This window comes from Billgrantia kenyensis (genome assembly GCF_013697085.1).
In the GTDB taxonomy this organism is placed as follows: domain Bacteria; phylum Pseudomonadota; class Gammaproteobacteria; order Pseudomonadales; family Halomonadaceae; genus Halomonas; species Halomonas kenyensis.
The window spans coordinates 1-57671 of the sequence record NZ_JACEFT010000009.1; the positions used below are offsets into that span (position 1 = coordinate 1).

The 57671-nt window shown below is 64.9% G+C and carries 44 protein-coding genes and 1 riboswitch (1 of these 45 running past the window's edge); of the genes, 23 read left to right on the forward strand and 21 right to left on the reverse strand.

Features of this window, described 5'->3' with window-relative positions; genetic code table 11:
- Window positions 1-28: 28 nt before the first annotated feature.
- From H1D44_RS08875 to recC, 5 genes are all read right to left on the reverse strand, one after another.
- Entirely contained in the window at window positions 29-1156 is a 1128-nt protein-coding gene (locus H1D44_RS08875) for an AAA family ATPase (protein ID WP_181514494.1), read from the reverse strand.
- A 283-nt stretch (window positions 1157-1439) separates the two neighbouring features.
- Window positions 1440-1676, reverse strand: coding sequence for a phosphatase PAP2 family protein (locus tag H1D44_RS08880; RefSeq protein ID WP_238984363.1), 237 nt, complete (start codon window positions 1674-1676; stop codon window positions 1440-1442).
- Between the two features lie 24 nt (window positions 1677-1700).
- Window positions 1701-4079: an exodeoxyribonuclease V subunit alpha gene (gene recD, locus H1D44_RS08885; protein WP_181514495.1), complete on the reverse strand. Its 2379-nt coding sequence runs from the start codon at window positions 4077-4079 to the stop codon at window positions 1701-1703.
- Window positions 4076-8068, reverse strand: coding sequence for an exodeoxyribonuclease V subunit beta (gene recB / locus H1D44_RS08890; protein WP_181514496.1), 3993 nt, complete (start codon window positions 8066-8068; stop codon window positions 4076-4078). Before recB ends, recD begins: the two co-directional genes overlap by 4 nt.
- Entirely contained in the window at window positions 8065-11727 is a 3663-nt protein-coding gene (gene recC, locus H1D44_RS08895) for an exodeoxyribonuclease V subunit gamma (RefSeq protein WP_181514497.1), read from the reverse strand. The genes recB and recC overlap by 4 nt, the downstream gene beginning before the upstream one ends.
- Before the next feature lie 197 nt (window positions 11728-11924).
- Between recC and H1D44_RS08900 the strand changes: the two genes are divergently transcribed.
- Window positions 11925-12902 carry a 5'-nucleotidase gene (locus H1D44_RS08900; RefSeq protein WP_181514498.1) on the forward strand — a complete coding sequence of 326 codons (978 nt, stop codon included), beginning with the start codon at window positions 11925-11927 and terminating at the stop codon, window positions 12900-12902.
- 185 nt (window positions 12903-13087) lie between these two features.
- Here the strand turns inward: H1D44_RS08900 and H1D44_RS08905 are convergent, their stop codons facing one another.
- Window positions 13088-13810: an SDR family oxidoreductase gene (locus H1D44_RS08905; RefSeq protein WP_181514499.1), complete on the reverse strand. Its 723-nt coding sequence runs from the start codon at window positions 13808-13810 to the stop codon at window positions 13088-13090.
- A gap of 262 nt (window positions 13811-14072) precedes the next feature.
- Here H1D44_RS08905 and H1D44_RS08910 point away from each other — a divergent pair, with 262 nt between their 5' ends.
- Both H1D44_RS08910 and H1D44_RS08915 read left to right on the forward strand, forming a co-directional pair.
- Window positions 14073-14981, forward strand: a complete 909-nt coding sequence (locus H1D44_RS08910) for an AraC family transcriptional regulator (protein ID WP_181514500.1) — start codon at window positions 14073-14075, stop codon at window positions 14979-14981.
- A gap of 58 nt (window positions 14982-15039) precedes the next feature.
- Window positions 15040-15654: a flavin reductase family protein gene (locus H1D44_RS08915; RefSeq protein WP_181514501.1), complete on the forward strand. Its 615-nt coding sequence runs from the start codon at window positions 15040-15042 to the stop codon at window positions 15652-15654.
- 112 nt (window positions 15655-15766) lie between these two features.
- On the opposite strand, the gene H1D44_RS08920 is transcribed toward H1D44_RS08915, so the two are convergent.
- On the reverse strand, window positions 15767-16714 hold the full coding sequence (locus tag H1D44_RS08920; RefSeq protein ID WP_181514502.1) for a D-2-hydroxyacid dehydrogenase family protein: 948 nt from the start codon (window positions 16712-16714) through the stop codon (window positions 15767-15769).
- A gap of 368 nt (window positions 16715-17082) precedes the next feature.
- Between H1D44_RS08920 and H1D44_RS08925 the strand changes: the two genes are divergently transcribed.
- The 6 genes from H1D44_RS08925 to H1D44_RS08950 all read left to right on the forward strand — a co-directional run bounded on the left by H1D44_RS08925 (window position 17083) and on the right by H1D44_RS08950 (window position 23180).
- Entirely contained in the window at window positions 17083-17481 is a 399-nt protein-coding gene (locus tag H1D44_RS08925; protein ID WP_181514503.1) for a Na-translocating system protein MpsC family protein, read from the forward strand.
- 164 nt (window positions 17482-17645) lie between these two features.
- Window positions 17646-18668, forward strand: a complete 1023-nt coding sequence (locus H1D44_RS08930) for a Nif3-like dinuclear metal center hexameric protein (protein ID WP_181514504.1) — start codon at window positions 17646-17648, stop codon at window positions 18666-18668.
- A 76-nt stretch (window positions 18669-18744) separates the two neighbouring features.
- Window positions 18745-19851, forward strand: a complete 1107-nt coding sequence (locus H1D44_RS08935; protein WP_181514505.1) for a hypothetical protein — start codon at window positions 18745-18747, stop codon at window positions 19849-19851.
- A 263-nt stretch (window positions 19852-20114) separates the two neighbouring features.
- Window positions 20115-21089 carry a Bug family tripartite tricarboxylate transporter substrate binding protein gene (locus H1D44_RS08940; protein WP_181514506.1) on the forward strand — a complete coding sequence of 325 codons (975 nt, stop codon included), beginning with the start codon at window positions 20115-20117 and terminating at the stop codon, window positions 21087-21089.
- Window positions 21090-21180: 91 nt separating this feature from the next.
- Window positions 21181-22695: a tripartite tricarboxylate transporter permease gene (locus H1D44_RS08945; RefSeq protein WP_181514507.1), complete on the forward strand. Its 1515-nt coding sequence runs from the start codon at window positions 21181-21183 to the stop codon at window positions 22693-22695.
- An 8-nt stretch (window positions 22696-22703) separates the two neighbouring features.
- Window positions 22704-23180 carry a tripartite tricarboxylate transporter TctB family protein gene (locus H1D44_RS08950; RefSeq protein WP_238984364.1) on the forward strand — a complete coding sequence of 159 codons (477 nt, stop codon included), beginning with the start codon at window positions 22704-22706 and terminating at the stop codon, window positions 23178-23180.
- 98 nt (window positions 23181-23278) lie between these two features.
- Here H1D44_RS08950 and H1D44_RS08955 read toward each other — a convergent pair whose 3' ends face one another.
- Entirely contained in the window at window positions 23279-24796 is a 1518-nt protein-coding gene (locus H1D44_RS08955; RefSeq protein ID WP_181514509.1) for a malonate--CoA ligase, read from the reverse strand.
- 144 nt (window positions 24797-24940) lie between these two features.
- Between H1D44_RS08955 and H1D44_RS08960 the strand changes: the two genes are divergently transcribed.
- Window positions 24941-26419, forward strand: a complete 1479-nt coding sequence (locus H1D44_RS08960; protein WP_181514510.1) for a protein adenylyltransferase SelO — start codon at window positions 24941-24943, stop codon at window positions 26417-26419.
- A gap of 9 nt (window positions 26420-26428) precedes the next feature.
- Here H1D44_RS08960 and H1D44_RS08965 read toward each other — a convergent pair whose 3' ends face one another.
- Complete coding sequence (locus H1D44_RS08965) at window positions 26429-27304, reverse strand: LysR family transcriptional regulator (RefSeq protein WP_238984365.1); 876 nt, start codon at window positions 27302-27304, stop codon at window positions 26429-26431.
- Between the two features lie 127 nt (window positions 27305-27431).
- On the opposite strand from H1D44_RS08965, the gene kynA reads away from it, so the two are divergent.
- From kynA to kynU, 3 genes are all read left to right on the forward strand, one after another.
- Entirely contained in the window at window positions 27432-28301 is an 870-nt protein-coding gene (gene kynA / locus H1D44_RS08970) for a tryptophan 2,3-dioxygenase (RefSeq protein ID WP_181514512.1), read from the forward strand.
- The gene (gene kynB / locus H1D44_RS08975; protein ID WP_181514513.1) at window positions 28301-28933 is read left to right on the forward strand and encodes an arylformamidase; all 633 of its coding nucleotides are present in this window, start codon (window positions 28301-28303) and stop codon (window positions 28931-28933) included. The genes kynA and kynB overlap by 1 nt, the downstream gene beginning before the upstream one ends.
- Before the next feature lie 78 nt (window positions 28934-29011).
- Window positions 29012-30262, forward strand: a complete 1251-nt coding sequence (kynU, locus tag H1D44_RS08980; RefSeq protein ID WP_181514514.1) for a kynureninase — start codon at window positions 29012-29014, stop codon at window positions 30260-30262.
- 48 nt (window positions 30263-30310) lie between these two features.
- Here kynU and H1D44_RS08985 read toward each other — a convergent pair whose 3' ends face one another.
- Window positions 30311-31249: a LysR family transcriptional regulator gene (locus tag H1D44_RS08985; protein WP_181514515.1), complete on the reverse strand. Its 939-nt coding sequence runs from the start codon at window positions 31247-31249 to the stop codon at window positions 30311-30313.
- 193 nt (window positions 31250-31442) lie between these two features.
- On the opposite strand from H1D44_RS08985, the gene H1D44_RS08990 reads away from it, so the two are divergent.
- The 3 genes from H1D44_RS08990 to H1D44_RS09000 all read left to right on the forward strand — a co-directional run bounded on the left by H1D44_RS08990 (window position 31443) and on the right by H1D44_RS09000 (window position 35617).
- Window positions 31443-32942 carry a CoA-acylating methylmalonate-semialdehyde dehydrogenase gene (locus tag H1D44_RS08990; protein WP_181514516.1) on the forward strand — a complete coding sequence of 500 codons (1500 nt, stop codon included), beginning with the start codon at window positions 31443-31445 and terminating at the stop codon, window positions 32940-32942.
- Window positions 32943-33076: 134 nt separating this feature from the next.
- Window positions 33077-34939: a diguanylate cyclase gene (locus tag H1D44_RS08995; protein WP_181514517.1), complete on the forward strand. Its 1863-nt coding sequence runs from the start codon at window positions 33077-33079 to the stop codon at window positions 34937-34939.
- 87 nt (window positions 34940-35026) lie between these two features.
- Window positions 35027-35617: a peroxidase-related enzyme gene (locus tag H1D44_RS09000; protein WP_181514518.1), complete on the forward strand. Its 591-nt coding sequence runs from the start codon at window positions 35027-35029 to the stop codon at window positions 35615-35617.
- 7 nt (window positions 35618-35624) lie between these two features.
- On the opposite strand, the gene H1D44_RS09005 is transcribed toward H1D44_RS09000, so the two are convergent.
- The gene (locus tag H1D44_RS09005; RefSeq protein WP_181514519.1) at window positions 35625-36296 is read right to left on the reverse strand and encodes a hypothetical protein; all 672 of its coding nucleotides are present in this window, start codon (window positions 36294-36296) and stop codon (window positions 35625-35627) included.
- A 115-nt stretch (window positions 36297-36411) separates the two neighbouring features.
- A riboswitch (TPP riboswitch) is annotated at window positions 36412-36520 on the forward strand.
- Between H1D44_RS09005 and H1D44_RS09010 the strand changes: the two genes are divergently transcribed.
- Window positions 36510-37907 carry a sodium:solute symporter family transporter gene (locus H1D44_RS09010; RefSeq protein WP_181514520.1) on the forward strand — a complete coding sequence of 466 codons (1398 nt, stop codon included), beginning with the start codon at window positions 36510-36512 and terminating at the stop codon, window positions 37905-37907. Its footprint overlaps the riboswitch before it by 11 nt.
- Window positions 37908-38004: 97 nt before the next feature.
- Here the strand turns inward: H1D44_RS09010 and H1D44_RS09015 are convergent, their stop codons facing one another.
- Window positions 38005-38367: a DUF5362 family protein gene (locus H1D44_RS09015; protein WP_181514521.1), complete on the reverse strand. Its 363-nt coding sequence runs from the start codon at window positions 38365-38367 to the stop codon at window positions 38005-38007.
- A gap of 163 nt (window positions 38368-38530) precedes the next feature.
- On the opposite strand from H1D44_RS09015, the gene ilvD reads away from it, so the two are divergent.
- Window positions 38531-40225: a dihydroxy-acid dehydratase gene (gene ilvD / locus H1D44_RS09020; RefSeq protein WP_181514522.1), complete on the forward strand. Its 1695-nt coding sequence runs from the start codon at window positions 38531-38533 to the stop codon at window positions 40223-40225.
- A gap of 76 nt (window positions 40226-40301) precedes the next feature.
- Window positions 40302-40490 carry a hypothetical protein gene (locus H1D44_RS09025; RefSeq protein ID WP_103968574.1) on the forward strand — a complete coding sequence of 63 codons (189 nt, stop codon included), beginning with the start codon at window positions 40302-40304 and terminating at the stop codon, window positions 40488-40490.
- 81 nt (window positions 40491-40571) lie between these two features.
- On the opposite strand, the gene H1D44_RS09030 is transcribed toward H1D44_RS09025, so the two are convergent.
- The 8 genes from H1D44_RS09030 to H1D44_RS09065 form a co-directional block, all read right to left on the reverse strand.
- Entirely contained in the window at window positions 40572-43682 is a 3111-nt protein-coding gene (locus tag H1D44_RS09030) for a molybdopterin dinucleotide binding domain-containing protein (protein WP_181514523.1), read from the reverse strand.
- On the reverse strand, window positions 43675-44892 hold the full coding sequence (gene nrfD / locus H1D44_RS09035; RefSeq protein ID WP_181514524.1) for an NrfD/PsrC family molybdoenzyme membrane anchor subunit: 1218 nt from the start codon (window positions 44890-44892) through the stop codon (window positions 43675-43677). Before nrfD ends, H1D44_RS09030 begins: the two co-directional genes overlap by 8 nt.
- Window positions 44873-45652: a sulfate reduction electron transfer complex DsrMKJOP subunit DsrO gene (gene dsrO, locus H1D44_RS09040; RefSeq protein WP_181514525.1), complete on the reverse strand. Its 780-nt coding sequence runs from the start codon at window positions 45650-45652 to the stop codon at window positions 44873-44875. The genes nrfD and dsrO overlap by 20 nt, the downstream gene beginning before the upstream one ends.
- Window positions 45653-45885: 233 nt before the next feature.
- Window positions 45886-46167 (reverse strand): XRE family transcriptional regulator, encoded by a 282-nt coding sequence (locus H1D44_RS09045; protein ID WP_181514526.1) that lies wholly within the window; start codon window positions 46165-46167, stop codon window positions 45886-45888.
- A gap of 145 nt (window positions 46168-46312) precedes the next feature.
- Window positions 46313-47632 (reverse strand): TRAP transporter large permease, encoded by a 1320-nt coding sequence (locus H1D44_RS09050; protein ID WP_181514527.1) that lies wholly within the window; start codon window positions 47630-47632, stop codon window positions 46313-46315.
- 64 nt (window positions 47633-47696) lie between these two features.
- The gene (locus H1D44_RS09055) at window positions 47697-48254 is read right to left on the reverse strand and encodes a TRAP transporter small permease subunit (protein ID WP_181514528.1); all 558 of its coding nucleotides are present in this window, start codon (window positions 48252-48254) and stop codon (window positions 47697-47699) included.
- Complete coding sequence (locus H1D44_RS09060) at window positions 48247-49266, reverse strand: TRAP transporter substrate-binding protein (RefSeq protein ID WP_181514529.1); 1020 nt, start codon at window positions 49264-49266, stop codon at window positions 48247-48249. The genes H1D44_RS09055 and H1D44_RS09060 overlap by 8 nt, the downstream gene beginning before the upstream one ends.
- A 192-nt stretch (window positions 49267-49458) precedes the next feature.
- Window positions 49459-50883, reverse strand: a complete 1425-nt coding sequence (locus H1D44_RS09065) for an aminotransferase-like domain-containing protein (RefSeq protein WP_181514530.1) — start codon at window positions 50881-50883, stop codon at window positions 49459-49461.
- Between the two features lie 157 nt (window positions 50884-51040).
- Here H1D44_RS09065 and gabT point away from each other — a divergent pair, with 157 nt between their 5' ends.
- From gabT to lhgO, 3 genes are all read left to right on the forward strand, one after another.
- On the forward strand, window positions 51041-52327 hold the full coding sequence (gene gabT, locus H1D44_RS09070) for a 4-aminobutyrate--2-oxoglutarate transaminase (protein WP_181514531.1): 1287 nt from the start codon (window positions 51041-51043) through the stop codon (window positions 52325-52327).
- 163 nt (window positions 52328-52490) lie between these two features.
- Window positions 52491-53471: a glutarate dioxygenase GlaH gene (glaH, locus tag H1D44_RS09075; protein ID WP_181514532.1), complete on the forward strand. Its 981-nt coding sequence runs from the start codon at window positions 52491-52493 to the stop codon at window positions 53469-53471.
- A 119-nt stretch (window positions 53472-53590) separates the two neighbouring features.
- On the forward strand, window positions 53591-54787 hold the full coding sequence (lhgO, locus tag H1D44_RS09080; RefSeq protein WP_181514533.1) for an L-2-hydroxyglutarate oxidase: 1197 nt from the start codon (window positions 53591-53593) through the stop codon (window positions 54785-54787).
- 9 nt (window positions 54788-54796) lie between these two features.
- Here the strand turns inward: lhgO and H1D44_RS09085 are convergent, their stop codons facing one another.
- Window positions 54797-56902: a TonB-dependent receptor gene (locus tag H1D44_RS09085; RefSeq protein WP_181514534.1), complete on the reverse strand. Its 2106-nt coding sequence runs from the start codon at window positions 56900-56902 to the stop codon at window positions 54797-54799.
- A 132-nt stretch (window positions 56903-57034) separates the two neighbouring features.
- On the opposite strand from H1D44_RS09085, the gene H1D44_RS09090 reads away from it, so the two are divergent.
- Window positions 57035-57671: the 5' portion of an ABC transporter permease gene (locus tag H1D44_RS09090; RefSeq protein ID WP_181514535.1), read on the forward strand. The gene runs 155 nt beyond the window's last position; 637 of the gene's 792 nt are visible here — the first part of the coding sequence; it begins with the start codon at window positions 57035-57037; its stop codon lies off the right edge, out of view.

A 57671-nucleotide genomic window follows, 5' to 3' on the forward strand; every position in this document is an offset into this window, starting at 1 on the left:
ATGAATTGCTGAAGAAGCCCTCTGGCCACTAGCAGAGGATAACTCCTATAGGCGATTTGATCATCCGGGACCCTACATCTAGTGGCTTTATTCTGCCATCAACTATGTAGTTTTTGCCGATTGAAAACGTCTTGTAGATTAGTGTTTTGGAGTGGGTGGATATAATTATTTGATGTAGATCATGGCTGGAAAACTCCTTTTCTAACCAGTCTTCATTTATTTCTTTTCCATTGCTGTTGTTTGCAAGTGTCCAGCTTAGAACGCCACCTTTATAGGTTAGAGTGTGGAGCAGGCTTATGAACTCTAAGAGAAGAGATTCATGAAAATGATTTTCAGGTTCGTCAATAATGATAGCGCCGACAGACTTTGGAAGACAAAGAAGAATTAATGTGCTTAACAGCGACTTTTCTCCTGAGCTAAACTCTCTTACGTCATAAGAAATTGGCTTTCTTCCTTTCCTTGCCTTTCCTAAAAGAATAAATTCTCCAGGTTTGACATTGCCGCTGTAATTGCTTAGATTAACCAGCGGGATAAGACTGTTAAAGAGTTTTCCTGCAACATGATAGTAAACAAGTCGGGCCGGTTTGTTTGGGATGACTCTGTCATGTAGCCAGTCTGTGACAAGTTGTCTATATATGCCTGAAAAAAGCCTTTCCGGCTTCATTATGGCTTCGATAATTACTTTTTGCTTGCTGTTCGAGGAGATGTTTATGTCGTCATAAGTAACTGTTTCTTCAGAGAATTCATTGCTGGAGTCAATGTATAAAAAAATGTTTCTTGGGTCTTCGAGGTTCCAGTTATCTTTTACCAAGCCTTCGTTTTCATAAGTAAGCTCTCCCCCATAATAACAGTTTTCATTTCTTTTTAATCTAATGGACGCTTCTTGGCTCTCATGAGCTATCAGTAGCTCAATGTAAGAGCTTTCTGAATTTAAAAGTCTGAAGATGTCTTCTTTAACGCTTTCGGAATAATCTTCACTTCCGAGAATTTTTTGGAAGTGTGCTTTTTGAACAAGCCAGGCTGACTTAAGAATTGTAGATTTTCCAGCCCCATTTATTCCAGAAAAAGTAAAGACAGAGCTCTCTTCATCGAAAAATATTGAGTGAGAGTCTTGGAATGATTTCACACCTTTTAGGACGATTTTTTTAATTTTCATGCTCCCTCTTTGCTCCCTAGTTGCTTGCAATGTAAGCCAGCTTGCTGTTGCTTAATGATACTGAAGATTTGAATTCAACCATTCACTCTCACCACCTCCCTTGTCACCGCCTCATCCAGCATCCCGCGTCCCGACTCTACCAGCGTGAGCCAGTCCCTCGCCCGGGTGATGTCGGTGTAGACCAGCTCTCGGGTGAGGATGGGATTAGCGGCAGCACTACTAGAATGCTACAGCTCCCATCGCTTAAGCACCTACTCGGTGCCCGAGCTGCTCGCCTCTGTCTCTACTTGCCGTGCCGCTGCAACCAGCGCCTCACCAGCCAGCACAGCACGGCCCAGGCCGCTCCGGCAGTCCAGTCGGCAAGTACATCCGTCGGCCAATGCTCGCCGAGGTAGGCACGGCTCATAACCACCAGCAGGGTGAGCAGTATCGCCAGTATCAGCAGGTAGGCCTTCAGCCTTAGCGCTGGCTGTACTCGGGTGAGTAGGGCGGCCAGGTTGAGATAGGTTACGACAGGCATAATCGAGTGACCGCTTAGGAAGTGTCATGACAACCTCCCCAACCCACTCGCCCTAACCACCTCCCTCGTCACTGCCTCATCCAGCATCCCGCGCCCCGTCTCCACCAGGGTGAGCCAGTCGCGTGCGCGGGTGATGCCGGTGTAGACCAGTTCCCGGGTAAGGATGGGGTTGGGGGCGTCGGGGAGCAGCAGGGCGGTGTGGGTGAATTCCGATCCCTGGGATTTGTGTACCGTCATGGCGAATACGGTTTCCACCGCTTGCAGGCGGCTGGGCAGTACCCATTTGATGTCGCCGCTGCCGTCGCTGGCCGGGAAGGCGACGCGCAGCAGGGTGCGGCCGGGTGTCTCACTGGCGCTGCGGGCTTCGGGCACGGCGAGGGTGATGCCGATATCGCCATTCATCAGCCCCAGGCCGTAGTCGTTGCGGGTGACGAGCACCGGGCGGCCTTCGAACCAGCCCTGTTCCAGCTCCAGGTCGCTGGCCTTGAGCCAGTCGGCGCGGCGCAGGGCCCGGCCGATGCGCGGGTTCAGTCCTTCAATGCCCCAGGGGCCTTTCCTCAGCGCGCACAGCAACTGGAAATGGCCGTGTGCTTCGAGTACCTGGCGGGCCCAGTCGTCATAGGGCTGGCGCGCTTCGCCTTCGCCGAAGTAGGGCTGGGTGGGCCGCGCTGCCTGCATCACGTCCAGATAGTGGGCGTAGCCGCGGGGCGGGGCGATGGGCTCGCCGCGGCGGTCGTGGCGGCCTTCGCCGTTGTTGGTGAATCCAGCCGGGTTGCCGTTCACCACCAGGCGATCCAGCGCCGGGTCGTCGGCGTCTGCCAGGGCGAGGCGGGCGATATCGGCGTAGCGTGGCTTTCCATCCGTGCCATCAGTGCCGAAGATCTCGCGTACCGCGTGTTTCTTCTCCTTCTGCGCCTCTTTCTCGTTCTGATCGGGACCGAGCGGGCGGTTGACTGCTTCGGCTAGCTGGCCAATGCCGCTCTTGGCATCGAAGCGGTGGCTCACCCGCAGCATGGCGATGGCCTGGTCCAGCGGCTGGCCGCCTTCGTCCTGGTAGCGTTCGGGGATCGGCGTGCCGGTTACTCGTTGCAGCCAGTCGCAGGTGGCCGGGGTGTAGTGGCCGCCTTCGGCGCGCTGACACAGGTCGCCGAGCACGGCGCCGGCTTCCACCGAGGCGAGCTGGTCCTTGTCGCCGAGCAGGATCAGCCGTGCCCTTGGCGGCAGGGCAGTGAGCACGGCGGCCATCATCTCGACATCCACCATCGAGGCTTCGTCGATCACCAGGGCGTCCAGCGCCAGCGGGTTGCCGGCGTGGTGACGGAAGTGGCGGGTATCCGGGCGCGAGCCCAGCAGGCGGTGCAGCGTGGTCACTTCGGTGGGAATGCTGTCGCGCAGGGTTGAGATATCCACACCCTGTTGGCCCACGGCGGCGGCCAGTTCCACCAGCGAAAGCCCCTGCACCTGCTTGGCGATGGATTCGTTGAGCCGTGCGGCGGCCTTGCCGGTTGGGGCGGCCAGGCGAATGCGCAGCGGGCGCGGAGCGGCGGCGCCGGCTGGTGCGGTTTCGCCCAGGGCCAGCGCCTGCAGCAAGGCGAGCAGCTTGACCACGGTGGTGGTCTTGCCGGTGCCGGGGCCGCCGGTGATCACGGCGAAGTGCGAGCGGCTTGCCAGCGCACAGGCGGCCTGCTGCCAGTCGAGTTCATGCCCCGGGGTAAAGAGCGCGGCCAGCGCCCGGGCCAGGGTGGCAGTGTCGGCCTGGTTTGCAGCTTGGGCGGATTCTTGAGGAACGGCAGTGAGCCGGGCGCCGATCAGGCCGCGAATGTCCTGTTCGTACTGCCAGTAGCGGCGCAGGTAGAGGCGCACGTTGCCGTTGCGCTCGCTGCGCACCAGCGGGGTGTTGCCCGGTGGTTCGTTGCCGTCCGCCACCAGGGCGGAGTGGTGCAGGGCATTGCGCCAGGTGGTAAGTTCCAGCTCGGCCAGCAGCTCGCTGGGCAGCGGCGGCGGGTCGCTCAAATCGTCGCCTTCCGGCGGCAGCGAGAGCGCCAGATCGGGGGCGGTCAGAGTCTGGGCGAGATCGAGGCACACGTGGCCGCGGCCGAGCTGATGGCTGGCCAGCGCCGCGGCGAGCAGCAGCAGGGGCGGGGCGTCGTTCACTTCGCGCTGGAAGAAGCTCGCCAGCGCCCGGTCCAGCGCCCGCAGCCAGCCGCGTTCCACCCAGCGGTCGAGCAGGGCGAACAGCGCCTGGGTGTCGTGCAGGGCGGCCAGTAGCGGTTCCGGCTTGGCACTGACACCGGGGCCGTCGTTCACGCGGGGTTCTTCTTTTCCGCCGTCGCTGGCGCTTTCGTTCTGGTCGGCGAACAGATCCAGGGTGGCGTCGTCGTGGTGCTTGCTGCGCTTGCTCATGCCGGCGCCTCCGTGGTGGTGCGGGTGCCTGCCGCTCGGGCGTCGCCCTGGAACAGCGCGTCCAGCGCTTCGATCAGCTCCCGCGGGGGGCGCTCGGCGTGTACGCCGCGGCTCTCTGCATTCGCTCCCCTGAGAAAGACAGTGAGCGAGCCGCCGATATGCCGGTCGTAATCGTAGCCGGGCAGGCGCGCCTTGAGCAGCCGGTGCAGGGCCAGCAGGTAGAGCGCGTACTGCAGGTCGTAGCGCTTGGCGGCCACCGCCTGACGCATGGCTTCCTGGCTGTAGGCGCTGTCGTCCGGCCCCAGGTGGTTCGATTTCCAGTCGGCCACGTAGTAGCGTCCCTCATGCTCGAACACAAGATCGATGAAGCCCTTGAGCATGCCGTTGAGGGTGTCGGCGTCCAGCGCGGGGCGGGGCGTGCTGGGGAGTGTGTAAGCACTTACGAGGGCGTCCAGCCGACGGGTGTCGACCTGGCGTGAGGCGAACCAGAACTCCATCTCTACCTGGTAGCGGCTGAGCGCTTCGAGCCTGAGACTGCCCGCGCCGTTGGGCAGCGGCAGCGGGGCGGCGAGCAGGGTGCCGAACCAGGCGTTCAGGGTGTTCAGCCACGGTTGCCAGCCGCGTACCTGGCAGCGGCGGGCGAGGGTGTCCTCGCGCAGGGCCGGGTCGCGGGCCACGCGGGCGAAGCCCTGTTCCCCGGCCCATTCCAGAATGCCATGCAGGAATGTCCCCGGTCCTGGGCCTCTCGGAAACCTGTGTAGCGAGGGAAGCGGTTCGCTCTGGCCGCTGTCGCGGGGTTCCTCCAGCACCTCCAGCGCGGTGGCTTCCATGGCGGTGGCGGGTTCCGGCAGGCTGCCGCTACGCTGCGCTTCGCTGTCATGGGGCTTAACAGGTGAGTCAGTCCTTACTGGGGCGCTGGCCGATTCGACGCTGACGATCTCGCCGGAGAGGCGCAGCGCCGAGTAGCTGGCGATCCACCAGTGCTCCCGGGCGGGGCGTGTGGGGGTACGCGCTTCGCCCAAGGCGTCGTCGCGCTCGGCTTGGCGAACGATCTCGGCGTGGGCCGGCGGCGCCGGGGCGATCTCGATGGCGTCGCAGTTGCCCTTGAGCCGGCTTACCGCTTGTGAAAAGGCAGTTGGGCCGAGCAGGTCGCCGTTGGCCAGCAGCTGACCGATGGCGCTGCCTTCGCCGCCCTTGAGCGGGGCCATGCCGAGCCAGGTGGCGTGGCGGGCACGGGTCAGCGCCACGTAGAGTTTGCGCAGGTCTTCGCCCAGGCGCTCGCGGTCGACGGTGGCCAGGGTCTCGTCGTCGGCTTCCAGGCTGATACGCAGGCGGCCCTCGGCGTCGTGCCAGCGCAGCGGTGAGTCGTCCTTCTTGGTGGCGCGGTGGTTGCAGATGAAGGGCAGGAACACCAGTGGGTACTCCAGCCCCTTGGACTTGTGAATGGTGATGACCTGCACCAGGTCGGCGTCGCTCTCCAGGCGCAACTTGTGGGTGTCGCCGTGGCCTTCGGGGTTGGCGATGGCCTCGGCGAGAAAGCGGATCAGTGCATGTTCGCCGTCGAGTTCCTGGCTGGCGTGCTGCAGCAGTTCCCCTAAATGTAAGAGGTCGGTAAGTACTCTCTCACCGTCGCTGGCAGGCCCCCAGGCAAGCAGTCGCTGCGCCACGTCGAAGTCGTGAATGATCTTGCGCACCAGCGGCAACACGCCCTGGCGTTGCCACAGCCGATGGTAGTCGCGGAACTGCAGCACGCGGCCTTCCCAGGCCAGTTCATCTTCGTTCAAGCGGTCTAGGGTGGCGATATCGAGCCCCAGCACCGAGGTGGCCAGGGCGGTGCGCAGCAGCCTGTCGTCATCGGGCGCCGCACAGGCGCGCAGCCAGGCGTCGAGCTGGGGGGCGACCGGCGAGGCGAACACCTTGTCCTTGTCCGAGAGGTAGACGCTCTTCACCCCGCGCCGGGCCAGCGCCTGGCGGATCGAGCGCGCCTCGCCCAGGCCATTGACCAGCACTGCCATATCGGAAGGCTTGAGCGGCTGCAATTCGCCCTGCTCGTTCTGGAATCCGGCACTGCCACTCTGACCCTCATTGAGCAGCTCCACCATGGTGGAGGCGCAGCGCTCGGCCATCTCCTGCTGGTAGGCGGTCTTGGAGAGCGGCTCATCACACTCGAGCTGCCAAAGGGTCATGGCCGGCAGCGGCTGGCCCTGGCGGGTGAGTGAGTCCTTGCGTCCTTTGGCTCCTACGGGCAGGAAGGGAACGGGATTCCCCACGGGGGAATTGAACAGGAAGGCGCCGGGCGGGTGCGCTTCGGCAAATTCGAAGCAGCGGTTCACCGCCTCGACCATCTCGCGGCTGGAGCGGAAGTTGGTGCCCAGGGTGACGTGGCGGCCTTGGGTGTCGCGGCGGGCGCGCAGGTAGGTGTAGATGTCGGCGCCGCGGAAGGCGTAGATCGCCTGCTTGGGGTCGCCGATCAGAAACACACCGCACTCCGGGCGGTTTTCGCGAATGCGGTATACGCAGTCGAAGATGCGGTACTGCACCGGGTCGGTGTCCTGGAACTCGTCGACCAGGGCGACCGGGAACTGACGGCGGATCTGTGCGCCCAGCGCTTCGCAATTGGGGCCGGTGAGCGCCCTATCGAGATGCGTGAGCAGCTCATTGGGACCCATCTCGGCGCGGCGCTCCTGCTCGCGGTCGAGTCGCGCCCGGCACCAGTGCACGGCGTGGGTGAGCAGGTCGGCGTAGGGATCGGGCAGGGCGTTGAGTTCGTCCTGGAGCTTTTCCAGCGCGGCCAGCGCCGGGTGATCCGGCGGCTCGCCCTTGAGCCAGATATCGGCCATGCCCCGGGGCGTGAGGCGCTTCCAGGCGGCGTCGGTCAGGCCGGGCCAGGTGGCCTCCCCTTGGCACCATTCACGCAGGGCGCCGAGCCAGTTGGCGCGGCTCCTGGCGTTGAAGCTCTGGCCCTTGAAGGCTTTCTGCTGGGCGGCCTCTTCGAACAGCGCCTCGCACTCGTTCACCCACTGGGGCCAGGGGGCCTTGAGCTGGGCCAGGCGCTCGGCGGTCTCGCGGCTGGCGTTGGCGATGGTCTCGGCCGGGGGCGGGGCGTTCTTGTTCAGTGCTTCGGCTTCGGGCATCAGGCCGCGCACGGGGGCGTGGAGCTGCTCGGGGGTGCTCCAGTGGCGTACCACGGTGGCCAGCTCGTCGACGCTGAGCGGGTAGTAGAAGCTGCGCCAGTAGTCGCGCACCACTTCGAGCTCCAGCTCGGTCTGGTCGTTTTCCAGGTTGAGCGAGAACAGGCTGCCGCTGTCGAAGGCGTGCTCACGCAGCATGCGGTAGCACCAGCTGTGGATGGTGGAGACGGCGGCTTCGTCCATCCATTCGGCGGCGAGCTGCAGGCGCCGGGCACAGGCGGGCCAGGTAGCGGGATCGTATTGGTTACGGAGGGCGATCAACAGCGGATCGGCCTGACTTTCGGCGGTCGGGGGTGTCACGGCACTTGCGGTCGATCCGGCGTCAGGGCTTTGGTGGGCCGCTTCGTCAGCAGGATTTCGCGGAGGCGCTGTGAACCCATCCCTGGGCGCTACCGATGCCATCCCTGGCATAGGACCTCCGCTACATCCTGCTCCCGAAGCTTGGGCAGTGTCGGATTTAGTTTCGGGCGCCTGGGGAGGCGCGGCTTCGGGCGCCTGTGGGGGCGCGGCTTCGGGCGCCTGTAGAGAGAGAAATACATTTGCTGCCTCGACCAGCCGCGCGCGAATCCGCTCGCGCAGCTCCTGGGTGGCGGCGTTGGTAAAGGTGACGACGAGGATCTCGGGCGGTGTGAGCGGGCGCTCGAAGGCGGCAGCGTCGTCGGCCGAGCGGGCGCCGAGTACCAGGCGCACGTAGAGCAGGGCGATGGTGAAGGTCTTGCCCGTGCCCGCGCTGGCTTCGATCAGACGGCTGCCGTGAAGCGGAAACGACAATGGATCTAACTGCGTGACCTCGCTCATGCCTGGCTCCCCGATGTCTTCGTTGCCTTCTTCCCGCGCTCTTTCTTGTTCCCCTCTTTCTTGTCGCGCTCTTTCTTGTCGCCCTTGACGGCCAGATGCACCGGGGCGAGCAGCCGTTCGGTGAGTTCGGCGAAGCCGAGCCTGTCCTGACGGGCTTCATATAGCGCGGTGAAGCTGGGCCAGCTGTGGGCAAGATAGGCGTTGCGGCCCGCCTCGCCGGCGTTGAAGTCGTCGCCGTTGTAGGCGCTGGCGGCGGCGCGCCAGGCGTCGCTGTCGCGCTCGGTGTCAGGTGTTCCCAGCTTGCTCAGCCACACGAAGGCGGTGTCGCAGGCCAGCGGCAGGGGCATCTGCATGCCGGCCTGCCAGGTGCGGACGATCTCGCGCAGGTGGCCACGGGCGGCTTCCGGGTCGAGGGGCGGCAGGGTGACGTGGCCGGCCTTGGAGAGCAGCAGGGTGGTCATGGGCCTATCGTTCAGATGGCCGGCCAGATGCGCGACCCAGTGGCGCAGGATGTGCGACCAGCGGTACTTGCCCTTCTTGACCAGGCTGCTGCTGGCGAGCACCAGGCGGCAGCGCTCGCCTGATTCGGTCTCGCGCAGTTCATTGAGCCAATCCTCAATAGGCGGGGCGCCGGGCACGCTGAGCTGCACCGGCTCGGGCTCGTCCAGAGCGCGGGGCCAGGCTTCCAGCGCTTCTTCGTAGGCTTCGAACAGCGCTTCCATCGGTTCGCTGAGCTGTTCGCGCATGCGCTCGCCGAAGGCTCCCATGGCGAGTACACCTTGGCCTTGCAGGCGGTCGAGGGTGTCGAGCAGCACGGGCAGGCGCTCGTGGCCTTCATCCACGGCGCGGCGCTGCTCGCGGATCAGCAGGTCCTGCAGCTGCCAGTTGGCGAGGCCGTCCAGGGCGAAGGGTTCGTGGTCGAGGCTGACGATGTCCTCGCGTTCCAGAAATACCTTGAGCCGGGTGGTGAAGAAGGCGCGGGCCGGGTCTCTCAAGAAGCCGCCGAGTTGGGCCAGTGTAAGAGGAGCTTCATGTGTGAACTCCCCGAGCTCGAGGGGCGCTGATTCCGACTTCGCCTCACCATGCACCTCGCGCCACTCGTGGGCGAAGGTGAACAGCCGCCGGGCTGAAATGCTGCGCTTGGCTTGCTGCGCCTCGCTGGGGAAGTAGGTGCGGCTGAACGGCTGCAGCGGGTGCTCGGTGGTGAGGGCCGCGAGCAGGTCGCTGCCGTCGGCCGTTTGCCAGCCGGCTTGGAGATGATCGCGCAGCTGGCCGACCAGCACCGAGGGCGGCTTCTCGCTGTTGTCGACGATGCTGCGACCCACCCAGCTCACGTAGAGCTGCTCCCGGGCGGAGAGCAGCGCTTCCAGGAACAGGTAGCGGTCGTCCTCGCGGCGGGAGCGGTCGCCGGGGCGGTAGTCGCCGTTCATCAGGTCGAAGTCCATCGGCGGGTGGCTGCGCGGGTAGTCGCCGTCGTTCATGCCCAGCAAGCACACCCGCTTGAAGGGGATGGCGCGCATCGGCATCAGGGTGGCGAAGTTGACCGCCCCGGCCAGGAAGCGCTGCGACAGGCTCGGCTCGTCGATCTGGGCCAGCCAGTGTTCGCGCACCACTGAGAGCGGCAGTTCACGGGCCAGGCCGGCCTCTTCGGCGCTCTCCTGCCATTCCTGTAGCTTCTGTTCGAGCTGGGCCAGCATCAGGCTGTCTTCCGGCGCCTCGGCGAGAAAGCTGGCTTCCAGCAGGGTGCGCAAGCGCGCGACCCAGCCGGCCACGTCGGTGGGTTCGCGCAGGTGGCGCCACTGCTGTTCAAGGGTTTCCAGCAGCGCGGCCAGCGGGCCGGCCAGCGCCGCTTCCAGCCCGCCGATGTCGTCGAAGGGTTCGATGCCCTGCCACGGGCCGCTGGCGGCCTCGCCCACGGCGTAGCCCAGCAGCAGCCGGCGCAGGCCGAAGGCCCAGGTGTTCTGCTCCATGCCGGCGGGCAGGTCGAGGCTGCCGCGCTGGCCGGCGTCGAGCCCCCAGCGGATGCCGGCGCCCTCGATCCAGCGGCGCAGGGTGGGCACGTCCTGCTCGTCGATGCCGAAGCGGGCGCGCAGGGCGGGTACGTCGAGCAGGTCGAGCAGGTCGCTCACCGAGAGGCGCAGCTCCGGCAGGCGCAGCAGTTTTTCAAGTGCGATCAGCAGCGGCAGGCGGTGGCGGCTGCCCTGGTCGGAGAGGGTGAAAGGGATGAAGCGCGGATCATCGCGCTCGATCTGTCCGAAAACGGCCTGTACGTGGGGCGCGTAGTGGTCGATGTCCGGCACCATCACGATCACGTCGCGCGGCTTGAGTGTCGGATCGGCGCTGAAGGCGGCGAGCAGTTGGTCGTGCAGGATCTCCACTTCGCGCTGGGGGCTGTGGGCGGCGTGGAAGACGATGGAGTCGTCGCGGCTCGGGTCCACCGCCGGCCAGGTCTCGCGGGTCTCGTGCAGCGGGCGCAGCTCGCGGATATCGTCCTGCAGCTGCTGCAGCAGCCGGCCGTCGCCTTCGCACACGAAGGGCTCGAACAGATCGATGCGCAGCGAGTCGGCCTTGAACAGCGGCTCGTACTGCTGGGCGTCGTCGTGCTCGTCGAGCAGGCGCAGGTAGTCGCGGCCCTGCTTGCCCCAGGCGGCCAGCAGCGGCTGGGCGTGCAGGTGCAGGCTCTCCGCTCCGTCACCACTGGCATCTCCAACGCCGAGTACGTCGAGCTGGGCCGGCATGCCCTGCTTGCGCCGCTGGCGGAAACGCTGGGCCCGGAGCAGGTCCTTATGCTCGATGATGTCGGCCCAGTAGTGCTGGCAGGGGTTGTGTACGCAGAGCACCACCTGGCAGCAGCGGGCGATGGCGGCAAGTGCCTCCAGCGCCTGCTGGGGCAGCGATGAGATGCCGAATACCATCACCCGCCGCGGCAGGCCGGGGGGGCATTCGCCGCCGTGAAGCTCACGGGCGGCGGCGAGAAAGCGCCGGTGCACCATGGCGCGGCTGGAGGCCACGCCGCTGTCGCCCACGTCTTCGGCAACGCTTTTCACCACGGCTCGCCACAGGGCCGGCTGCCAACGCTGGGTGTCGGGAAGCGTCTGGGCTTCGCCGCGGGCGGAGATCAGCACGTCCTCACCGCGAGCCCAGGCCTCGAGCCAGTCGGCGCGGTACACCTGGTACTGGTCGAACAGGTCGGCCAGGCGCTCGGCGAGCTGGTGGTGCTTGCGCAGGTCGCTGTCGCCTTCGAGGAAGCGGCGCAGCGGGGCGAACTCGTCACGCGGCATCAGCTCCGGCAGCAGGCGCAACAGCCGCCACAGCAGGCGCGACTTGTCGAAGGGCGAGGTGGCCGGTACCGCATTGGCATCGCCTTCCACATGGTTGAGCACCGCACGGTAAGCCTGCCACAGGAAGCGTGCCGGAAGGGTGACGTCCAGCGCGGCGGCGATGCCGCTGCCGCCGTCGGCCTCGTCGGCGGCCAGCGCCAGCTTCATCCACTGGCCGATGCCGTTGCTCTGCACCAGGATGGTCTCGTTCTCCAGCGGTGCCAGCGGGTGGCGCTTCATCCACTCCACCGCCACGCCGCGCAGGTCCTCCAGGCGATTGCCGTGAACGACCATGAAGCCGGGGGTGAGGACATTCTCCTGGGGAGCGGCGAACGGCATGGCGGGTCCTTGCGGCTTAAGTGAGCCCAACCATATTGCCATAAAGACAGTTATGCAGCTTTACAGCTGAAAGGCTGCACAGCCATACAGTGGCACCCTTGGATACCTATACAGATCGGCGCTTGTCTGGCCGTGAACTGTGAGGCATGGTCTTGAGATCGTGCGTTGCACTTCTTTCTCATTTCTCAAGGACGACCATGGCCTACGATCTCAGCGAACGCCTGGTAATCGGGTTGGCATCCAGCGCCTTGTTCGATCTGGAGGAATCCGATCGGGTCTTTCGCGAGCAGGGCGAGGCGTCCTATCGCATCTATCAGCGCGACAACGAGAACCAGCCGTTAAGCACCGGCGTTGCCTTCCCGTTCATCAAGCGTCTGCTGTCATTGAACGAGCTAAGCCCGGACAACCCACCCATCGAAGTGGTACTGCTCTCTCTCAACGATCCGGAGACCGGGCTACGGGTCATGAAGTCGATCGAGTACCACGAGCTGGGTATCACTCGGGCGATCTTTCTCCAGGGGCGTTACCCCCATCGCTTCATTCCGGCATTGAACATCAGCCTTTTTCTGTCGGCCAATCGCCAGGACGTCGATCAGGCGATCCTGGCCGGGCATCCGGCGGGGCAGGTGCTGTCGTCGGGCGATCTCGACCTGACCGACGAGGAGGAGCTGCGCATAGCCTTCGATTTCGATGGCGTGTTGGTCACCGACGAGTCCGAAACCATCTACCAACAGCAGGGGATCGAAGCTTTTCACAAGTATGAGCGGGCCAATGCCCAGGTGCCGCCCGAGGCGGGCTTGCTGGCCGTTTTTCTGCGTAAGCTGGCCCATATCCAGATGCTGGAAAAGCAGCGAGAAGAGGAAACGCAGGGGGTGTATCGCCCCAAGGTCAGGGTTTCCATCGTCACCGCCCGCAACGCGCCGGCCCATGAGCGGGTCATCCATACCATGCGTAGCTGGGGGGTGACCGTCAACGAGGCCTATTTCCTCGGCGGCATCGCCAAGGAGCATGTTCTCGGCATCATCAAGCCGCATATTTTCTTCGACGACCAGGCATCCCACCTCTCGGCCACCAGCGATATTCTGCCGTCGGTACATGTGCCGTTCGGTCAGCTCAATCAGGGCTTGGTTAGTGAGGAGGGTGCCGTTCGGTCAGCTCAATCAGGGCTTGGTTAGTGAGGAGGGTGCCGTTCGGTCTGGCTTTTCGCTGCCGGGAGAGAGTTCCCTCTAGCGTTCCATGGTGTCGTCTCCGTTAGCGATGGCAGCCCACCCCGGGAGGGGGAGGGCTGAGAGCATGGCCAAGAGTATGGGGTTGCGTTTCGTGGTCGCGATGCTCATCGGCTTTCTCGAAGCGGATTGGCTCATACCGGGCTTGCGGTGGGGCGAACCACGATATCGCTGGTGTCCACCCCATCGGGCTGGGCGATGACGTGAGCGATGGCAGTGGCGATGGCCTCGGGCTTGAGAGCTATCTCGCGGAAACTCTTCATCGCTTCGGCGGCGCCGGCATCGGTGATGGTGTCGGCCAGTTCCGATTCCACGACGCCGGGATAGACGCAGGTGACGCGCAGGCTGTCGTGCTCCTGGCGCAGCCCGTCGGAAATGGCCCGCACGGCGAACTTGGTAGCGCAGTAGACCGCGCCGGTGGGCACCACAAAGAGGCCGCCGATGGAGGAGATGTTGATCACCTGTCCGCTGCCCTGGGTCTGCATGGTGGGCAGCACGGCAGCGATACCGTGCAGCACGCCGCGGATGTTGACGTCGATCATGCGGTCCCACTCCTCGACCTTGAGCGAGGCCAGGGGCGAGAGCGGCATGACGCCGGCATTGTTGATGATCACGTCGATGCGACCATGGAGCTTCAGCGCGGCATCGGCGAAGGCCTGCACGTCTTCGCGCTGAGTAACGTCCAACGCTCGATACTCGACGCTGCCGCCTTCGGAACGAATGGCCTGAGCCAATGCTTCCAGGCGCTCGGTGCGGCGTGCGCCGATGACCAGATGATGGCCTTGTTTGGCCAGCAACCGGGCGGTGGCCTCGCCAATGCCGCTGCTGGCGCCGGTGAGAAGAATGACTTTACTCATCAGAATGACTCCGTAGGGGGGGCTTGTGACGACTCTCTAACAGGGCTCGGATGATCAATTCACGAGCAAGAGCGTCGTTGTAGTAAGCCTACGGAGGGGCAGTAAAAGCCGACAGAGCCATTCCTATTGCAGTATTGCCTGATCCTATAGAGGAAGCGTTTTTCAGGTGTGTTTTGCCCGGAAGTTTGCCTAAATCTTTAGTGATGCGAATAGTGAGGGCTGCCACGTGTCTATACGACCTACCTTGAATTCCCAAGAGCGAATGATCGAGCTGCTGTATCGGCTAGCGCCGCATGAAGGGTTCACCCAGTCGCTGCTGAACGAGGTGCGCTTCATGCGCTCGGACCGACCGCTGAAGCTCGCCCCGGTGATGTACGAGCCGAGCATCGTGATCGTGTGTCAGGGGCGCAAGCGAGGCTATTTGGGCGATGAAGTGTATCTCTACGATGCCCTGCATTATCTCGTACTGTCGGTACCGCTGCCTTTTGCTGCTGAAACCGAGGCCAGCCCCGAGGAGCCGCTGCTGGCCATGTCGATTCGGCTGGATATGGCCGTGGTGGCGGAGCTGGTCTTCATGCTGGACCAGACGGACGCACGCTTGAAGTCGCCACCACGAGGCATGCTTTCCACGCCGCTCGATGCGCCTATGTCAGGCGCTACGCTCAGGCTGCTCGAGGCGCTGGCTTCACCTCTCGAGGCGCAAGTGCTGGCGCCCAACATCGTGCGGGAGATCTACTATCGGATACTGGCCGGCGAACAGGGTGGTAGCGTGCGCGCGGCGCTGGCCCAGCAGGGCCAGTTCGGCAGGATTGCCAAGGCGCTGCAGCGTATTCACGCGGAGTACGCCGAGCCCTTGGAGGTGGGAGGCCTGGCCAGCGATGTCGGCATGAGCACGGCAGCCTTTCACGTGCGCTTCAAGGCCGTGACGCAAACCTCACCCCTACAGTACATCAAGTCGACGCGGCTTCATCAGGCACGAATGATGATGATTCGCGACGGTCTGCCTGCAGCGGCTGCCGCCGCCAGGGTGGGTTACGAGAGTGCTTCGCAGTTCAGTCGCGAGTTCAAGCGCTTCTTCGGCCGGCCGCCCGGTGAGGAAGTGCGTGAAATGAAGGCTTCGCTGGCGCTGTTGCCCCCTGAACGGGTGGCAGACCTGGCAGTGTCACATTGAGCGGTGCCCCGGCGGGTGTAGGATGTAAGGTCTTCACCTAAGACAACAAGGGCCGGCCATGAGCGACTATCTGTTGGAAGAGTCACCGCTGAGTAGCGGGGCCATCTATCGATTGTTCTGCGGCACGATCTGCCCGCGCCCCATCGCCTGGGTGTCCACAAAGGACGCCGAAGGGCGTACCAATCTGGCGCCGTTCTCCTTCTTCAACGTGGTCAGCGTGGCGCCGCCGGTGCTGGGCTTCTCGCCGCTGCTCAACGGTGAGGGTCAGCCCAAGGACACCATCCGCAACCTGGAGCAGGTGCCGGAGTGCGTGGTGCACATCAGCGGTGAGACGCTGGTCAATGAAATGAACGCCACCAGCGCCAGCCTGCCGGAGGGAGAGGACGAATTCGCCCTGGCGGGGCTGGAGAAAATCGCCATGCCGGGGCTGTCGGTGCCACGTGTGGCGGCGGCGCCGGTGGCCTTCGGCTGTCGGCTGCGTGAGATCGTGCGCTTTGGCGATCAGCCCATGGCGGGCTGCCTGGTGCTGGCAGAGGTGGTGTCGATCCATCTCGACGATGCCATCTGGAACGGGCGGCACGTGAGCATCGAGGCGCTCAAGCCCATCGGGCGTATGGCGGGCAGCGATTATGCTCGTACGACCGATCTGTTCGGACTGGAGCGGCCGGCGTGAGGCAGCTGCCTCTCGTGTATCAGCTCTCCCCGGCCAGCCCCCTCTCGACCCTCTCCTCGGGTTCGTTGCTATTTCCCGCGCCTGGATCGATTCTCGGGGCGCCTCGTATCGCCTACTCCGCCAAGTTCTTCACCGGCCGGCCAGCCTCGAAGGCCAGCAGGTTGTCGAAGGCGTCGCCGAAGTAGAGCTCGTAGCTGTCCTTCTCCACGTAGCCCAGGTGCGGGGTGGCGAGAAAATTGGGGAGTTCCAGCAGTGGATGACTGGCCACCGGCTCCTCGTCGAACACGTCCACCGCGGCACGGCCCGGGCGGCCTTCGCGCAGCGCGGCTTCCAGCGCGCTCGGGGCGATCAGCGGGGCGCGGCTGGTGTTGACCAGCAGTGCCGTGGGCTTCATGCGGGCAAGGTCCTCCGCGCCGACGATGCCGCGGGTGTCGTCGTTCAGCCGCAGGTGCAGGCTTAGCACGTCGCTGCGCTCGAACAGCTCGGCCTGGCTTTTCGCTACCGCCAGGCCCGCCTCGGCGGCGCGGGCACGGGTGCCCTCGCGGCCCCACACCAGCACGTTCATTTCGAAGGCCTGGCCGTAGCGGGCAATCAGCTTGCCGATCTTGCCGTAGCCGAAGATGCCCAGCGTGCGGCCCTTGAGGCCGGTACCCAGGGTGCGCTGCCAGCGGCCGGCTTTCAGATTCTCGAACTCCTGGGGGATGTGACGCATGGCGGCCAGCACCAGGCCCCAGGTGAGCTCGGCGGCAGCGTTGGGTGAGCCGGTGCCGGCCATCACGGTGACCCCGTGGCGCTTGCAGGCGGCCATGTCGACGTGGGCCGCGCCGCCGCCGGTCTGGCTGATCGCCTTGAGCCGGGGCAGCCGGGCCAGCAGCGAGGCGGTGATCGGCGTGCGCTCGCGAATCAGCACCAGTGCCTCGGCATCGCAAAAGCGTTTCACCAGAGCATCCTCGTCGGTCGCGGTGTCGTTAAAGATGGTGACGTCGTGACCTTCCAGCCTGTTGAAGGCATCGAGGTAGCGAACGCAGTCCTGATAGTCGTCGGGGATCACGATATGCATCGACAGGGCTCCTGGCTGATGGGACGAAACGGCGAGGGTTAATGTGGGCTGAACCGCGGCCTTTTGCCAAGGCCTCGCTCGGTTACCTCTTGGCCCTAGCCTGCTCTGGGTAGGGCGGTGGTGAGGATATGGTATACCGTAACGCTTTGTTGAGTTCATGAACTGGATACGGGTGGAAGGGCAGGTAATCCCCAATTCTGTATAGGTAGCTAATTTTTCTTGCCTTTCATGCCAGGGTGGCGACGATGAAATAATCGATTATTTCTTGTTGACACCATTTTCTCGCTTGGCTAGGCTGAGTTTTGAGTGAGATTGGTATACCAGCTGACCGCAGAAGCCAGCCGGAACAAGATGAGGTCGACCCTGATATGAGCGCCTTGGACACCCCCTCCTCAAGCAGTGACGCCCTGGGCATCAGCTCCCTGGGCCAGCTCAAGCAGGAGCTGATCAAGGACTACAACGAGGTCAACCACCGTCTATTCGGTATCGGCGTGGTGCGCCAGAAGGTCGATATCCAGGGCGACAGGGTTCTCGTCATCGCCTTGCACAAGCGGGTTCCGGCACTGGGTTATCTGAGCAGGCTCAATAGCAATGTGAGCGAGCTGGCCGACCACTATCTCATCAAGGGGTTCAAGCAAGAATTCAAGCTGCTGCTGGAGGAGAAGTACGGCTTCGAGGTCCTGTCCATCTTCAAGGACTACGATGCCGAAGCCGAGCTCTCCGCCACAGTGGTGGTCATGAAGAAGGATGTGCGCGACTACCTCTGACGTTGACGGCGTCGGGCATGGTCCGCAAATCCGCAGGCAAGACGTTGACTGGTGATGTGAACTCGCCCTGACAGGCGAGTGCTCGAGACCGTCAGCGCAGTTGGAGGCTTCAAGCCTCTCGCTGTGCTGGCGGTCTTTTTTTTGGTTATGAGAGGAGAATAGCGATGGCCAAGGTAGCGGATATCGTCAATGCGATGAGCGTGATCACGGGCGGCCGGACGGTCTCGTCCATGGAGGAGGTGAAGAGCGGCAATCACCCCTTCGTGATCATGAAATCCTCGGGAATCTACGGCAAGGAGGTGCTGGAGATTCCAGGGTTGATCTATGGCAACCCCAACAAGGAAGTGAAGAAGATCGCCGTGTGCATGACCATGACGGAGCTGGTGATCGAGCTGGCGGGCGCCACCGGCGTGGATGCGGTGGTGGCGCATCATCCCATCGCCGACGCCGCCAGCTGTGGCGGGGTGACGCTGAAGAACTACCTCGATCTCTACGACGTGGCCGGGCTCGAATGTCACGAGGCCTTTCACGGCCTGCACCCCGGGATTCCTTTCCTGCACGGGCACAAGGTGGAGAAGGGCAGCATCTCCTATGGCGGTGTGCACGGCAACATCATGTTCGTGGGCCGTGCGCTGCCCGGTGTAGCGACCCTGGGCGACATTCTCGACCGACTGGATGGCTTCATGGCGCTGGACCAGGACCGCACTCTGCTGGCCGAAGAGCGCCTGGTGCGCGGCATCGAGGAGATCCGTGAAACCAGCGTCGAGACCCGTGGCTTCATTCACCTGGGCGAGCGTGACAGTCACGTCGAACGTGTTCTGCATATCTTTCCGCACACCGGCTTCTCGCCGGAGAACTTGCGCCAGGCGGTGGCCGAGAACCCCGGGGTGGACACCGTGCTGGCCTCGATCAGCCGCGTCTATGCCGGCCACGAGCTGATCGAGACGGCCCGCGAGCTGGGGCTCAACTTCCTGGTCGGCAACTGCCACGTGATGGAGATTCTCGAGAACGGATTGCCCCTGGCCTATGCCCTCGGTGAGCTGCTCGAAGGCGTGGAGGTGGTGCTGTTCCGCGACCGGGTGACATCCACGCCGGTGCGCCGGGTGGGCAACGAGGCGATGCAGGCCTATGCCCGGGAAATGTCGGCAAGCCACCTGCTGGGCAAGCATGCGCTGAGCGAGACATGACGCCACCACTTGCCGTTATGCTCTTCCCAAGCGCCCACTCGATAACAGTCCGTTCAATAACAACAGAGGCACTGTCATGAAAACCCCTGCCACAACCCCTGAAACCAAGGATGCGGCCCTGCCGGCGCACAAGCGGGCGTGGAAGCGCATCGAAGTTATCGGCATCGTGCTGCTGTGCATCTGCCTGCTGACGCTGTTGCTCTCTCCCACCAGCCTCGCGGGGCTGTTCAACGCCATACTCGACTCCGTCCAGCCGGTGGTGGTCGACGTCTTCCTCACCGGCGTGGTTGGCACGGCCATCATCGTCAGCGTGATCATCGGCCGGCTGCTGGAGCGGCTGGGCTTCACCGATGCACTGGTGCGTATCTTCGTCCCCGCGATGAAGCTGCTGGGGGTGAATCCCGCGGTGATCATCCCCAGCGTCTACAACATATTCGGCGACATCAATGCCGCGGGTAAGATCTCCGGGCCTATTCTCAAGAAGGCGGGTGCCACCAAGGATGAACAGAAGCTGGCCGTCGCCACCATGGTGCAGTCGCAGCAGTCGTTTTCCACCTTCATGCTGGGACTGATGGCGCTGACCTTCGCCGGGGTCAATGCCTTCGTCGTGGTGCTGCTGGCAGTGTTCCTGCCGCTGGTGATCGTGCCGCTGATTCTCTCCAAGGTGCTCTACCGCAACGTGAAGCGGGTCGAGATCGGCCACCTGCCGACCTTTACTCCCGATCGTGACTTCATGCCCACGCTGTTCAGTGCGGCGCGGGAAGGCGTGGAACTGCTGCTGCTGATCCTGATTCCCGCGGTCGCGCTGGTCTTCGCGGTGATCGGTGTGCTCGACTACGTCGGTATCTGGGCACCGATCGAGTCCGGCCTGGGCAAGGTCATGCTGCTGTTCAATATTCACCCGGAAACCGGTGTGCTTTCGGTGCTGGTGAGCCCGACGCTGGCGATGGGGCAGCTGCAGAGCATTGCCGCCGACCTCGATCCCTCGCTGGTGGTGGGCTCCTTCGTGCTGGCCTCCTCCGGACTCCCTCTCTCCGCCGTGTTCGGTCAGGTGCCGGTAGTGTGGGCGGAAAGCTCGGATCTCAGCGAGAAAGAGGCCATGGGGGCTGCGGTGCTGGGTATCGTCATGCGGCTAGGGACGGCTTTCCTGATCGCCTTCTTCGTCACGCCGCTGGTGGTGTGACTCGCTTGATCGGTGCCGCTGCCTATGCGGCAGGGGCACCGGTCTCGTTTCTCGAGCTTTCTTAATTTACTGAGTGTTAATTGACTAATTTCGCTTCTTTTTTTCATTGAAAGCGTGGCACTTTCCGTGAAATTGACAAGAACATCATCAAAACGAGCAAGTCCGGGCCTGGCCGGTTGAATAGGGTAGATAAGAGGACTGTCGCTCTGAGTCATGAGCGGTGGTGTTTCAACCCATATCAACAATAAGTTGGGAGCTAGGACATGTCCTTCAAGATGACAAGAACGGCGGTTGCCGTCAGTGCGGCCATCCTCACCTTTTCAGCAGGGAGCGCTCTGGCCTCGGAGGCCAGCCTGGGCGATGGTCCCATTCGTATCGTGATGCCTTACGGTGCCGGTGGCAGCACCGATATCACGGCCCGCATCATTGCCGCCAATGCCGCCGAGCACTGCGGCAGCCGAATCGATGTGGTCAGCATGCCCGGGGCGGGCGGCATGGAAGGGCTGCAGTTCGTGGCCGATGCCGAGCCCAACGGTCATACCATCCTCATGGCGGACTACTCCGCCACCATCACCCAGACGCTGACCGAGGACACCCCTTGGGAGGTCGAGGACTGGGTGCCCATCGTGCATCTCACCGACTGGAAACCCACCGTCTACGTCAAGGCGGATCATGAGATCCAGTCCATCGAAGATTGGATCGAGAAGGCCGAGGCCGAGCCCAATACCCTGGTATTCGGCCATGCCGACCCGCTCAGCCTGGTGCACCTGCCGCTGGTCATGCTCGAGCAGGAAACCGGTATCCAGAACGTGCACCTGCCGACCACCGGTGGCGGTGAGACCCGCACCATGATACTGGGCGGCCATATCGACCTGGGCATGACGCTGCCGCCCTCCATCGTTTCCAACGTCAACAACGGCGAGGTCACCGCCATCGGCGTCTTTGCCGATGAGCGTTCCGACGTGCTGCCGGACGTGCCGACCTTCCAGGAAGCGGGCTACGATGTGTCGCTCGAGGCACCCCTGCTGGTCTACACCTTCTCGTCGGTGCCCGAGTCGATCCAGCAGCAACTCTCCGAGTGCATCATGACCGGTCTCGAGACCGACACCGCCCAGGCCATGGGGCGTCAGGCCTCGGCAGGCCTGGAAAACGTTCAGGGCCTCGAGAGCGCTCAGGAGATCTATCGCGAAACGACCGAACGTGTCAGGGAAGTCCTCGCCAGTATCGACGAAGGCTGATCCTTTCCCGGTTGGTGCTCCTTGATCGAGGGCCGGCTTGCCGGCCCCGTCTTGGTGTTCGTGATTGTTACAGCCTCGTTGGAGAGCGCTGATGATAGAAGTCCTCATCGAGGCCAGTGCCCTGGCCTTCCATCCCTACGTGTTGATGTACGTTTTCCTGGGAGTGCTGCTGGGCATTACCCTGGGGGCGATTCCCGGGCTGTCGGGCGACATGGCCATCGCCCTGCTGCTGCCCTTCGTGTTCTTCCTGGAACCCGCACTGGCCATGGGCCTGCTGGTGGGCATCTACAAGGGGGGGCTGTTCGGTGGTTCCATCGCCGCCATCTCCTTTGGGGTGCCGGGCACGCCCGGTGCCGCAGCGACCAGCATCGATGGCTACCAGGCCAAGCTCAAGGGCAAGCCCAGCAAGGCGTTGCACACTGCCCTCTACTCTTCCGTCATCGGCGATACCACCAGCGACCTGGTGCTGATCTTCATCGCCGTGCCGCTGGCTGCGGTGGCCTTGACCTTCGGACCGATCGAGTTCTTCGCCCTCTATGCCTTCTCGCTGATCCTGATCGCTGCTCTGAGCCAGGGCATGGTGGCCAAGGGCCTGGCGGTGGCCGCCATCGGCGTGCTGCTGGCGATGATCGGCCGCGATCCCATCACTGGGGCTTCCCGCCTGACCTTCGGCTTGCCTGGGCTCTCCGGGGGCCTCAGCCTGATTCCCGTACTGATCGGTATCTTTGCGATTTCCGAGGTGGTGTTCCAGGGCGCTAAGCTGTGGCGGCGCAAGGTCGACAAGCTGATGGACGATGTCGCCGAGCAGGCGAGCCTGCTGCAGGGCTACGACATCAGCAAGGACAAGCTGACCTGGGCTGAATTCAAGTCTACCCTCAAGGCCACCTACATCGGTGCGGCGGTCGGTACCTTCATCGGCGCGCTGCCGGGCGCAGGGCAGTCGCTGGCGGCCTTCATGAGCTACGGTCTGGCCCAGCGCTTCTCCCGCCGCTCCGAGGAGTTCGGCAAGGGCTCGCTCGAGGGGATCGCCAGTGCCGAGTCCGGCAACAGCGCGACCTGCGGTTCCACCTTCATTCCCCTGTTCGCCTTCGGCATACCCGGAAGCGCCACCGCGGCACTGTTCGGCGCGGCGTTCATCCTGATGGGCATGACGCCGGGGCCGAGCCTGCTCACCGACTACACGGCGATCATCTACGCGCTGTTCCTCACCCTGATCTTCGCCAATCTGGTGAATCTGGTGCTGGGCAAGATCCTGCTGCCCTATTATTCACGGATCGCCATGATCCAGCCGGGCTACATGATCCCGGCGGTCTTCATCCTGGCGATCGTCGGCACCTACGCGGCCAACAATTCCGTGGTGGATGTCTGGGTGCTGCTGTTCGCCGGCGCTCTCGGGGTCATGCTGCGATTGATGAGCTTTCCGCTGGCACCGCTGGTGCTGGGCTTCATCATCGGACCCGGGGCCGAACGGGCTCTGCGCCAGTCGATGATCATGGGCGGAGGCGACTGGTGGGTGCTGGTCAAGAGCCCCATCGCCATCGGCTTCTATGTCGCTGCCTTCGCCTTGATCATGCTGTTCACCGTCGTCTTGAGGGCCAAGAAATGAACCGCACGATGGTCAAAGAGTTGCTTTCAGCAGCCCTGGTGCTGGCGCTGGGCGTGGCAGGACTGCTGCATATCCAGTACGGTGCCTGGCGCCCCGCACCGCTGGTGCCTTCCTACATCATGCCGCAGACGGCCTATTACTTTCTGATCGCTTCCGGCGTCTGGCTGCTTGCGGCCCTGGGCTTCTTCACCCTCAAGGGCCGGCTGAAGGCACTGCAGCCGTCGGATGCCAAGGATCAGGACCTGGTGGGTGTCGGTGTCGCCGTGGCCCTGATGCTGGGTGGTGCGGTGGTCTACTTCTGGCTGGTGCTCAACCTGGGGCTGATTGTATCGACCATTGCCTTCAATGGCCTGCTGATCGCCGTGCTGGCGCCCAACGCTACCTTCAAGAGCATACTCATCGTACCGCTGCTGGTGGGAGCGGCAGTGTGGGGGCTGTTCGTCAGAATGATCGGCATCACCTTGCCGCCCACGCTGTTGTTCTGACGATACCGGGCGGCAAGTCAGGTCAGGCGGGCCAGAGTCGAGCAGGCCCGCCTGTGCGTGGGTGCGACCGATGCGCGGTCGCGTCTCGTTACTGCGCCTCAGCGGTAGGTGTCCTGGTACTGCTTGCGTAGCTCGTTCTTCTGCACCTTGCCCATGGTATTGCGCGGCAGTACGTCGGTGAAGAATACCCGCTTGGGCTGCTTGTACTTCGCCAGCCGATCCTGCAGGTAGTCGAGCACCCGGCGCTCATCGAGAGAGGCGTCGGATTGCGCTACCACCACCGCGGTGACACCCTCGCCGAAGTCCGGGTGCGGCACGCCGATCACCGCCGACTCCACCACCCCCTCCAGCTCGTCGATCACCTGCTCGACCTCCTTGGGATAGACGTTGTAGCCGCCCGAGATCACCAGGTCCTTGTCGCGGCCGACGATGTGCACGTAGCCGTGCGCGTCGGTCATGGCCAGGTCGCCGGTGATGAAGAAGCCGTCCTCCAGCAGCTCCTCGCGGGTCTTCTCGGGCATGCGCCAGTAGCCAATGAAGACGTTGGGACCGCGAATCTCGAGCATGCCGATTTCGCCCTGGGGTACCGGCGCGTGAGTCTCGCGGTCGGTGATGCGGTACTCCACGCCCGGCAGCGGCATGCCTACGGTGCCGGCGCGGCGCTCGCCGTCGTAGGGGTTGGAGAGGTTCATGTTGGTTTCGGTCATGCCGTAGCGCTCGAGGATGGCGTGCCCCGTCTTGGCCTCGAAGGCCTGGTGGGTTTCGGCGGTGAGCGGGGCCGAGCCGGAGACGAACAGGCGCATGTTGGCGGTCGCCTCGGGGGTGAGGCGCTCATCGGCCACCAGACGGGTGTAGAAGGTGGGCACGCCCATCATGACGCTGCCGTGGGGCATCTCCTCGAAGATCGTGTCGGCATCGAACCTGGGCAGGAACAGCATGCTCGAGCCCGCCATCAGGGTCACGTTGCAGCCGACGAACAGGCCGTGGGTATGGAAGATGGGCAGGGCGTGGATCAACCGGTCCTCGCCGGTGAAGCGCCAGGCCTGCACCAAGGTAGCGGCGTTGGAGCCGAGATTGCGGTGGGTCAGCATGGCGCCCTTGGAGCGACCGGTGGTGCCCGAGGTGTAGAGGATGGCGGCGAGGTCTTCTTGCTCGCGCGGTTCGATGTCGCTGTACGCTTCGGCTCGCTCGGCCAGCGTCAGCAGGCTACCGTCGGCATCGGTGCCGAGAGTCTCCACCGCGGGGCAGCCGCTCTCGCCGGCCACCGTACGGGCTTCATCCAAGGCGGCGGGGCGGCAGACGAACAGGGCCGGTTCGGCGTCGGTGAGGAAGTAGCGGATCTCGTCGGCGGTATAGCCGGTGTTGAGCGGCAGGTAGACGCCGCCCATTCTCAGGCAGGCAAGGTAGAGCAGGATCGCCTCCGGGCTCTTGTCGACCTGCACCGCGACGCGGTCGCCGGGGGCCACACCCAGCGCTTTCAGCGCACCGGCCAGGCGGGCGCTGGCGTCCAGAGCAGCGCGGTAGGAGTAGCGCCGACCCTCGCGGGTGGTGATGAAATCGGCGTCGCTACGGTCGCGCATGCGGGCGGCGAAAGTTTCGAAGAGGTTGTGACTCATTTGGCAGGCTCTCCCTTGGCCATTTTTCGGGCGCGGCGATGGCGGTTGCGGACTTCACCGGAACATACCATGAGCTTGCCGCCGCGCTCGATTTTCGCCACTGGCGCGCCTACAGTGAGCGCAGGAATGCCCAATGGAGTGACCATGTTTCCCCCATTCACTTTGCGCTATGCGCGCCTGCCGGAGCGCTTCTACGAGCGCTTCGACCCGGTGCCGGTGCGTGATCCCCAGTTGATCGCGTTCAACCGGCCGCTGGCCGAGTCGCTCGGCTTCGACCTTGCCGCCTTCGATGCCGAAGAGGCGGCGGTGTGGTTCTCCGGCAACGTGGTGCCGCACGGCTCGGAGCCGCTGGCCCAGGCCTATGCCGGGCATCAGTTCGGCGGCTTCGTGCCGCGGCTGGGTGATGGGCGTGCGGTGCTGCTGGGCGAGGTGACCGACCGCGAGGGTCGGCTGCGTGATATCCAGCTCAAGGGCGCAGGCTGTACGCCCTTCTCCCGTGGGGGAGACGGCCGCTCGCCGCTGGGCCCGGTGCTGCGCGAATACCTGGTCAGTGAGGCGATGCACGCCATGGGTGTACCCACCACGCGGGCACTCGCCGCGGTGACCACCGGCGAGCGGGTCATCCGGGGCATCCCTGAGCCGGGAGCCATTCTTGCCCGCGTCGCCTCCAGCCATATCCGTGTCGGCACCTTCCAGTACTTCGCCGCTCGCGGCGACCGCGAAGGGGTGCGCGAGCTGGCCGAACACGTCATCGAGCGCCACTACCCCGAGCTCGAGGACAGGCAGGGAGGCGGGCGCTACCTGGGGCTGCTCAAGGCGGTTCAGGCGCGCCAGGCGTCACTGATTGCCAGGTGGATGGGCATAGGCTTCATCCACGGGGTGATGAATACCGACAACACCTCGATCTCGGGCGAAACCATCGACTTCGGTCCATGCGCCTTCATGGAGCAGTACGATCCGCAGATGGTCTTCAGTTCCATCGACGAGGGCGGGCGCTATGCCTACTCGAACCAGCCATGGATCGCCCAGTGGAACCTGGCGCGGCTGGCCGAGACCCTGCTGCCGCTGATCGACGATGACAGCGAGCGCGCCGTCGAGCTCGCCACCGAGGAGCTGCAGCGCTTCCCTGAGCAGTACGAAGCCGAGTGGCTGGCGGTGATGCGCGCCAAGCTCGGCCTGGGCAGTGAAGAGCCCGAAGACAAGACGCTGATCGAGGCGCTGCTGGCCACCATGCATCGCGGCCGCGCCGACTTCACCCTGACTTTCAGGCACCTTGCCGAAGCTGCGGACAACCCTCAGGCGGAAGCCTCGCTGGTTGCACTGTTCGAACGCCCCGAGGAGATAGCCGGCTGGCTCGAAGAGTGGCGCGAACGGCTCGACCGGGAGCCGCAGCCTCAGGGCGAGCGCACGCGTCGGATGAAACTGGCCAGCCCGGCTTTCATCCCGCGCAACCATCGGGTCCAGCAGGCGCTGACCGCGGCCATGGACGAGGGCGACCTTGGCCCCTTCGAGGCGCTGCTCGACGTGGTCACCCAGCCCTACGATGACCAGCCAGGCCGCGACGAGTACGCGCGACCCGCAGCGCCCACCGAGCGCGTGTTTCGCACCTTCTGCGGCACCTGAAGGCGCCGCTCATGTCGCGCCGAGGGTGGCGTGCAGCGTGCGCAACAGCTGTCGTGTCGCCGAATCCTCGGGCTCTCCCTGACGTATCACCAGGTACCAGTACAGGTAGAGCCCCCGCTCGGTCAGGGCGACCGAGGCCAGCTCGCCTGCCGCCAGGTAGGGCGTGAGCGTCCAGGCCGGAAGGATGCTCACGCCCTGGCCGCAGCGGACCAAGGCCAGCACGGCTTCGGTGACACCCGCGCTGATCACCCGGGTGGGCAGGATACCGGCAGGACTGAACAGCTGTTCGTACTCGCGTCCCTTCTCCGGGGTGGTGTGGTAGGCCACGTACGGCTCGGCGGCGACATCCTCGGCGCTGACCCAGTCGTGCCGGGCCAGTGCGTGGTGGCAGGGCACCACCAGGCGCAGCTCGTCGCGTCGCAAGGCCATGGCTTCGAAACCGGTGGGCGGGTGGCTGCCGGCCACCAGGGCCAGGTCCACATGGCCCTGGCGCAGCGCCCGCAGTGGCTCTCGCGAGACGTCCGGGACGACCTCCACCCCGATTTTCGAATCTTCGGCGGCGAATGCGGCCAGGCTCTCGGGAAGCCAGTGATAGCCGCCGCAGGCCTCGACGCCGAGTCGAACGATCCGCTCGATGTCGCCCGACAGGCGCTGGATATCCTGCTCCGCCCGTTCCAGCTCGGCCAGTACACCGCGGGCGGCATGCAGCAGGCGCTTGCCGGCGGAGGTCGGGTTCAGGCGGCGTTGACCGCGGGTGAATAGCGGGGCGCCCAGCAGCCGCTCCGCCTCCTTCAGCCGGTGGCTGAGTGCCGACTGGGTGAGTCCGAGCTGAACGGCGGCATCGGAAACGCTGCCGCTATCGGCGATGGCTACCATCATTTGCATCTGTCGAACGCTGAGTCGGGTAGGCATATTAATTTATTTCATCAAAGGGCATCTTTTAATCAAATTTAAATGCCTGATGCCGGCTCGTAAACTGTCCCGGACACAACGACAAGACAGGAGTGGGGTCATGGACAGGCCAGACGAAAAGGCGGCACGTCGTGCCCAGGTCGACCTTTCGCAGGAAGGGGTGCACTGGGACCAGCCGATGAGCTATGGCGACTACCTGCAGCTGGAGCCGCTGCTGTCGGCCCAGCGGCCGGGTACGGATGAGCATGACGAGATGCTGTTCATCGTCATCCACCAGGTTTCAGAACTGTGGCTCAAGCAGTGCCTGCACGAGGCCCATGCCGCAGCGGCGCACATTGCCGCCGACCGGCTGCGCCCGGCGTTCAAGATGCTCTCGCGGGTGGCGCGAATCCAGGCCCAGATGATCAACGCCTGGGAAGTGCTGGTGACCATGACGCCGGCGGACTACGCGCGCTTTCGCGACAGCCTGGGCCAGAGCTCGGGCTTTCAGTCGTTCCAGTACCGCGAACTCGAGTTCCTGCTCGGCAACAAGAATGCGGCGATGGTCGAGGTGCATCGTCGCCATCCCGAGCGCTATCGGCGCCTGAGCGAGGTGCTGCATGCACCAAGTCTCTACGATATCAGCCTGCAGCTGCTGGCCCGGCGTGGCTTCGCGCTTCCTGATACGGTCATTGCGCGGGACTGGTCGGAGCCCTATCGGCCCTGCGGCGAGGTGGAGCAGGCCTGGGCGGCGGTCTATCGCGATACCGAACGCCACTGGGAGCTCTACGAACTGGCCGAGAAGCTGGTCGACACCGAGTACCACTTCCACCAGTGGCGCTTCAGCCATTTGAAGACCGTGGAGCGCATCATCGGACAAAAACCCGGTACCGGCGGCACCGGCGGGGTCTCGTTCCTGGCCAAGGCGTTGGAGCTGGAGTTCTTCCCCGAGCTGTGGTCGGTTCGCACCACGCTGGAGGAGGGCACCTGATGAGCCGCCTCTACGATATCTCCCAATTGATGCGGGCCGGCATGCCGGTGTGGCCCGGCGACACCTCCTTTGCCCACGAGCCGACCTGGGTGCTTGACGGGCAGTGCCCGGTCAACGTCTCGCGGCTGACGCTCTCCACCCACACCGGCACCCATGCCGATGCGCCGAGTCACTACGCCGTGGATGGCCAGGCCATCGAAGGCGTGGATCTGGCGCCCTATCTCGGCCCCTGCGTGGTGTTGGACATGCGCCATGCCGGCCCGGTGGTACAGCCCGATCATCTGCTGCCCGTGCTGCCAGCGCGCGTCGAGCGGGTGCTGCTGCGCACCTGGGAGCGCTTTCCCCAAGATGGCTGGCGCAGCGACTTCACCACGATTGCGCCGGAGAGCATCGACCTGCTGGCCGAGCGCGGCGCCCGGTTGATCGGCGTGGACAGCCCCTCGCTCGATCCCGAGGTGGACAGCCGCCTGCTGGCGCACTGGCGGGTGCACCAGCATGGTATGGCAATTCTTGAAGGGCTGGTGCTGGACGCAGTACCGCCGGGCCATTATGAGCTGATCGCCCTGCCGCTGAAGCTGGCCGGGGCCGACGCCTCGCCGGTGCGGGCGCTGCTTCGCGAGTTGGATGGATAGCGGCGCGAGCTGGCTTGATGCTGTACGAGCTGATGAGCGCTTTCCCGATTCAAATTTCTCCTTGTGCCGGAGCCGACCATGCCCCTGACCCTCGATGAGGTCCGCGAGCAGGACCGACAGGACCCGCTGGCCCCCTTCAGAAGCCGCTTCGCCCTGCCGCAAGGCACGATCTATCTCGATGGCAACTCCCTGGGTGCCCAGCCGAGTGCCGCCGTGGGAGCCGTCGATGGACTGATGGCGCAGTGGCGCGATTCGCTGATCCAGGGCTGGAACCAGGGCTGGTTCGACGCCCCGGAGCGGCTCGGCGACCGGCTGGCGCCGTTGCTGGGCGCCGCGCCGGGAGAAGTGCTGGTGACAGACACCATCACCCACAACATCTTCAAGCTGCTGGGCTATATCGTCGAAGGGCAGGGGATCACCGAAGGGCAGGAGAGGGCGCGGCCGGTGATTCTCAGCGAAGGCGGCAACTTTCCCACCGACGGCTATATCGCCCAGGGCTTCTGCCGCTTCGGCGGCTTCGAGCATCGGGTGGTGCCGGAAGGTGAAGCGCTGGATACCTACCTCGACGCGCGGGTGGCGGCGGTGGTGCTCAGCCAGGTGCACTATCGCACCGGACGTCTGCGCGACATGGCGGCGATCACCCGGCAGGTGCATGCCAGCGGCGCCGAGGTGATCTGGGACCTGGCCCACTCGGCCGGGGCGCTGCCCGTCGACCTCACCGCCTGCGGGGTACGCTACGCGGTGGGCTGCAGCTACAAGTACCTCAACGGCGGCCCCGGCGCGCCGGCCTTCCTCTACGTTCGCCACGACTGCCAGGGCCAGGCATGGCAACCGCTGTCGGGCTGGCTGGGCCATGCGGCGCCATTCGCCTTCGAGGCCGACTACGACCCTGCACCGGGCATCTCGCGCTTTCGTACCGGCACCCATTCGCCGCTGGCCTTTGCAGCGCTGGAGGCGTCGTTGACGCTGTGGCAAGAGGTGGACCTCGGCCAGCTGCGGCGCAAGAGCCAGCGCCTGATCGAGCTGTTTCGCGAGTCGTTGAGCGACTGCCTGGGTGAACACGGCATCAGTGACATCACGCCGGAGGAGGCGCAGCGCGGTAGCCAGGTAGGGTTGGTGGAAAGAGAACACGGCTATGCCATCGTTCAGGCGCTGATTGCACGCGGCGTGATCGGCGATTACCGCGAGCCGGGGCTGATGCGCTTCGGTTTCGCGCCCCTTTACCTGAGCCACGAGGATGTCTGGCGGGCGGCCCAGCACCTGCGCGAGGTGCTGGCCGAAGGCGAGTATCTGGCCCTGCGCTTCCAGCAGCGCGGGGCGGTGACCTGAGCAGGGCAGCCCAGGGCACCGTCGGATTCTGCAGGCGCTGCGCCTTCCTCAAGCCTCGGGCAGCACCAGCGCTCGCGCTTCTCCCATCAGCAGCGCGCGGTTGGCCTCCAGCGCCTCGCGCAGGAAGTCCCACAGCAGGCGTACCCGCGCCAGGCGGCGCTGCTCCTGGCGGGCGGTGATCCAGAACTGGCGTACGATCTCCACTTCATCGTCCAGCACGCTGTGAAGCGTGTCGCCGCTCTCGGCCATGAAACAGGGCAGCACGGCGAGCCCTGCCCCCTGCAGGGCAGCGGCGTGCTGGGTGGTGACACTGGTGCTTCGAATCGAGAAGTGCGGTGCCGTGCCCACCACTGCCGGGTCGAGCAGCGGGTCGAGATAGTTGAGCTGCTCGCTGAAGATCAGGTCGTCGACATAGCCGATCAGTCGGTGCCCGCCCAGCTCGGCGAGCCGTGAGGGACGGCCATGACGTGTCAGGTACGCCTCGCTGGCGTAGAGCCGCAGGCGATAGTCGCACAGTCGCGAGATGACCAGTCCTTGGCTGGCCGGGCGTTCCACGGTGATGGCGAGGTCTGCTTCGTGACGGCTGAGGTTGACCACCCGGGGCAGGGCGAGCAGGTCCAGCGTGATGCCGGGGTGGCGTGCGCAGAAGGCCGAAAGCAGCGGGGCGATGACCCAGGTACCGAAACCCTCGGTCACGCCGAGGCGGATCTGGCCGCTGAGCTGACGATCCTTGTCGGCCAGGCTTTCGCTCGCCTCGAAGGCATAGCGGGCCATCTCCTCGGCGTGGGCCAGCAGCTGCTGGCCGGCTTCGGTCAGGTGATAGCCGTGGGTGCTACGCTCGAAGAGTTGGGTATTGAGTTTCTGCTCGAAACGCCGGGTGCGCCGCGACAGCGTGGAGTGGTCGACCCCCAGGCGCCGGGCGGCATCGGTGAGCCGTTGGCTGCGGGCCACTTCGAGAAAGATCTGGATGTCCTGCCAGTCGAGCATGAGCGGCGTCTCGGGTGAGCTTCTGGAGCAGAGTTATTTGTGCATTTTTGCACAACGATTGTGAAGAAGTATGCATTGTCACGTCCACGCGCGGCTATATAGACTCGAGTTCATCATGATTCGTGTATTTCTACACAGAAAGTCTAATCGGCACATCGAATAACGACGACAACCACGATAGGAGCACAGCGCCATGTCCATTCGCGAGATTCCCATGTTCATCGACGGCCAGGCCGTCCCGTCACAGAGCCAGGAGTGGCGCGACGTGGTCAACCCCGCCACCCAGGAAGTGGTGGCGCGGGTGCCGTTCTGCACCGCCGAGGAGGTCGACCGTGCTGTGGCCAGCGCCAAGGCCGCGTTCAAGGAGTGGCGCAAGACGCCGCTGGCCAAGCGCCAGCGCATCATGCTCAAGCTGCAGGCACTGATTCGCGAGCACACCGAAGAACTGGCCGCGCTGATCACCGAGGAGCACGGCAAGACCCTGCCCGACGCCGCCGGTGAAGTGGGTCGCGGCCTCGAGGTAGTGGAGCACGCCTGCTCGATCACCTCGCTGCAGCTGGGCGAGCTGGCCGAGAACGCGGCGGGCGAGGTCGACGTCTACACCCTCAACCAGCCGCTGGGGGTGGGTGCGGGTATCACTGCCTTCAACTTCCCGATCATGCTGCCCTGCTTCATGTTTCCGCTGGCCATCGCCAGCGGCAACACCTTCGTGCTCAAGCCCTCCGAGCAGGATCCTAGCTCCACCATGCGCCTGGTCGAGCTGGCCCACGAGGCGGGTGTGCCGGCCGGCGTGCTCAGCGTGGTGCACGGCGGTCCCGACGTGGCCAACCAGATCTGCGACCACCCGGACATCAAGGCGCTCTCCTTCATCGGCTCCACTCATGTCGGTACTCACATCTACCGTCGTGCCTCCGAGGCGGGCAAGCGGGTGCAGTCGATGATGGGCGCCAAGAACCACTGCGTGGTCATGCCGGATGCCAACCGCAGCCAGGCCATCAACAACCTGCTGGGCTCGGCCTTCGGTGCCGCCGGTCAACGCTGCATGGCTAACTCGGTAGTGGTGCTGGTGGGCGAAGCTAACCAGTGGCTCGATGACATCGTCGAAGGTGCTCGTGGCATGAAGGTAGGCCCTGGCACCCAGCGTGATGCCGATCTCGGCCCGCTGGTTTCTCCCGCCGCCAAGGAGCGCGTGGAGCGCCTGATCGATGCCGGCGAGAAGGAGGGTGCCAGGCTGCTGGTGGACGGCCGCGGCTATCAGGAGGAGGGCTATCCGGACGGCAACTTCGTCGGCGCCACCGTGTTCGCCGACGTCAAGCCCGAGATGAGTATCTACCGTGAGGAGATCTTCGGCCCGGTGCTGTGCGTGGTGAGCGTCGATACCCTGGACGAGGCGATCGAGTTCATCAACGCCAACCCCAACGGCAACGGCACCTCGATCTTCACCAACTCCGGCTGGGTGGCGCGTCGCTTCGAGACCGACATCGACGTCGGCCAGGTGGGTATCAACGTGCCGATCCCGGTGCCGGTGGCCTACTTCAGCTTCACCGGCTCGCGGGCCTCGAAGCTGGGCGACCTGGGCCCCAACGGCAAGCAGGCCATCGCCTTCTGGACCCAGACCAAGACCGTCACTGCGCGCTGGTTCGAGCCGGAAAACGTCTCCAGCGGCATCAACAGCACCATCTCGCTGAGCTGACGTCGGCCCGACCGATGGGCCAACCAAACGGCTCCGTCCCGCAGGGCGGAGCCGTTCGGTTAAACGGGGTAACCAGGGGTCAAACCTGCTAGAGTGGAGGCATCGTAAGGACACGATAAAGGGAGGCGGTGCCCATGCACTGCGCGCTCGCCGGATTGCCAGCCGGCATGGCCAAATGGATGGCTGCCTTGCTCTGGCTACTACTTTCGCTCGTCTCCTGGCAGGCTCAGGCTGCCATCGAGATCACGCCGACATCGTCCGTGATCAAGCCCGGAAACCAGACGCTGGTGCTGGAGGACGAAACGGGCCGGCTTGACTTTGAGCAGGTGCTGCAACAGGCGGAAACGCTCCCCTGGCAGCCGCTGCAACAGGAAGTCCCCAATTTCGGTTTCAGCCATTCATCCTGGTGGCTCAAGCTGGAGTTGCAGAATACCTCCCACGCCCCGTTGCGCCGCCTGCTCGAACTGGGCTCGCCGCTGCCGGGTTTCATCGAGGCCTATGCGGTTGACGATCAGGGTCGAGTGCGGCAGCAATGGCATACCGGCAGCCGGCGCGACTACCGTTCCCGCCCCGTGAGCCACCACAACTTCGTGCTGCCGGTCTATCTGGGGCCGGACGAGTCGCGAGAGGTCTACGTGCGACTTGCCAGCCACGATGGCCTGATGCCTGCCATGCCCCTGCTGCTGATGGACGACGTCAGCTTTCTCGAGCGTACCCAGCGCGAGCTGATGGCCTACAGTCTGCTGTATGGTGGCCTGCTGGCGCTGCTGATCTACAACCTGCTGACGTATATTGCCACCCGCGAGCGAACCTTCCTGCTTTCGGTGCTCTATCTGGGGAGCTTTCTGCTCTTCAACTTTACTCTACGCGGCTTTGGCTATCAGTTCCTGTGGCCGGAGTGGCCGCGCTTCAACCAGTCAATGCTGCTGCTCAGCGTGGGGCTGCTCTATGCCTCCCTGACCCAGTTCAGCGTCGAGTACCTCAACCTCAAAGAGCGCCTGCCGCGCCTGACCAGGGGGCTCTATCTGCTGACCGGCCTGATCGTGATCAGCGTACTGCCGGCCTTTACCGATCGCTTTGCCTGGGTGCTGCGCTTCCTGATCCCGCTGGGAATCGGCTATGCCCTGCTATTGTTCGGCATCAGTGCCTGGCTCAGCCTGCGTCGCAATGGATTGGCGCAGATATTCCTGGCGGCCTGGAGTGCCCTGTTGGTGGGGAGCCTGCTCTATTCCCTGCGGCTGGGGGGCTATGTGCCTTATGGAATGGTCAGCGAATATTCCCTCGAAATGGGCGCGGGCCTTGGATTCCTGCTGCTCGCCTTCGGCCTGGGCTGCAAGATCAATCGCCTGAAGCAGGCCAAGCTGGAGGCCGAGAGGGAGACCTACGAACTGCAGCGCACCCTCAACCAGAAGCTCGAGAGCAAGGTGCATCAGCGTACCCAGGAGTTGGAGCAAGCCAATCTGAAGCTGGCAACCATGGTGCGCACCGACCCCTTGACCGGCCTGCTGAATCGGCGCCAGTTCGAGACCCTGGTAGAGGAGGAGATCCATCGCCGGCATCGCGACGGCAAGCCACTGCTGTTCGCCATGATGGATGTCGACGACTTCAAGCTATTCAACGATACCTACGGTCACCAGGCCGGAGACGAGGTGCTGGTCGAAGTGGCCAAGCTGCTCAAGGCGCACTTCCGCCGCGCCGGAGATCGCCTGTTCCGGCTGGGCGGAGAGGAGTTCGGGATTTTGCTGGAAGCCGAGTCACTGCAGGCGGGACGCTATGCGCTCGAGCGCTTCCGCCATGCCCTCGAGCAGCTGCAGATTCCTCATGAAAAGTCGCGGCACGGTGTCGTGACCGGCTCCTTCGGGCTGGTTTGCTGTGGCGACTACGATCAGGTGCCTTCCGCCATGGCCGTGTATCGTCAGGCAGACCACGCGATGTACGAAGCCAAGCAGCGCAGCCGCAATCGGGTGGTAACCCGCTCGTTGGTAGAGGAGGTGTGAGCGAGCTGTGGCGGATGTCGCATGGACAATGACTTGACGTTGACGTTAACTGTAATAAACCGCACAACAACGACAAGCGAGAACGCCATGACAACTCCGATAAGCCGCTTTCCGGTACCCGAGTCGATCCAGGACCTGCCAGAGGATATCCGCGAGGCCATTCTTGCCGTGCAGGAGAAGGCCGGCTTCGTTCCCAACGTCTTCCTTATGCTGGCGCATCGCCCCGACGAGTTCCGCGCCTTCTTCGCCTACCACGATGCCCTGATGGAACGGGAGTCCGACACCCTGACCAAGGCGGAGAAGGAGATGATCGTGGTGGCCACCAGCGCGCGCAACCGCTGCCTCTACTGTGTGGTGGCACACGGCGCCCTGGTGCGTATCTACAGCAAGGATCCGCTGCTCGCCGACCAGGTTGCCATCAACCATCGCACTGCGCCGATCAGCGAGCGCCACCGGGTGATGCTCGACTTCGCTCTGCACTGCGGACTGGAGGTGGGCGTGCTTACCGACGACTGGCAGGCCCGCCTCTCTGAGGCTGGCTTCACCCACGACGACATCTGGGACATCGGTGCCATCACCGCCTTCTTCGGTCTCTCCAACCGCCTGGTCACCCTCACTGGCACGCCACCCAACCCGGAGTTCTACCTGATGGGCCGGGTGCCGCGGGAGAAGAAGTGAGGAAGGGCTAGTCTTGGCAGGCCTCGAGCAGCTCCAGCACCGGTTCGAGCTGGCTGACATGCAGCGCCAGGATAGTATTGCCCGGTGTGTCGTCGGCAGGGCGGATCACGGCGAACTCTCCCTCTTCCAGGTGGAACTCATGAACTTCCCGTGGGCCTTGCGGTGTTTCGCAGCGGACTGAGCGGTAGCGGTCGTCTTCGCCGTAGGTCAGGCGGTGATAGACCTTGAACAGGGTGTAGAGGGAAAGGCCGTTTTCGAAGGCGGGCCAGCGGGCGGGTATGGTGCGCGTTTCCTCGTCGAGCGTTTCTCCCTTGGCCTCGGCGGCGGCAATGGCCTCGGCCAGTGGACCCGAGAGCAGTGTTGCTTCGTCGTGAGGCAGCGGGGAGGCTGCTGCCAGGGCTTGCTGGTAGCGGGTGCGTACCGGCTCCAGCATCTCGGGCGAGGCAATGGGGTGGTCGCTGTGGGCCAGGTCCTCCGGCTCGAAGCCGCCGTTCTCCCAGCCATGAATGACCCGCAGCGTCAGCCTGCCCTTGGCCAGGGGTTCGCCGATGAGCGCCTGTACGGCAACCCTCAGGTGTAGCTGACGCTCGGTGACCAGGTTGTCGAAGGCGGAGTAAGGGTCGGCAAAGATCTGGTGAAGGCGACCCGGGGCGTGTTCCTTGGCTTCACTGAAAGTCATTTTGGTTCCCTGCGGGGGGGTTAGTTATGATTTTGTCGTTGTTATATCATTCAAGGGGCTCGAGGTCATATCGGCTCGGCAAGGGCCAGCTTGAGACCTGACACTACAATTCATTCACTGTCGCCAGGGGAGTCTCGCATGGATGAGGCTGAGAGAGCGCAAGGCGCTGACCCTGGAACCTGATCCGGTTCATACCGGCGGAGGAAGCGCGACATGCCCTACCTGACGTCAGCCGTGCTTGGCGCGGCGCTACTGTGCTTTGCTTTCCTGGGACTGCGTGCCCGCCGGGCCGATGGCCCCCTCGACGACTACGTTACCGCCCGCAATTCCCAGCCCGCCGCCAGCCTGGGGCTCTCGTTCCTGGCCTCGGGTATGGGAGCGTGGATTTTGTTTGCCCCGCCGGAGATCGGAGCCTTCGTCGGCCCCGTGGCGCTGGCGGGCTACGCCATCGGCTCGGCGCTGCCGTTCATCGTGCTGGGGCTCTATGGCCCGACGATTCGCCGTCACCTGCCCGAGGGGCGCAGCATCGGCGAGTTTGCCGAGGCCTGCTATGGCGTCGGCGTGCGTCGCTGGGTCTCTGTTGTCTCTGTGGCCTATATGGCCATCTTTCTGATAGCCGAGTTGACCGCCATCGGTGCGATTACCGCGCTGCTCTCCGACGTGCCTCCGGCGCTGGTGGTGGTCGGGGTGGCCGTCACCACGCTGCTCTATACCGCCATCGGCGGGCTGCGGGCGAGCCTGGCCACCGACCGCTGGCAGGCCTGGCTGCTGATCGCGCTGTTGCTGGTGGTGGGCGGTGTGGCGCTGCTGAGACTGCCCGAGATGCCGGTCGAGGCGGCACTGCCTTCGATTCCTGTCGGCAGTGCCCTGAGTGTGGCGCTGACGCTGATCATCGCGGTCACGGCCGCCAACCTGTTTCATCAGGGTTACTGGCAGCGGGTGTGGGCGGCGCGGGACGATCGCGCGCTCAATCGCGGCGCCTGGCTGGGCGGCGCCACTACCGTGGCGGTGGTCGCCCTGGTGGGCGGGCTCGGTATGCTGGCGGCCATGAGCGGCGTAGCGCTGGGCGAGCCGCCGATACCCTTCTTTGCGCTGCTTGGCGAGGCTCCGGGCTGGCTGGCGCTACCGGCGCTGGTGCTGGCGGTCACGCTGGTGGCCTCCAGCGTCGATACCCTGCAGAACGGCATCGCCTCGCTGGCGGTGGCAGGCTCCGGTCGGCGTGGCCTCTCCATCGGCGCGGCGCGGCTGGCTACCGTAGTGCTGATGGTGCCGGTGGTGGCAGTGGCGCTGCAGGGCTTCTCGGTACTGCGGCTGTTCCTGATCGCCGACCTGCTGTGTGCCGCCATCGTGGTACCGGTCTTGCTGGGGTTGTGGCGGCGCATGTCGCCACTGGCCGCGGTGGCCGGCGGCGTGGCCGGCATGCTTGGCGCCGTCCTGCCGGGCTGGGTCGCCCAGGGCAGCCTGTCGGCGGGCGTGCTGGCGGCAAGCTTTCCCGGCAGCATTCCCACGCTGCCACCCTTCCTCGGTGCGCTGGCGGCCTCGACACTGGTCAGTCTGCTGATCGCCTGGCTACGTCCAGGCGCGAGGCTTCATCCTACCGCGGTGCGGTGACAACAGCTGGATCTACCTTGAATCCGCCCCTTGGGGGAAGGTCAGGCGCCCGCCGGGAAACACGGCGAGCGCCTGTATTTTGTCGTACCTGAAGTGACTACATGTAGCCGCCCATCATCCCCATCATGCCGGCGGCACCGAACAGCATGCCGATCAAGGCGATGGCCAGATAGATGAGGATCAGCACGCCGAAGATCGTGAAGTAGGTCTTGAGCTTGCCCAGCGTAAACTTCATGTCGCGCGGGTCGCCGCTGTCGAAGACGCGTCCGGCGGCACCGGCGGCCTGCATCAGTACCCAGCCTGCCCAGATGGGGATCCAGGCCACCAGCAGGCCGACGATGGAGAGGGCGGTAAGGATGCCGGAGAGGATCAGCATGATGCCGGTCAGCTGCATCCAGAATTTTCCACGATAGAGCGGCTCGATGAGATCGCGCAGCAGCTCCTGGGAGTTGTGGTCCATGTCACGTTCCTTTATTTGCGATGGGATTGCGATGTGAAGCCCGCACTCTAGCAACCCGGCCGTCCCGCTGCCCCGTTCCAATGCAGAGGCAAGCAAGGTTGTCAGCTGGCACATTGAGCGCCACTCTCTAGGTGTCCCCGACGATTGCAGAGGAAGGTGTCCCATGAGCGATTCGCCCCAGGATCCCCGTCGCCGTCACTCAGCCTCGGTGGTGGATGGCGTCGGCAAGTCGGCTGGCCGCGCCATGCTGCGTGCGGTGGGCTTCACTGACGAGGACTTCTCCAAGCCCCAGGTGGGCATCGCCTCCACCTGGAGCATGGTCACGCCCTGCAACAGCCATATCCATGAGTTGGCCGAGCGAGCCCGCGACGGTGCCGACGGGGCCGGCGGCAAGGGCGTGATCTTCAATACCATCACCATCTCCGACGGCATCGCCAACGGCACCGAGGGCATGAAGTACTCGCTGGTGTCGCGGGAGGTGATCGCCGACTCCATCGAGACCGTGGCCGGCTGCGAGGGCTTCGACGGCCTGGTGACCATTGGCGGCTGCGACAAGAACATGCCGGGTTGCCTGATGGGCATGGCACGCCTTAACCGGCCCAGCGTGTTCGTCTACGGCGGCACCATCCAGCCCGGCAAGAACCACACCGACATCGTCTCGGTGTTCGAGGCCATGGGGGCTCACAGCCGCGGTGACCTGGAGCTGATCGAGCTCAAGCAGATCGAGGAGACGGCCATCCCCGGGCCCGGCTCCTGCGGTGGCATGTACACCGCCAATACCATGGCCTCGGCCATCGAGGCGCTGGGCATGAGCCTGCCGGGCAGCTCGGCGCAAAATGCCGTGTCCCAGGCCAAGCGTGAAGACTGCGAGGCGGCCGGTGCTGCGGTGCTCGAACTGCTCGAGCGCGATATAAAACCTTCCGACATCATGACCCGCGAGGCCTTCGAGAATGCCATCACCGTAGTGATTGCACTGGGCGGCTCCACCAACGCGGTACTGCACCTGATCGCCATGGCCGCTACCGTGGACGTGCCGCTCTCGCTCGCCGACTTCACCGAGATCGGTCGGCGCGTGCCGGTGCTGGCCGACCTGCGCCCCAGCGGCCGCTACATGATGAGCGAGCTGGTCGAGATCGGTGGCATCCAGCCGCTGATGAAGACCCTGCTCGACGCCGGTCTGCTCCACGGCGACTGCCTGACGGTGACGGGCCGGACGCTGGCCGCGAACCTGGCCGGTGTCGAGCCGTATCCGGAGGGCCAGCAGATCATCGCGCCGCTGGACGCTCCGCTCAAGGCCGAGAGCCACCTGCGTATTCTCCACGGTAATCTGGCTCCTGAGGGCGCGGTAGCCAAGATTACCGGCAAGGAGGGCACGCGCTTCTCCGGCAGCGCCCGGGTGTTCGGTTCCGAGGAGGAGGCCCAGGCGCGCATCAATGACGGCACGGTGGTGTCCGGCGACGTGGTGGTGATTCGCTATGAAGGGCCCAAGGGGGGACCCGGCATGCGTGAGATGCTTACCCCCACCTCGGCGATCATGGGCCGCGGGCTGGGTGATTCGGTGGCCTTGATCACCGACGGGCGCTTCTCCGGCGGCAGCCACGGCTTCGTGGTGGGGCATGTCTCGCCCGAGGCTTTCGAGGGCGGCCCGCTGGCGTTGGTCGAGGACGGTGACACCATCACCATCGATGCCGAGGCCGACACCATCGAGCTGCACGTCGACGCTGTGGAGCTGGAACGGAGGCGAGCCGCGTGGCGCCAGCCCGTACCACGTTATACCCGCGGCGTGCTGGCCAAGTACGCCCGCACGGTGAGCTCTGCCAGCACTGGGGCGGTGACGGACCTGGCGCCCGAGGCGTGACGCTGCGGCTTCGTTTGGCTTGCTGACGAGGGTTGACTAGCTTGATGAGGCACACGCAGCAGAGCAAGGAGGCAACATGCCCAAGAGCGGACCCAAGCAGGCACGCGTCGAACCGATCCGTGACGCTCAGGACATGAACCTGCCGGTAACCGGCTGGAACGTGATCGACGAGACGGATCCCAGCAACGAGATCGTCATCTCCGAGCACGACACCGAAGCCGAGGCCATCCGCGTGGCCGAGGAGTACGAGCAGCGCGAAGACTAGAGCCTCGGCGTATGGCAAGGAAGCGAAATCGCCCCGGGCTCTTCTGGCCGGGGCGATTTAGCGTTCCATGGTGAGACAGCACTAGGCGCGGCGGACCCTTACCGGCAGGCCCTGGCGCACGCTGGCGCCGCTGATGGGCTCGAGCCAGGTGCCGTCCACGTGGCGGGTCGGGTCCCGGAAGCCCAGGTCGTTGATGTTGATGCCGGCGCGCAGCCAGGGCATGTCCGGCTGGGACTCGCCGTCGATCACATGCGGCGTGGCGCCGAGGTCCCGGTGGCCGTAGCCGTGCTCGATGCCCAGCGACCCCGGCATCACGCTCTCGCTGACCAGCGCCAGACCCACCACGCTGCCGCCGGGGCTCTCGATGCGGATGGTATCGCCGTGGCGGATGCCGTAGCGCTCGGCGTCCTCACGGTGCATCTGCACCGGGTTGTAGGGCTTGATCATGCGCAGCCGCTCGTTGCCGATGGCGTAGGAGTTCATCAGGTTGGATTTGAACGAGAAGGCGAGCAGCGGCCACTCCTCCTCGAGGAACACCTCACGCATGGCCTGCTGGTTGGCCAGCAGCGGCAGGCTGTGGCCGGGCACGCCGCGGTTGGGTTTGCCGCTCATGGTGTCGATGCTAGTGCCCACCACCTCGTTGTAGACGCACAGGGTGCGGCGCCAGGCGTTGGTCAGCCGCTCGCCGCGGAAGTGGTCGCTGGCGTCCTGGAAGCGCCCGCCGCGGGCGTAGAGGTAGGCCACCCGGCCACGCTCCTCCTCCTTGAGGGTGCGTTCGAGACGCGGCAGCAGCGGGGTGAGCCCGGCGTGGGCGATGTCGCTCTCGTCGGCCTCGGGCAGCGGCTCGTCCATGTAGGCGATGTTGGCCGCGGCGCGCAGGTAATAGTCCTCGGCGCGGTTGAGCGGGTGCAGGTTGCCCTCGGCATCGGGGATCGCCTCGTCGCCGAAGCCGGAAAGGCCCAGGCGCCTGGCCACGGCGATGAAGAAGCTGTCCTGGCACACCGGTTCGCCCTCGGCGGTCTTCTGCTGGCGCGGCGCCACCACCGGCCAGCAGGCGGTGGTCAGGCGGCCCAGCGTGCCCTTCCAGGCGCCGGTGAAGCCCCATACCTCGTACATCACCGAATCGGGCACGATGTAGTCGGCGTAGCGGTTGGTCTCGTTGATGAAGCCGTCCACCGCTACGAAGAGCCCCAGGCGCTTCGGGTCCTTGAGCTTGTCGGCGATCATCGCCTCGAGCCCAGCCTGGCCGTAGATGGGGTTGGCCATGCAGCCGATCAGCGCCTTGATCGGGTAGGGGTAGCCGTCCAGCGCCGAGGGCAGGTGCTCGGTGAGGGTGGGCGGGGCGAAGGAGCGCCACGGCGCCTTGGCCGGGTAGGGGTTCTCGCCGGCCTCGACCTTGCGGCGGTACTCCGAGGAGCGCTCGTAGGGGAAGCGCGAACGGGAGAGAAAGACCCCCTGGGGGCCGCGCTTGCCGGGGAAGTCCACGAGATCGTAGCGGGGGCCCTGGCTGAAGCCGTTGAACTGGCCGCCGCCCACGGCGCTGCCGCCCTTCATGTTGACGTTACCGGCCAGCAGGTTGAGCATCTGCACCGCGAAGGCGGCGTAGAAGCCGTTGCCGGACATCATGCCGCCGTGGCAGTTGACCACGGCGCGGCGGCCGTGGCCGGCGTAGCGTTCGGCCAGCTCGACGATGGTGGCCTCGGGGATGCCGCAGTGCTGAGCGTAGGTGGCCAGGTCGTACTCGTTGGCTGATTCGCGCAGCAGGGTCATGCTGCTCTTCACCCGCACGGTGGTGCCAGGCCCTTCCGACGAACCGGCAAGTTCCACCTCGCGGTCCACGAAGAGCTCGGCGGCCATCGCCTCCTCGCCGTGAACGAGCTCGCCGTCGACCACCACCAGGGGGGCATCGGCGTCGCTGCCGGCCTCGGCCAGGCTCAGGTCGCTGGCCATCAGGAAACGGCCGCGGCGGGGGTGGTCCTGGGTGTCGATCACCAGGTGGGTGGCGTTGGAGTGGGTGGCCTCGCCGGCGGCGTCCGCGGCGGCCTTGCCGGGCAGTTCCAGGAACGCCCGGGCGTAGCCCTCGTTGTCGAGCAGCCACTGGATGATGGCCATGGCGAAGGCGCTGTCGGTGCCGGGGCGGATCGGCACCCAGCGGTTGTGGTCGGCGGCGTGGGAGGCGGCGGCGTTGAGCGCCGGGTCCACCACCACGTACTCCAGGGTGCCCTCGGCGCGGGCCTTGGCGATCAGCCGGCCCTGGCGCTTGAAGGGGTTGCCCGCCTGGCTCGGCGCGGTGCCGATGTACATGATGAAGCGGGCGTTCTGGATGTCCGGCTTGACGTGGGCGTTGGCACCCAGGTCGTTCATCACCGCCCCCGAGCCCATGCGGAAAGCCAGGCCGCAGTAAGAGCCGTGGTGACCGTAGTTGCGGGTGGCGAAGGCGTTCAGCGTGAAGCGCTTGAGCAGCTCCGAGCGGCCGTAGTCGGTGGCCTCCATCACCATCAGCTGGTTGGCCCTGGGGCCGAATTCCGGGTTCTCCGGGTCGATGAGGCTGTCGTGGTCGTGGATGGCGCGCAGGCCGTCCACGTGGCCCTCGCCGAACAGGTCGCCGCCCTCGCAGACCTCCTCGATCAGCTGCTCGAAGGAGATCTTCTGCCACTGGCGCTCGCCGCGCTCGCCTACCCGCTTGAGGCAGTGGTCGATGCGGAAGGGGCTCTCCAGCTGGCTCATCATGGCGTTGCCGCGGGCGCAGGCGGTGGAGCGGTTGACCTGGCCCTGGTCGCCGTAGGCGCTGACGTGGCGCAGCGCCTCGGCCACCGGGGTGCGCATGGGCAGGTGGTCGTCGGCAGAGAGCGGGTGGTAGGGGTTGCCGGAGACGCGCAGCACCCGGTCGCTCTCGTTGTCGACGCGCACCCGCACGCCGCACTGGGTGGTGCAGCCGTAGCAGATGGTGAAGGCGGTGCGCTGGTCCGGGTTGAGGGTGAGCTCGCCGCTGTCGAGGTCGACCCGGTATTCCGGCACCAGGGAGTTGCCGTGGATCGGGTGCTTCGGCGTCTCGCCGGCGCTGCCGGTCACGCCCTTGGCCATCTTGGCCAGGGGGTCCGAGTAGCCGGCGACGAAGGTGGCGGCACCGCCGGCGGCGACGGCACCCTTCATGAAGCGGCGGCGTGAGGTATCGACGGGGGACTTAGCCATGGCGGGGCGCTCCTTCCATGTTGTGTGCAGCGCGTTGGGCGTCGGACTGTGCGGGGCTGTCGGAGCTGTCCGAGAGTGAGACGTCGGCGGCGCTGCCGCCCTGGCGCGCCTGGCGCCAGGGGATCAGCAGGTCGATCACCAGAGCTGCGGCAAGCCACAGGCCGAAGGTGCCCACGATGCCGAGCAGGCCGGAGGAGCCGGCGGGGATGCCGTAGTGGTGAAAGCCGGCGCTGTTGCGGGCCACGTGCTGCACGTCCATCAGCACCACCCAGCGGAACATCCAGCCCATGTGGATGGCCACCAGGCCCAGCACCCAGGCCCAGGCGAAGAGGGCCGGGCGGCGGGCGGCGGGGCGGGTAAGCAGGTAGAGCACGGCGCCGAAGAGGGCCACCCCGGTCAGGCCGCCCCAGAGGGCGGTGCTGCGCCAGGAGGGGCTTGCGCGCACCGAGTCCAGCGCCGCGGCCACCGAGCCTACGTTGGCGTTGATGCCGTCCAGGAACCAGCTGCCGGCGACCAGGCCGGCGACCAGGCAGGCGCCCAGCAGCACCCTGAGCATCTGGCCGATGGTGGCCTGGTCACGCAGGCCGCTGACCCGGTTGAGCACCAGGATCAGGCCGGCGGCGGCGATGAAGCCGGTGGCGACCAGCATCGGCGGCAGCCAGACGGTGTGCCACAGCGGGCGCGCCTTGACCACGGCGAGCTCGGCGCCGGTATAGAGCATGATGCCGGTGGAGAGCGCGAGGGTGCCCAGGCCCACCAGCACCAGCGCCGCGCGCGGGGTGGGGGCGGAGCCGAACGACAGCAGGCGGGCGGCGAGGCCCGGCAGGCCGGGTGCCTGGCGGCTGGCCTGCAGCACCGGGCGCCAGGCCAGCCAGGCGAGCAGCAGCACGCCCACCACGTAGAGCGGCAGCAGCAGGCTGCCGATGGACATCCAGGAGCTCGAGGTGGCGTAGGCATAGAAGTGCCAGAAGCGCAGCGGTTGGTGCAGGTCGGCGAGCAGCGCCACCGGGGCGACCAGGGTGGTGGTCAGGCAGGCCAGCATGGCCAGGCGTGCGGTGGGCAGCCAGCGCTGCTTGCCGAACACCAGGGCCGGAGCCGCCAGCCACAGGGTGGCGTAGGAGAGCGCGATCAAAAAGAAGTACTGCACTGCCCAGGGGTACCAGGCGATGGCGTAGCGGGGCGCGAGCAGCTCAATGGCCATGGAATTCATAACCCATCTCCTTGCCGTGGGGATCGAGGACTTCCAGGGCCACCGGCTCGGCGAGCGGGCGCGTGATGAAGCGCTCGTCCATGCCGAGGTAGAAGACCTGGGGCAGGGTGTTCTTTTCGGGCTGCAGCACCATCAGCTCGTCGCGGTGCTCCGCGATCATGCGGCTGATCTGGCTCTCGGGGTCGCGCATGTCGCCGATGATCCGCGCGCCGCCCACGCAGCTCTCCACGCAGGCCGGCAGCAAGCCGGCTTCCAGGCGGTGAGCGCAAAAGGTGCACTTGTCGGCGGTCTGAGTCCTGTCGTTGATGAAGCGGGCGTCGTAGGGGCAGGCGTTGACGCAGTAGGCGCAGCCCACGCAGCGGTCGCTGTCCACCACCACGATGCCGTCCTGCTGCTGATAGGTCGCCTGGACCGGGCAGACCGGCACGCAGGGCGGGTTCTCGCAGTGGTTGCACAGGCGCGGCAGCATGAAGGTGGCAAGCTCACCGCTCTCCTGATGCTCCACCTCGTACTGAGAAACGGTGGTGCGAAACTTGCCCAGCGGAGCGTCGTTCTCGATATGGCACGACACGGTGCAGGCCTGGCAGCCGATGCATTGGCGCAGGTCGATGAGCATGCCGTAGCGCTTGGTGGGGTCGCCTTCTCGGCGGGGCGGCTGGCTGTTGATGCCGGCGCTGGCAACGCTTGCGAGCGGTATCAGGGCGGCACCCGCGCTGAGGCGGGCCAGCTGACCGAGCAAGGATCGACGAATAGAGTCCATGGCGCCTCCGGTGGCCTTCGTTTTCATGGAGCGAGGGGATGACGACAGGCTACCTTCTACCAAGGTCTAGGCGCTTGATGTGAGTCAACTAAACGTTAGCAAGCTCTTAATGTTCGCTTAATGTTTCCCTAAGCTGATGTGGGGAAAGAGAAAAAAAGCGATAAAAAAACGCCTCGCGCAGTGCGAGGCGTTCTATATCTGGCCGTGAGGCGTACCATCTTCGTGGTGGCGTATCAGTAGTTGAGAGCGCCTTCCGGATCGATGGTGTGATAGACCAGCCGCAGCTCATCGAGAGAGAGGTGCTCGAGGCGGCCTGCCAGCAGGTCGCTGATCTTCTGGGCCGGTAGTCCGGCACGGCGCGCGATATCGCGGCAGCCGAGGTCGGAGACGGCGATCAGCCTTGTGACGATGCGCATCAGGCGTGTGCGCTTTTCCAGGTCCCTGACATCGAGGTCAGGGCAGCTTCGCGGGGGGTCGAGGAGTTCCGCATTGGAAGTGTGTCGTGCCGTACTCATGATGCTCCAGTGGGCGTTTGCGACACACACATCATGGGGGCATTTGGACAATTTTGCCAGTGCCGATTCGATGATGTTTTCACGCTTGGGGAAGGCAGGCTTCGATCCTGGGGCGGAGTGCCCGGGAGGGCACTCCGCCAGCCGGCTAGAACAGTACGCTCGGCAGCCACAGGGCGATTCCCGGGAAGGCCACGATCAGTGCAAGGCCCAGGATCTGCAGGCCCACGTACGGCAGCGCGGAGCGGTAGATGTCGATGATAGAGATCGACTTCGGTGCCACCGACCTCATGTAGAAGAGGTTGTAGCCAAAGGGTGGCGTCAGGTAGGCGGACTGCATGCTGAGAATGAACAGTACCGCAAACCAGGTGGTGTCGAAGCCGAGTTCACGCACGATGGGCACATAGAGCGGTACCGTGATGAACAGGATGGCGAAGTCATCCAGGAACATACCCAGCAGGAAGAAGCTGAGCAGCATGAAGAGGATCACGGTATAGGGCGACAGGGCGAAGTCGTGAATCATGTCGCTGATGATCATGCCGGCGCCCAGACCCATGTAGATGCGGCTGAAGAAGACCGCGGCGATGGCGATCCAGATCAGCATCCCGGTGATCTTGGTGGTATTGAGCATCACGTAGCGCAGCAGCTTCCAGCTCAGCTTGCCACGCATGGCTGCGATCAGCAGGGCGCCGCCGGCCCCCACCGCGGAAGCCTCCGAGGGCGAGGTCACGCCACCGATGATGCAGCCGAGCACCGTCACCACCAGCAGGCCCGGAGCGATGACATGGCGCAGCGACTGGAGTTTCTCCCGGACCGTGAAGCGTTCCTGCGCGGGCGCAGCCGGACCCAGCTCGGGGTTGAGGCGGCAGCGGATCAGGATGTAGGCCATGTAGATGCCGGCGAGCATCAGGCCGGGCATCAGGCCCGCGGCGAACAGCTTGCCGACGGATTCCCGGGCGAGGAAGGCGTAGACGATCATCAGTACGCTGGGCGGGATCAGGAAACCCAGCGCCCCGCCGGCCATGATGGTGCCGGTGACCAGGCGCTTGTGATAGCCGCGCTTGAGCATGGCCGGCAGGGCGATGATGCCCAGGCTAACGGTGGCGGCACCGGAAACGCCCGCCATGGCGGCGATCAGCGCGCAGATCAGCACCGTACCCACGCCAAGCCCGCCGGGGATACTGCCCATCCACTTGTGGATCATGTCGAACAGGGCGTCGGTGATGCCGGATCGTTCGAGTACCAGGCCCATGAAGATGAACAGCGGCAGGGATACCAGCAGGAAGTTGTCCATGGCGCTATAGGCGGAGGCCAGCAGCAGGTCCAGGCCGCCGGGGCCGAACATCAGGTAGGCACTGCCCATGCCGGAGATCATCAGCGCCAGGGCCAGCGGGGCCCCCATCGCCATGAGCACCAGCATGGAGAGGAACATGATGGCGGTGATTGTCAGGGGCTCGAGTTCAGCCATAAGCAAGCTCTGTGTGAGGCACGCCCGAGGGACGTGCCTTTCATGATGCGTTTAGAAGCGCTCTCTAGCGCTCTGTGTCTTCCAGGTCATCGCGCAGGTCGTCGCGGGGGTCTTCATAGGCGATACCGGCCAGACGAAGCGCCGCGCGTACCAGTTCAGCCAGGCACTGCAGCATCATCAGACCGACGGCCAGAGGGATGGTGGCCTTGATCGGCCACAGGGGCGGCCGCCACACGCTGCGGTTGGAGAACTCGCCGATGCGCCATGAGTGGTAGGCGAAGTCCACCGCCATGTGGAGGACGACCGCCAGTACCACCAGCGCCAGACCGAAGATCACCACGTCGCAGAAAGCCTGGGCCCGAAACGGAAGCAGGCGATAGATGACGTCGCTGCGCACGTGACCGTGATGTCGGAGGGTGTAGCTTCCCGCCAGGATGCTCAGGGCGCCGAAGAACATGGTCGACAGCTCATGCCCCCAGATCGTGGGGGAGTTGAGCAGGTAGCGAGACACGACCTCGAAGAGCAGCACCCCGATGATGCCCAGCGTCAGCCAGGAGACGGCCCTGCCGACCCAGTCGGAAAGACCGTCCTGCACCCTCAGGTAGCGGGTGACTTTACTCACTCAAACGTCCTTGCTCGACGGCGTTGTTGATCAGAATCTCGACGGCACGGGCATTGCGCTCGGACTTCTCGGCCTCGGCTTCCCAGACGGGCAGGGCGGCTTCGGCCAGGCGGTTGGAGTCCTCTTCCGACAGCTCGGCGACTTCGAAGATGTCGCCGGCCTCGATCACGGCACGGTTGCCCTCTTCCAGCCAGTTGTGCACGTCCAGCAGGTACTGGTCGATGGCCTCGGTCAAGATGCTGCGCTGCTCCTCGCTGAGACGCTCCCAGGTGCGCGGGTTGACCAGGGCGTTCTCGGTCCAGCCCGGGTTGAGCAGGTTGATGTCGGTGTAGTGCTTGGCGACTTCATGCAGCTTGAGCTGCTCGTATTCCACCGGGCCGCCGTAGACGGCGCCGTCGATCACGCCGGTCGAGAGCGCCACGTAGAGTTCTTCACCCGGCAGGAAAACGGTCGGGACGTCAAATTTTTCCAACACGGTTGCAATGGAGCTGGTCGCTCGGATGCGCATGCCGCGCAGGTCGTCCAGGCTGCTGACGGGCTCACGGGTGAGCAGGCCGTAGTCGCTGCCGAAGCCGCGGCCGATCAGCTTGGCGCCCTGTTCCTCGTAGGCTTCGGCTACCAGTTCGTCGAGCCCCTGGTTGGCGAAAATGTCACGGGCTTCGTCGGCACTGACCCAGGCGCCCGGCAAGCCACCTTCGATGATTCCGATGCCGACGCGCCCCGGCCAGTAGCTGCCTACGCCATGCGCGATGTCGATGGTGCCGCGCGCCACGGCGTCAACGAACTGGTCGCTGTCGACCAGCTCGCCGCCGCGGAAGAACTGAATGCGAATCGAGCCGTCGCTGGCCTCGCTGACGCGGTCGCGCAGGTCGGCGGCAATGTGATCGACCTCGGTGCCGTAGAAGGTGTGCATGCGCAGGCGCACGTTGTCTGCGTACAGCAGCGGGCTAGCCACGATGGTGGCTGCGACGGAAGTGGCCAGGGTGGTCTTGATCAGGCTGGAAAACTTCATGGGAACCTCTTTCAGAGCGGGAGTGGGTTGTAAGTTGTAGCCGCGGGTTGACGTTCGCGGTGCTCGTCCATGCTGTTGAGTAAATCACACGAAAAGAGGTCGTTCCATAGAAATTTCTACAGAATTGGTCGGATATCTATGTTATGTCGACAGCTGCGTAGCGGAAATTCGGCACGCGGTGCAGGGAGCGTCTCAGGTATCCAGCAGGCGGGTCAGGGCAAGCCGCAGGCGGTTCGCCTCAGCAGCCAGGAGGCGCCCCGACAGCATGCCGACGCCTAGTATCAGGCCGCTACGGAAATCGTCGGCGCTGCACACGGGGCTCAAGGGGCGGGTGATGAGGTGGGCTTGTAGCAGCTTGCGGGCGATGCGGCGGTCGTCGACCCCTGGCGCGAACTGCACGCAGAGGCTGATCGAGTGGCTGGGCGGGGAGACATGCACCACGCCCGGCACTCGGACCAGCTGGTCGTGCATGACCTGCTGCCGGGCCAGGTAGTCACGCTGGATCCTGGCGTACCAGGTATCGAGCTCGCCCTCGGCGAGAAACTGCGCAAGGACTGCCTGGTCGAGCAGGCGTCCCTCGCGAAAAACCTCGCTTCTGAGCTGGTTGAGCGGCTCGACAAGTTCTCTGGGGGCCACCAGGTATCCCAGCCGCAGGCCGGGGAACATCAGCTTGGAAAACGAGCCCACCAGCAGGTGCTGTGGCGAGCGTCCGTCGAATAACAGGTTGGCGCCGTCCTGGCCGGTGAATTCGTAGTCGTCCTCGAGCACGAAGCGTGGGGCAGCCGCATCACACAAGGCGACCCGATGCGCCGGCGATGTGGGCACGCTCAGCGGGTAGTGGTGCGAGCCGGTAAAGTACGCCAGCTGCACGGGGTGGTTCGAGCGCCGCGGGGCATGGCCCGTATCGGCATGCCAGGCGACCCGCTCTACCGTCGCCCCTACGGCGGTGAAGATATTGCGCGCTCCCCAGTAGCAGGGCGACTCCATCAGCACCCGGTCGCCCGCGTCGGTCAGGGCCAGGGCGCATAGCTCGATGCCGTTATGAGTGCCGTCGGTGATGATGATCTGTTCGGTGTCGCAGGTGAGTCGTCGCCAGCCCCACAGGAAGTCGCGAATGGCCCGCTTGAGCGGGCCGTAGCCGCCGCTGGAGTAGGAGAGCAGTAGGGCATTGCGCGGTACGGTCACGCTGGAATAAAGCTCGCGCCACTTGGTCATGGGGAACTGGGTGATATCCGGAATGCCCGGCATGAAGGCACCGCTCTGGATGGCGCTGGCACTGCGGGTCTGCAGGATGCTGCGAGCCCGGGTGGAGAGCGATGGGGAGTGCGTGGATGAAGGCGGTTGTGACAGGCGCGGTCGACGAGTCCAGGTGCCCTGGCCCTGGCCGGTGACGAGAAGGCCCTCGTCTCGCAAGCGCCTTACGGCCTGGGCCAGGGTGTCCCGGGCCGCCCCCAGCTCCCGGCACAGCGTTCGGTGGGAGGGCAGCCGGCTGCCATCTGGCCAGTCGTGGAGGATGGCCAGGCGCAGGGCCTGTTCGATGCGCGCACTCTTGCCGAGGCGTTCCGGTTGCAGCTGGAAGCGCTTCCGAAGTGCGGCCAGGGGTACGGGTGCGGTCATGTTTTCGGTTGTCAGGGCCGGAAGAAGCGGCCGCCAGTATGCCGTGTGCCCGGCGAATTGGTCCAGTCGTGGAGGGAATTGGTCCATAGGCGGTAGCTGAGGCGGCTGATAGCTTGCCTTTCACCCGTCTCACTCTAAGACCCCTGAGGACACCCTTATGTCTCGCAGCTTCACCAACGCTGAACTCAATGAACTCAAGAACCGCTTCGTGGCGAGGGGGGCCGCCACCCCCACCGAGCAGTTCGTGGCCCGCGCCGAAAATGCCGAAATGTGGGACGAGGATGGTCGTCGCTGGATCGACTTCGCCGGTGGTATCGGTGTGCTCAACCTGGGGCACCGCCACCCCAGGATCGTCGAGGCGGTCCAGGCGCAGCTCGGCCGTGTGATGCACACCTGCTCAGCGGTAATCTCCTATGCCCCCTACATCCAGCTGTGCCAGCGCCTGTGCGAAGTGGCGCCGGTGAAGGGGCCAGAGCGCAAGGCGATGCTGGTCAACACTGGCGCCGAGGCGCTGGAGAACGCAGTCAAGATCGCCCGTGCCGCCACCGGCCGCTCCGGGGTGATCACCTTCGACGGCGCCTTCCACGGCCGTACCATGCTGACGCTGGCGATGACCGGCAAGGTGCTGCCCTACAAGAACGATTTCGGCCCCATGCCGGGAGACGTCTACCGCGCCCCCTACCCCAATCCGCTGCACGGCATCAGCGAGGAAGCGGCCCTCGAGGGACTGGAGAAGGTATTCAAGACCGATATCCCCGCCCATCGGGTGGCAGCCATCGTCATCGAGCCGGTGCAGGGCGAGGGCGGTTTCTACATCGCCTCGCCGGCCTATCTCAAGGCGCTGCGCGAGCTGTGCGATCGCCACGGCATCCTGCTGATCGTCGATGAGGTGCAGTCGGGCTTCGCCCGCACCGGCAAGCTGTTCGCGCTCGAGCACAGCGGCATCGAAGCGGACATGCTGACCACCGCCAAGTCGCTGGCCAACGGCATGCCGCTCTCGGCGGTAGTGGGTACCGCCGAGGTGATGGACGCCTCCGGCCCCGGCTCGCTGGGCGGCACCTACAGCGGTAACCCGCTCTCCTGCGCCGCGGCGCTGGCGGTGCTGGATGTGATCGAGGAGGAGAACATCCTCGCCCGCAGTGAGCAGATGGGCCGCCTGCTGGCCGAGCGTTTCGCCGTGTGGGAAGAACGTTTCGCTGCTGTAGGCAATGCGCGCAATCTGGGCGCCATGGCGGCCTTCGAACTGCTCGATGCCGATGGTCGGCCCGATCCTGCCAAGGCACAGGCGCTGTGCGCCAAGGCCCGCGAGCAGGGACTGATCCTGCTTTCATGCGGCTTCTACGGCAACACCGTGCGTATCCTGGTGCCCATCACCGCAGCATCCGAGCTGGTCGAGGAGGGGTTGGGCATCATCGAGCGCTCGCTGGACGCGCTCTCTGCCTGACGATTCCCTGCTGATTGGTTGCTTGGCCGAGGCCCGCGATGGGCCTCGGCATTTTTTTTGCCATGATGTGTCAACATAGATCAAATATTTTGACATAAAATAAAAGCGTAGATATTTTCGGAGGGCAGTCATCTCAGTCCACAACACCCCCTGGAGACCTGACATGTCGATCCTGACCCAGCTTCCCGCTACTGCCATGCCGCTGCCCGCCGATATCCGCGGCTTCACCCTGGCCCCTTCCGCTGCCTCCCCGCGCCTGATCCAGCTGACGATCTCCCGCGAGGTGGTCGAGGCCTTCGTGGCGGCCGTGGCCGAGTGGCCGGTGCAGGCGCTGGAGTACAAGTCGATGCTGCGCTTCCGCGTGGCCAGGATCCTGGACGACCTGTGCGACAACACCCTGCAGCCGGTGCTGGTCAACACCTTGGTGGACCGTGCCACCGGTGGCTTCCAGGTGGTCATGGAAGGGCTCGACTGCGTCGAGCAGGCCGAGGAGATGGTCAAGGTGTCCACCGCCGTGGCCCACCTGATGGGTCGCTCCAACTACGACGCCATGAGCGGCCAGTACTACGCCCGCTTCGTGGTCAAGAACGTCGACAACTCCGACTCCTACCTGCGTCAGCCGCATCGCGTCATGGAGCTGCACAACGACGGTACCTTCGTCGAGCAGGACACCGACTACGTGCTGATGATGAAGATCGACGAGCAGAACATGGAAGGTGGCAACTCCCTGTTGCTGCACCTGGACGACTGGGCCGAGCTGGAGCGCTTCTTCGCCCACCCGTTGGCCCACCGGCCGATGCGCTGGACCGCGCCACCCAGCAAGAAGGTCGACCGCGACGTCTTCCATCCGGTCTTCGACGTGGACCGCGAGGGGCGCCCGATCATGGCCTACATCGACCAGTTCGTGCAGCCCAAGGACTATGAGGAGGGTAACTGGCTGACCGACCTCTCCGAGTCCCTGGAGACCAGTCCGGCCATCGTTTCCCTGCCCAACCCGGTGGGCAGCTTCCTGCTGATCAACAACCACTTCTGGCTGCACGGTCGCGACCGCTTCACCCCGCACCCGGACCTGCGCCGCGAGCTGATGCGCCAGCGCGGCTACTTCACCCACGCCAAGACCCTGCGCAACCCGCGCCAGGTGTAAGGCGGGAAGTGACGGCAGCCCGAGCGGTTGTCATGATGTGAGCCATGCCACGCCTCGCGGCGTGGCATGCGCGTGTCCGCAAGCGCGTCTCAGCCAGCGCGTTTCAGCAGAGAGAGAAGATGCACGATTTCATCATTGTCGGCGGCGGCATCCTGGGGATGTCTACCGCCATGCAGCTCAAGCAGGCCTACCCCGACCGGCGCATGCTGCTGCTCGAGAAGGAAGCGGGGCCGGCCCGGCACCAGACCGGCCACAACAGCGGCGTGATCCATGCCGGGGTCTACTACACCCCGGGCAGCCTCAAGGCGCGCTTCTGCCTGGCCGGCAACCGCGCCACCGTCGAGTTCTGCCAGGCCCACGATATCCCCTATGACACCTGTGGCAAGCTGCTGGTGGCCACCAACGAGCTGGAGATGGAGCGCATGAAGGCGCTCTGGGAGCGCACCGAAGCCAACGGCCTGGAGCGCGAGTGGCTCTCCAGCGAGGCGCTGGCCGAGCGCGAGCCCAACATTACCGGGGTCGGCGGCATCTTCGTGCCTTCCAGCGGCATCGTCGACTACGCCGCGGTGACCCGGGCCATGGCCGCCGAGTTCGAGAGCATGGGCGGCGAGATCCGCTACGGCTGCGAGGTGACGGGCCTGGAGGAGCGCAGCCAGGAAGTCGTGGTGAAAAGCCGCGATGGCGAATTCACCGGCCGCTACCTCGTCACCTGCTCGGGGCTGATGGCTGACCGGGTGATCCGTTTGCTGGGCCAGGATCCGGGCTTCACCATCTGCCCCTTCCGTGGCGAGTACTACCGCCTGCCGGCCAAGCACAATGCGATCGTCAACCACCTGATCTACCCGATCCCTGACCCCTCCATGCCGTTCCTGGGCGTGCACCTGACGCGCATGATCGACGGCAGCGTAACGGTAGGCCCCAACGCGGTGCTCGCCTTCAAGCGCGAGGGCTATCGTAAGCGAGACGTCTCGCTGCCTGACCTGGCGCAGATGTTCACCAACCCGGGCATCCTCAAGGTACTGGCGCGCAACCTGCGCCCCGGGCTCGTCGAGATGAAGAATTCGCTCTACAAGCGCGGCTATCTGGAGCTGGTGCGCAAGTACTGCCCCAGCCTCACCGTCGAGGACCTCGAGCCCTACCCGGCCGGGGTGCGCGCTCAGGCGGTCTCCCGGGACGGCAAGCTGGTGGACGACTTCCTGTTCGTCAACACCCGACGCACCCTCAACGTGGGCAACGCTCCCTCGCCGGCGGCGACCTCCGCCATCCCCATCGGCGCGCACATCGTCGAGCAGGTGAAGGCGATGGTGGAGGGCTGAGGCCCCGCTTCAGAAGCGGCCGCGCAGGCTCAGCAGGGCACCGCGGCCGGGGGCTAGCAGCTCGCCGCCTTCCGGCTGGTCGGTCAAGTGCTCGCGGTAGGTGCGGTCGAACAGGTTGTTGACCTCGAGTCCCACCTCGAAGCTGGACAGTCCCGCCGCCGGGCCGAAGCGCCAGCCCAGACCCAGGTCGGCGGTGGCGTAGCCCGGCGTGCTCGGCTCGGTGCCGTTGGAGAACAGGTCGGCGGTGCGGTCCTGGCTGGCCACGCCGCGGACCTGAGCGTGCCAGTGGAAGCCGACCGGCGGCTGCTGACCGATGCCCAGGGTCGCCTCATGGGCGGGCATCTGGTAGAGCGGCTCGTCATCCTGCTTGTTGGTGCCGCGTAGCCAGGTGAGGCTGCCATCGAGCTGCCAGTGGCCTCCCGCCAGGCTGCCCTCCAGCGGCAGTAAGAAGCCCGCCTCCAGCCCCTGGATTTCAATCCGGTCGAGGTTCTCGGTGCGCTTGATCGGCTGGTTCTGGGCGTTGGTGTCACCAGTGATGCGGCCGGCGATATAGTCGTCGATACGAGTGTGGAACGCGGCCAGGCGATACTCGCCGCGTTCGCTGCGCCCTTTCAGGCCGATTTCCAGGTTGGTGGACTGTTCGGGGTCGAGCTGCGGGTTGCCGACGTGGAAGTAGCCGTCACCGCGGGCGGCGTCCTCGAAGCGTTCGCGCATGTCCGGGGCGCGGTAGGCGCTGCCCAGGCTGACGTAGGGGTTGAGCATCGGCGAGGCGTTGTAGATGGCGCCGACCGACCAGGACAGCGTGTCGCTCTCGCTTCTCAAGCCTTCGGTGGTGGCGTCCGGACCGCTGCCCTTGATATCGGCATCGCCGGTCACGCTGTCGTAGCGAGCGCCGAGCATCAGCGTCCAGTCGTCGAACATGATCTCGTCCTGCAGGAACACCCCGCGGCTCTCGATCACGCCGTTACGAAACGGCGAGGTGGCCACGGCGTTGTTGGAGAGGGGTGGGTTGTACTGGAAGCGCTGAGGGTCGCCGCTCATCTCCCAGGTTTCCGCCCCGACGGTCAGCAGGTGACGTTCACCCAGCGGCAGGCGGTACTGGGCGCGGACCCCGTCAGTGGTAAAGGTGACGTCGTTCCACACCTGGTTGCGCTCCTGGCCACTCGACCAGGCCCGAATCTGACGCAACACCTCCTGTCGATAAAGGCTGGCTTCCAGCGTCCCGGGGCCGATCTCACCTTCGTAGCTGAGCTCGTAAAGCTCACGCTCCTGGCGTGGGGAATGGATGGTCAGGGTACCGAGAGCAGGGTTCGGAGCCTGCTTGGCCGAGCCGGGATACCAGACGTTGCGATCCTCCTGGCCCTGCACGTTGAGCTGGAGGCGATGTCCTTCGGCCAGTCGGAAGGCGTACTTGGCCAGGAAGGCGCTCGATTCGAAGCCGCTGTTCTCGACGCGTCCCGTCGGGGTGTCGTAGTCGCCCACGTCGCGTCCGGTGGCGCCCAGCACCAGGGCGTGATCGGCATTGGAGAGTGTGAGGATCGCACCACCGCCGAGGCTGTCGTCTACGCTGCCGGCACTGGCCGAGAAGCGCCCGCCGATGCTGGGCCGGTCGCTGAACTCGGCCTGAGGCGTGCGCAGGTTGACCGCACCACCCAGGGCACCGGAACCGTGCAGCACCGAGCCGGGACCCTTGACCACTTCGATACTGTCGAGCAGTCCGAGGCTGGCGAACGAGGCCAACGCGCCCTGGGGCTGGGCCGAGTTGAGCCGTACCCCGTCCACCTGCAGCACGATGCTCTCCTTTTTCAGACCGCGCAACACCGGGTTTTGACCCCAACTGCCGTCGCCGTGCACGGCGGTGCCAGGCTGGCCGCGGAACAGGCTGCCGACGCTTTCGCTGGCCGGCGCACGGCTGGCGTCGAGGGTCAGGGTGGCGCTGGGGGTGTCGAGCTCGTCGGCCTCGTAGCCCTTGGCAGTGACCGTCACGCTGGGCAGGTCGAAGGCGCTGCCTTCACCGGCCTGTGCCGGCAGGCTCAGCGTGGCGGCAATCGTCAAGGAGAGTGGGGCAAGAGCGAAGAGGGGGTGGTAGGACAGGGTGCGACGTTGCGTAGGCATTGGGAGCTCCTGTGGGTTGATGTGGTAAATGTAATGCATCTTATAATCATTCTTGTTTGATCCAGGTCAGTAAGCGCCGCCGTTCCCCCAATTAATATCCAATCGTTCTCATTCTTGTTTCAGCGAGGAGCCATGAAGCGATCACTACCGGTGCGAGGCGTCGAGGCGCTGCTGGGTTGGGGGGGAAGCCTGACCGGCGTACTGCTGTTCGTGGCGCTGTGGGAATGGGGCAGTCTGGTCTACGGCAGTTTCCTGCTGCCCGGGCCGCGGGATGCCCTGGCAGCCTTGGGTCGGCTGTGGCAGGAGGGTGCGGCCAGTGCGGTGCTGGCAACGACTTGGCGTGCCATGCTGGGCTTTGCCCTGGCGGCGGCGGTGGGTACGACGCTGGGCATTCTCGCCGGGCTGTCACACGCCCTGGGTAGGGCGCTGCAACCTGTCTCCACCGTGCTGCTGGGCATACCGCCGATTGCCTGGATCGTGCTGGCCATCCTCTGGTTCGGCAGCGGCTCGCTGGCCACGGTCTACACGGTGATGGCCACCTCGCTGCCGGTCAGCTTTGCCGGCGCCCAGATGGGGGCACTGACCCGCGACCGGCGTCTGCAGGAGATGGCCGATGTCTACCAGGTGCCGCCGCTCATGCGCCTGTTCGACTTCCACCTGCCGCATATCGCTTCCTACGTGTTTCCCGCCCTGATCACCTCACTGGGCGTGGCCTGGAAGGTGGCGGTCATGGCCGAGCTGTTTGCCACCGAGGATGGCATCGGCGCCG

Coding starts and splice junctions, on each gene's coding strand:
- H1D44_RS08875 (WP_181514494.1), bottom strand. CDS start 1,156: ATGAAAATTAAAAAAATCGTCCTAAAAGGTGTGAAATCATTCCAAGAC.
- H1D44_RS08880 (WP_238984363.1), bottom strand. CDS start 1,676: ATGCCTGTCGTAACCTATCTCAACCTGGCCGCCCTACTCACCCGAGTA.
- recD (WP_181514495.1), bottom strand. CDS start 4,079: ATGAGCAAGCGCAGCAAGCACCACGACGACGCCACCCTGGATCTGTTC.
- recB (WP_181514496.1), bottom strand. CDS start 8,068: ATGAGCGAGGTCACGCAGTTAGATCCATTGTCGTTTCCGCTTCACGGC.
- recC (WP_181514497.1), bottom strand. CDS start 11,727: ATGCCGTTCGCCGCTCCCCAGGAGAATGTCCTCACCCCCGGCTTCATG.
- H1D44_RS08900 (WP_181514498.1), top strand. CDS start 11,925: ATGGCCTACGATCTCAGCGAACGCCTGGTAATCGGGTTGGCATCCAGC.
- H1D44_RS08905 (WP_181514499.1), bottom strand. CDS start 13,810: ATGAGTAAAGTCATTCTTCTCACCGGCGCCAGCAGCGGCATTGGCGAG.
- H1D44_RS08910 (WP_181514500.1), top strand. CDS start 14,073: ATGATCGAGCTGCTGTATCGGCTAGCGCCGCATGAAGGGTTCACCCAG.
- H1D44_RS08915 (WP_181514501.1), top strand. CDS start 15,040: ATGAGCGACTATCTGTTGGAAGAGTCACCGCTGAGTAGCGGGGCCATC.
- H1D44_RS08920 (WP_181514502.1), bottom strand. CDS start 16,714: ATGCATATCGTGATCCCCGACGACTATCAGGACTGCGTTCGCTACCTC.
- H1D44_RS08925 (WP_181514503.1), top strand. CDS start 17,083: ATGAGCGCCTTGGACACCCCCTCCTCAAGCAGTGACGCCCTGGGCATC.
- H1D44_RS08930 (WP_181514504.1), top strand. CDS start 17,646: ATGGCCAAGGTAGCGGATATCGTCAATGCGATGAGCGTGATCACGGGC.
- H1D44_RS08935 (WP_181514505.1), top strand. CDS start 18,745: ATGAAAACCCCTGCCACAACCCCTGAAACCAAGGATGCGGCCCTGCCG.
- H1D44_RS08940 (WP_181514506.1), top strand. CDS start 20,115: ATGTCCTTCAAGATGACAAGAACGGCGGTTGCCGTCAGTGCGGCCATC.
- H1D44_RS08945 (WP_181514507.1), top strand. CDS start 21,181: ATGATAGAAGTCCTCATCGAGGCCAGTGCCCTGGCCTTCCATCCCTAC.
- H1D44_RS08950 (WP_238984364.1), top strand. CDS start 22,704: ATGGTCAAAGAGTTGCTTTCAGCAGCCCTGGTGCTGGCGCTGGGCGTG.
- H1D44_RS08955 (WP_181514509.1), bottom strand. CDS start 24,796: ATGAGTCACAACCTCTTCGAAACTTTCGCCGCCCGCATGCGCGACCGT.
- H1D44_RS08960 (WP_181514510.1), top strand. CDS start 24,941: ATGTTTCCCCCATTCACTTTGCGCTATGCGCGCCTGCCGGAGCGCTTC.
- H1D44_RS08965 (WP_238984365.1), bottom strand. CDS start 27,304: ATGCAAATGATGGTAGCCATCGCCGATAGCGGCAGCGTTTCCGATGCC.
- kynA (WP_181514512.1), top strand. CDS start 27,432: ATGGACAGGCCAGACGAAAAGGCGGCACGTCGTGCCCAGGTCGACCTT.
- kynB (WP_181514513.1), top strand. CDS start 28,301: ATGAGCCGCCTCTACGATATCTCCCAATTGATGCGGGCCGGCATGCCG.
- kynU (WP_181514514.1), top strand. CDS start 29,012: ATGCCCCTGACCCTCGATGAGGTCCGCGAGCAGGACCGACAGGACCCG.
- H1D44_RS08985 (WP_181514515.1), bottom strand. CDS start 31,249: ATGCTCGACTGGCAGGACATCCAGATCTTTCTCGAAGTGGCCCGCAGC.
- H1D44_RS08990 (WP_181514516.1), top strand. CDS start 31,443: ATGTCCATTCGCGAGATTCCCATGTTCATCGACGGCCAGGCCGTCCCG.
- H1D44_RS08995 (WP_181514517.1), top strand. CDS start 33,077: ATGCACTGCGCGCTCGCCGGATTGCCAGCCGGCATGGCCAAATGGATG.
- H1D44_RS09000 (WP_181514518.1), top strand. CDS start 35,027: ATGACAACTCCGATAAGCCGCTTTCCGGTACCCGAGTCGATCCAGGAC.
- H1D44_RS09005 (WP_181514519.1), bottom strand. CDS start 36,296: ATGACTTTCAGTGAAGCCAAGGAACACGCCCCGGGTCGCCTTCACCAG.
- H1D44_RS09010 (WP_181514520.1), top strand. CDS start 36,510: ATGCCCTACCTGACGTCAGCCGTGCTTGGCGCGGCGCTACTGTGCTTT.
- H1D44_RS09015 (WP_181514521.1), bottom strand. CDS start 38,367: ATGGACCACAACTCCCAGGAGCTGCTGCGCGATCTCATCGAGCCGCTC.
- ilvD (WP_181514522.1), top strand. CDS start 38,531: ATGAGCGATTCGCCCCAGGATCCCCGTCGCCGTCACTCAGCCTCGGTG.
- H1D44_RS09025 (WP_103968574.1), top strand. CDS start 40,302: ATGCCCAAGAGCGGACCCAAGCAGGCACGCGTCGAACCGATCCGTGAC.
- H1D44_RS09030 (WP_181514523.1), bottom strand. CDS start 43,682: ATGGCTAAGTCCCCCGTCGATACCTCACGCCGCCGCTTCATGAAGGGT.
- nrfD (WP_181514524.1), bottom strand. CDS start 44,892: ATGAATTCCATGGCCATTGAGCTGCTCGCGCCCCGCTACGCCATCGCC.
- dsrO (WP_181514525.1), bottom strand. CDS start 45,652: ATGGACTCTATTCGTCGATCCTTGCTCGGTCAGCTGGCCCGCCTCAGC.
- H1D44_RS09045 (WP_181514526.1), bottom strand. CDS start 46,167: ATGAGTACGGCACGACACACTTCCAATGCGGAACTCCTCGACCCCCCG.
- H1D44_RS09050 (WP_181514527.1), bottom strand. CDS start 47,632: ATGGCTGAACTCGAGCCCCTGACAATCACCGCCATCATGTTCCTCTCC.
- H1D44_RS09060 (WP_181514529.1), bottom strand. CDS start 49,266: ATGAAGTTTTCCAGCCTGATCAAGACCACCCTGGCCACTTCCGTCGCA.
- H1D44_RS09065 (WP_181514530.1), bottom strand. CDS start 50,883: ATGACCGCACCCGTACCCCTGGCCGCACTTCGGAAGCGCTTCCAGCTG.
- gabT (WP_181514531.1), top strand. CDS start 51,041: ATGTCTCGCAGCTTCACCAACGCTGAACTCAATGAACTCAAGAACCGC.
- glaH (WP_181514532.1), top strand. CDS start 52,491: ATGTCGATCCTGACCCAGCTTCCCGCTACTGCCATGCCGCTGCCCGCC.
- lhgO (WP_181514533.1), top strand. CDS start 53,591: ATGCACGATTTCATCATTGTCGGCGGCGGCATCCTGGGGATGTCTACC.
- H1D44_RS09085 (WP_181514534.1), bottom strand. CDS start 56,902: ATGCCTACGCAACGTCGCACCCTGTCCTACCACCCCCTCTTCGCTCTT.